Source organism: Chryseobacterium koreense CCUG 49689, assembly GCF_001045435.1.
GTDB classification, from domain to species: domain Bacteria; phylum Bacteroidota; class Bacteroidia; order Flavobacteriales; family Weeksellaceae; genus Kaistella; species Kaistella koreensis.
This window is the reverse complement of the sequence record NZ_LFNG01000009.1, coordinates 57672-115342: the sequence shown is the minus strand read 5'-3', so window position 1 is coordinate 115342 and position 57671 is coordinate 57672. Positions and strand designations below refer to the sequence as shown.

Annotated in this window: 49 protein-coding genes (2 of these 49 cut by a window edge); 34 read left to right on the top strand and 15 right to left on the bottom strand. The window is 41.1% G+C overall.

The genetic code is table 11. The annotated features are described in order from the left end of the window. The 3 genes from ACM44_RS07925 to ACM44_RS07915 all read right to left on the bottom strand — a co-directional run. Window positions 1–1061 carry the 5' portion of a serine hydrolase domain-containing protein gene (locus ACM44_RS07925; protein ID WP_048499484.1) on the bottom strand. It extends 76 nt beyond the left edge of the window, so only the first 1061 of its 1137 coding nucleotides appear in the window; its start codon is at window positions 1059–1061; its stop codon lies beyond the left edge, outside the window. Between the two features lie 36 nt (window positions 1062–1097). Then, window positions 1098–2066 carry a tryptophan--tRNA ligase gene (gene trpS / locus ACM44_RS07920; RefSeq protein ID WP_048499483.1) on the bottom strand — a complete coding sequence of 323 codons (969 nt, stop codon included), beginning with the start codon at window positions 2064–2066 and terminating at the stop codon, window positions 1098–1100. Window positions 2067–2244: 178 nt separating this feature from the next. Next, window positions 2245–4515, bottom strand: a complete 2271-nt coding sequence (locus ACM44_RS07915; RefSeq protein ID WP_048499482.1) for an aconitate hydratase — start codon at window positions 4513–4515, stop codon at window positions 2245–2247. 232 nt (window positions 4516–4747) lie between these two features. On the opposite strand from ACM44_RS07915, the gene ACM44_RS07910 reads away from it, so the two are divergent. The 8 genes from ACM44_RS07910 to ACM44_RS07875 all read left to right on the top strand — a co-directional run bounded on the left by ACM44_RS07910 (window position 4748) and on the right by ACM44_RS07875 (window position 13359). Then, window positions 4748–5125 (top strand): DUF2752 domain-containing protein, encoded by a 378-nt coding sequence (locus tag ACM44_RS07910; protein WP_053215450.1) that lies wholly within the window; start codon window positions 4748–4750, stop codon window positions 5123–5125. A gap of 205 nt (window positions 5126–5330) precedes the next feature. Continuing rightward, window positions 5331–7430, top strand: a complete 2100-nt coding sequence (locus ACM44_RS07905) for a TonB-dependent receptor (protein ID WP_048499512.1) — start codon at window positions 5331–5333, stop codon at window positions 7428–7430. Window positions 7431–7592: 162 nt separating this feature from the next. Then, a complete protein-coding gene (locus ACM44_RS07900) occupies window positions 7593–8303 on the top strand; it encodes a hypothetical protein (protein ID WP_048499481.1) in 711 nt (236 codons plus the stop codon). 25 nt (window positions 8304–8328) lie between these two features. Beyond that, window positions 8329–8844: an acyl-CoA thioesterase gene (locus ACM44_RS07895; RefSeq protein ID WP_048499480.1), complete on the top strand. Its 516-nt coding sequence runs from the start codon at window positions 8329–8331 to the stop codon at window positions 8842–8844. 32 nt (window positions 8845–8876) lie between these two features. After that, a complete protein-coding gene (locus ACM44_RS07890; protein WP_048499479.1) occupies window positions 8877–9833 on the top strand; it encodes a 2-hydroxyacid dehydrogenase in 957 nt (318 codons plus the stop codon). Between the two features lie 80 nt (window positions 9834–9913). Beyond that, window positions 9914–11191, top strand: a complete 1278-nt coding sequence (locus ACM44_RS07885) for a serine hydrolase domain-containing protein (protein ID WP_048499478.1) — start codon at window positions 9914–9916, stop codon at window positions 11189–11191. A gap of 27 nt (window positions 11192–11218) precedes the next feature. Continuing rightward, complete coding sequence (locus ACM44_RS07880; protein WP_048499477.1) at window positions 11219–12904, top strand: Ig-like domain-containing domain; 1686 nt, start codon at window positions 11219–11221, stop codon at window positions 12902–12904. Beyond that, complete coding sequence (locus ACM44_RS07875; RefSeq protein ID WP_048499476.1) at window positions 12901–13359, top strand: heme-binding domain-containing protein; 459 nt, start codon at window positions 12901–12903, stop codon at window positions 13357–13359. The genes ACM44_RS07880 and ACM44_RS07875 overlap by 4 nt, the downstream gene beginning before the upstream one ends. 3 nt (window positions 13360–13362) lie before the next feature. Here ACM44_RS07875 and ACM44_RS07870 read toward each other — a convergent pair whose 3' ends face one another. The 4 genes from ACM44_RS07870 to ACM44_RS07855 all read right to left on the bottom strand — a co-directional run bounded on the left by ACM44_RS07870 (window position 13363) and on the right by ACM44_RS07855 (window position 16220). Further along, window positions 13363–14136, bottom strand: a complete 774-nt coding sequence (locus ACM44_RS07870; protein WP_048499475.1) for a sulfite exporter TauE/SafE family protein — start codon at window positions 14134–14136, stop codon at window positions 13363–13365. A 58-nt stretch (window positions 14137–14194) separates the two neighbouring features. Further along, entirely contained in the window at window positions 14195–14521 is a 327-nt protein-coding gene (locus tag ACM44_RS07865) for a hypothetical protein (protein ID WP_048499474.1), read from the bottom strand. Further along, entirely contained in the window at window positions 14521–15336 is an 816-nt protein-coding gene (gene panB / locus ACM44_RS07860; RefSeq protein WP_048499473.1) for a 3-methyl-2-oxobutanoate hydroxymethyltransferase, read from the bottom strand. Before panB ends, ACM44_RS07865 begins: the two co-directional genes overlap by 1 nt. Window positions 15337–15506: 170 nt before the next feature. Then, window positions 15507–16220 carry a Crp/Fnr family transcriptional regulator gene (locus ACM44_RS07855; protein WP_048499472.1) on the bottom strand — a complete coding sequence of 238 codons (714 nt, stop codon included), beginning with the start codon at window positions 16218–16220 and terminating at the stop codon, window positions 15507–15509. A gap of 89 nt (window positions 16221–16309) precedes the next feature. On the opposite strand from ACM44_RS07855, the gene ACM44_RS07850 reads away from it, so the two are divergent. The 13 genes from ACM44_RS07850 to ACM44_RS07790 all read left to right on the top strand — a co-directional run bounded on the left by ACM44_RS07850 (window position 16310) and on the right by ACM44_RS07790 (window position 28855). Beyond that, window positions 16310–18700, top strand: coding sequence for a heavy metal translocating P-type ATPase (locus ACM44_RS07850; protein ID WP_048499471.1), 2391 nt, complete (start codon window positions 16310–16312; stop codon window positions 18698–18700). Between the two features lie 113 nt (window positions 18701–18813). Beyond that, window positions 18814–19029, top strand: coding sequence for a cbb3-type cytochrome oxidase assembly protein CcoS (gene ccoS, locus ACM44_RS07845; protein ID WP_048499470.1), 216 nt, complete (start codon window positions 18814–18816; stop codon window positions 19027–19029). A gap of 5 nt (window positions 19030–19034) precedes the next feature. Continuing rightward, complete coding sequence (ccoN, locus tag ACM44_RS07840) at window positions 19035–21314, top strand: cytochrome-c oxidase, cbb3-type subunit I (RefSeq protein WP_048499469.1); 2280 nt, start codon at window positions 19035–19037, stop codon at window positions 21312–21314. Window positions 21315–21337: 23 nt separating this feature from the next. Beyond that, complete coding sequence (locus ACM44_RS07835; RefSeq protein ID WP_048499468.1) at window positions 21338–21559, top strand: cbb3-type cytochrome oxidase subunit 3; 222 nt, start codon at window positions 21338–21340, stop codon at window positions 21557–21559. Between the two features lie 20 nt (window positions 21560–21579). Next, window positions 21580–22458: a c-type cytochrome gene (locus ACM44_RS07830; RefSeq protein WP_048499467.1), complete on the top strand. Its 879-nt coding sequence runs from the start codon at window positions 21580–21582 to the stop codon at window positions 22456–22458. 93 nt (window positions 22459–22551) lie between these two features. Then, window positions 22552–24015, top strand: coding sequence for a cytochrome c oxidase accessory protein CcoG (gene ccoG / locus ACM44_RS07825; RefSeq protein WP_048499511.1), 1464 nt, complete (start codon window positions 22552–22554; stop codon window positions 24013–24015). Window positions 24016–24021: 6 nt separating this feature from the next. Further along, window positions 24022–24477, top strand: a complete 456-nt coding sequence (locus ACM44_RS07820; protein WP_048499466.1) for a FixH family protein — start codon at window positions 24022–24024, stop codon at window positions 24475–24477. After that, entirely contained in the window at window positions 24468–25211 is a 744-nt protein-coding gene (locus ACM44_RS07815; protein WP_048499465.1) for a sulfite exporter TauE/SafE family protein, read from the top strand. The genes ACM44_RS07820 and ACM44_RS07815 overlap by 10 nt, the downstream gene beginning before the upstream one ends. Before the next feature lie 169 nt (window positions 25212–25380). Further along, window positions 25381–26148: an enoyl-CoA hydratase/isomerase family protein gene (locus ACM44_RS07810; protein WP_048499464.1), complete on the top strand. Its 768-nt coding sequence runs from the start codon at window positions 25381–25383 to the stop codon at window positions 26146–26148. A gap of 51 nt (window positions 26149–26199) precedes the next feature. Continuing rightward, window positions 26200–26625: a deoxycytidylate deaminase gene (locus ACM44_RS07805; RefSeq protein WP_048499463.1), complete on the top strand. Its 426-nt coding sequence runs from the start codon at window positions 26200–26202 to the stop codon at window positions 26623–26625. A gap of 33 nt (window positions 26626–26658) precedes the next feature. Further along, window positions 26659–27573: a site-specific tyrosine recombinase XerD gene (gene xerD, locus ACM44_RS07800; protein ID WP_048499462.1), complete on the top strand. Its 915-nt coding sequence runs from the start codon at window positions 26659–26661 to the stop codon at window positions 27571–27573. Then, complete coding sequence (locus ACM44_RS07795; RefSeq protein ID WP_048499461.1) at window positions 27566–28072, top strand: NUDIX domain-containing protein; 507 nt, start codon at window positions 27566–27568, stop codon at window positions 28070–28072. Before xerD ends, ACM44_RS07795 begins: the two co-directional genes overlap by 8 nt. An 87-nt stretch (window positions 28073–28159) precedes the next feature. Then, window positions 28160–28855: an RluA family pseudouridine synthase gene (locus ACM44_RS07790; protein WP_048499460.1), complete on the top strand. Its 696-nt coding sequence runs from the start codon at window positions 28160–28162 to the stop codon at window positions 28853–28855. A gap of 23 nt (window positions 28856–28878) precedes the next feature. On the opposite strand, the gene ACM44_RS07785 is transcribed toward ACM44_RS07790, so the two are convergent. The 8 genes from ACM44_RS07785 to ACM44_RS07755 form a co-directional block, all read right to left on the bottom strand. Continuing rightward, complete coding sequence (locus ACM44_RS07785; protein ID WP_048499459.1) at window positions 28879–29520, bottom strand: SanA/YdcF family protein; 642 nt, start codon at window positions 29518–29520, stop codon at window positions 28879–28881. Between the two features lie 75 nt (window positions 29521–29595). After that, entirely contained in the window at window positions 29596–30243 is a 648-nt protein-coding gene (locus ACM44_RS07780; protein ID WP_048499458.1) for a lipoprotein signal peptidase, read from the bottom strand. Window positions 30244–30314: 71 nt separating this feature from the next. Then, a complete protein-coding gene (locus tag ACM44_RS15465) occupies window positions 30315–30473 on the bottom strand; it encodes a DUF2683 family protein (protein WP_168712020.1) in 159 nt (52 codons plus the stop codon). A gap of 63 nt (window positions 30474–30536) precedes the next feature. Beyond that, the gene (locus tag ACM44_RS07775; RefSeq protein ID WP_048499457.1) at window positions 30537–30779 is read right to left on the bottom strand and encodes a DUF6576 domain-containing protein; all 243 of its coding nucleotides are present in this window, start codon (window positions 30777–30779) and stop codon (window positions 30537–30539) included. A 94-nt stretch (window positions 30780–30873) separates the two neighbouring features. Further along, the gene (locus ACM44_RS07770) at window positions 30874–31254 is read right to left on the bottom strand and encodes a TraR/DksA family transcriptional regulator (RefSeq protein WP_048499456.1); all 381 of its coding nucleotides are present in this window, start codon (window positions 31252–31254) and stop codon (window positions 30874–30876) included. Window positions 31255–31316: 62 nt separating this feature from the next. Continuing rightward, window positions 31317–34724: an isoleucine--tRNA ligase gene (ileS, locus tag ACM44_RS07765; RefSeq protein WP_048499455.1), complete on the bottom strand. Its 3408-nt coding sequence runs from the start codon at window positions 34722–34724 to the stop codon at window positions 31317–31319. 72 nt (window positions 34725–34796) lie between these two features. Then, window positions 34797–36257, bottom strand: a complete 1461-nt coding sequence (locus tag ACM44_RS07760; RefSeq protein ID WP_048499454.1) for a sensor histidine kinase — start codon at window positions 36255–36257, stop codon at window positions 34797–34799. Window positions 36258–36493: 236 nt separating this feature from the next. Continuing rightward, window positions 36494–36970 (bottom strand): DUF2062 domain-containing protein, encoded by a 477-nt coding sequence (locus ACM44_RS07755; protein ID WP_053215449.1) that lies wholly within the window; start codon window positions 36968–36970, stop codon window positions 36494–36496. Window positions 36971–37156: 186 nt separating this feature from the next. Here ACM44_RS07755 and topA point away from each other — a divergent pair, with 186 nt between their 5' ends. The 13 genes from topA to ACM44_RS07685 all read left to right on the top strand — a co-directional run. Further along, on the top strand, window positions 37157–39697 hold the full coding sequence (gene topA / locus ACM44_RS07750; protein WP_048499509.1) for a type I DNA topoisomerase: 2541 nt from the start codon (window positions 37157–37159) through the stop codon (window positions 39695–39697). A 436-nt stretch (window positions 39698–40133) separates the two neighbouring features. Beyond that, the gene (locus ACM44_RS07740; protein WP_048499452.1) at window positions 40134–43205 is read left to right on the top strand and encodes a T9SS type A sorting domain-containing protein; all 3072 of its coding nucleotides are present in this window, start codon (window positions 40134–40136) and stop codon (window positions 43203–43205) included. A 116-nt stretch (window positions 43206–43321) separates the two neighbouring features. Continuing rightward, window positions 43322–44398, top strand: a complete 1077-nt coding sequence (locus ACM44_RS07735; RefSeq protein WP_048499451.1) for an arginase family protein — start codon at window positions 43322–43324, stop codon at window positions 44396–44398. Window positions 44399–44554: 156 nt separating this feature from the next. Continuing rightward, window positions 44555–46078, top strand: coding sequence for a hypothetical protein (locus tag ACM44_RS07730; protein ID WP_152669321.1), 1524 nt, complete (start codon window positions 44555–44557; stop codon window positions 46076–46078). A gap of 2 nt (window positions 46079–46080) precedes the next feature. After that, complete coding sequence (locus tag ACM44_RS07725; protein WP_048499508.1) at window positions 46081–47070, top strand: glycosyltransferase family 2 protein; 990 nt, start codon at window positions 46081–46083, stop codon at window positions 47068–47070. 19 nt (window positions 47071–47089) lie between these two features. After that, the gene (locus tag ACM44_RS07720) at window positions 47090–48220 is read left to right on the top strand and encodes an EpsG family protein (RefSeq protein ID WP_048499449.1); all 1131 of its coding nucleotides are present in this window, start codon (window positions 47090–47092) and stop codon (window positions 48218–48220) included. Window positions 48221–48224: 4 nt separating this feature from the next. Beyond that, on the top strand, window positions 48225–49334 hold the full coding sequence (locus tag ACM44_RS07715; RefSeq protein WP_048499448.1) for a glycosyltransferase family 4 protein: 1110 nt from the start codon (window positions 48225–48227) through the stop codon (window positions 49332–49334). Between the two features lie 42 nt (window positions 49335–49376). Continuing rightward, window positions 49377–50240 (top strand): polysaccharide biosynthesis/export family protein, encoded by an 864-nt coding sequence (locus tag ACM44_RS07710; RefSeq protein WP_048499507.1) that lies wholly within the window; start codon window positions 49377–49379, stop codon window positions 50238–50240. A gap of 4 nt (window positions 50241–50244) precedes the next feature. Next, entirely contained in the window at window positions 50245–52725 is a 2481-nt protein-coding gene (locus tag ACM44_RS07705; protein ID WP_048499447.1) for an exopolysaccharide transport family protein, read from the top strand. Window positions 52726–52884: 159 nt separating this feature from the next. Further along, window positions 52885–53802: a type IX secretion system protein PorG gene (gene porG / locus ACM44_RS07700; protein WP_241477157.1), complete on the top strand. Its 918-nt coding sequence runs from the start codon at window positions 52885–52887 to the stop codon at window positions 53800–53802. A gap of 1 nt (window position 53803) precedes the next feature. Continuing rightward, complete coding sequence (uppS, locus tag ACM44_RS07695) at window positions 53804–54547, top strand: polyprenyl diphosphate synthase (protein WP_048499446.1); 744 nt, start codon at window positions 53804–53806, stop codon at window positions 54545–54547. A 34-nt stretch (window positions 54548–54581) separates the two neighbouring features. Further along, complete coding sequence (locus ACM44_RS07690) at window positions 54582–57116, top strand: BamA/OMP85 family outer membrane protein (protein ID WP_048499445.1); 2535 nt, start codon at window positions 54582–54584, stop codon at window positions 57114–57116. Window positions 57117–57127: 11 nt separating this feature from the next. Beyond that, window positions 57128–57671, top strand: the 5' portion of a protein-coding gene (locus tag ACM44_RS07685) for an OmpH family outer membrane protein (RefSeq protein ID WP_083993672.1). The gene runs 116 nt beyond the window's last position; only the first 544 of its 660 coding nucleotides appear in the window; its start codon is at window positions 57128–57130; its stop codon lies beyond the right edge, outside the window.

Here is a 57671-nt window from a genome sequence, read left to right as displayed (position 1 = left end):
TTATAGGTTCCGGTTCTCACCAGCACCATTTGTTTTTCGGGAATGATGATGATGTATTGTCCATAAAGCCCGCGAAAATAGTAATGTTTGATCGGGGCATCCTCATTGATCCAAAGTCCCATTCCATAAACTCCGTTTGATAGTTTGGTGGGCGTTTTCATTTCTTCCAGGAAAGCCGGATTCATTATTTGCAGGTTCCCGACTTTTCCGCCATCCAAAAACAATTGTCCGAGTTTTGCGAAGTCACGGGAATTGGACTGGATGCAGCAAAAGGTTTTTTCCATTCCGTTTTCATCCACGGTCCAGTCTGCGTTTTGCTCCATTCCGAGAGGTTTCCAGAGTTTTTCGGAGGTGTATTCCGCTATGGATTTGCCAATCGCTTTTCTGATGGCGAATCCCAGAAGTTGGGAAGCGCCGCTTTGATATTCGAATTTGGTTCCCGGTTTTTCCTTGAATCCGCGCAGGAAAACGGCTTCTGCTAAAGATTTCCCGTAATATGCTTTTGCATTGGGAAGGAACGGGTTTTTATAGTTTTCAGTCCAGTCGAGACCGGCTTCCATTTTAGCCAAATCGCCAATGGTGAGGTCTTTCCCGAATTCCACATTTTTATAGTTTTCGAAAAAATCCGAATATTTCTGGTCCAGACCTTTGATTTTTTCCTCCTCTATTGCTTTTCCCAGAAGCATCACATTGACTGCTTTTGCCATTGAAAAAGAATTGGTTTTTGAATTTTGGTTGTAGTGGTCCCAGTATTCTTCATGAAGGAGTTTCCCATTTTTGATGACGAGAAAGGAAACTGTTTTTGATTTATTCAAGGCATCAACTAAATCGTTCGGTAAAGGTTTTTTGTTGTAAAGTGAATCTTTTTGCCAGGGAATCGGTTGCCCTTTCGCGATGAGGTGCGATGGGAAATAGTTTCCGTCCTCAATGGATGAGCCGGTTTCTCCCCGCAAGTAGGTTTCGCGAATTCCCTTGAACAGGTAGTCGTAACCGAAACTGTAAGCAAGTGCGATCAGTAAAGCCAAGGCGGCGGCAAAACCTTGAAGCGTTTTTTTTAGCATTCAATTAATCTTTTAGACCCATTAAAAAGTGGGAAATCAAACGCCCAGACTTTTTCTGACCTTCTCTAAAGTTTGTGCGGCGATGGTTCTTGTTTTTTCTGCACCTTCCCGGAGTTTTTCTTCCAATTCGGGCAGGTTGTTCATGTAGTAATCGAATTTTTCCCTTTCCGTTTTGAATCTTTCTAAAATCAAATTCAGCAGTTCTGTTTTCGCGTGTCCGTAACCAAAATTTCCGGCGAGGTATTTTTGCCTTAACACTTCAGTTTGTTCAGGCGTCGCGATTAATTCATACAAGGCAAAAACTTTGTCGGTTTCCGGGTCTTTCGGTTCTTCCAGTGATTTGGAGTCGGTTTCAATTCCCATGACCTGCTTTTTCAGCTGCTTTTCGGGAAGAAAAATATTGATGATATTTCCTCTGGATTTCGACATTTTTTGACCATCGGTTCCGGGAACGTATTTGGTGTCCTCCTGCAGTTCGGCTTGTGGAAGCACGAAAACTTCGCCCATTTGATGGTTGAATCTTGCGCCCATGTCTCTCGCCATTTCCAGATGCTGCAATTGGTCTTTTCCCACGGGAACAATCTCGGCGTCATAGAGCAAAATATCTGCTGCCATCAAAACGGGATAGGTGAAAAGCCCGGCGTTCACATCTTCCAGACGGTCGGCTTTGTCTTTAAACGAATGTGCCAAAGTCAACCTTTGGTACGGGAAAAAACACGACAGGTACCAGGAAAGTTCGCAGACTTCCGGAATATCGCTTTGTCTGTAGAAAAAAGTTTTTTCCGTATCGAGTCCGCAAGCAAGCCATGCAGCAGCGATTTCGTAAGTGTTTTGCTTTAATTCCGCCGCATTCTTAATTTGGGTCAAAGAATGAAGGTTGGCAATGAAAAGGAACGATTCGTTTTCTGGATTTTTAGATAGTTCGATGGCGGGAATAATCGCCCCCAAGAGGTTTCCGAGGTGCGGTGTTCCTGTAGCCTGTATTCCGGTGAGGATTCGTGACATTTTTTAAAAATAAATATTGAATGATAACAAATTCCCGCAAAAATACGCAAAAGTAAATTTTGGCGGAAATGAATTGTGGTGTTGATTTTTATTAAGTTCAGGGTAAAAAAAAACCGCTCATTACTGAACGGTTTCATTATTTGAATCATTAAAGGATTCAAACGCCTTAATTGATTATTTAATTCGCTTCCATCTGCTTGATCAAATTCAGCGCGGAGCCTGCTTTAAACCATTCGATTTGAGGTTCGTTATAGGTATGGTTCGTTTTCACGATATCTTTGGTTCCGTCTGCGTGAACGAATTCCAGGGTAATCTGTTTTCCCGGTGCAAATTGGTCCAAATCTAGGAAATTCACTGTGTCATCTTCCTGGATTTTGTCGTAATCTGCCTTATCTGCGAAAGTCAATCCAAGCATTCCCTGTTTTTTCAGGTTGGTTTCATGGATACGCGCAAATGATTTTACCAAAACAGCTTTCACCCCTAAATGTCTCGGCTCCATTGCGGCATGTTCTCTGGAAGAACCTTCGCCGTAATTTTCGTCACCTACCACAATGGTTGGGATTTTTGCGGCTTTGTAAGCTCTTGCAACTGCGGGAACTTCACCGTATTCGCCGGTAATTTCGTTTTTCACTTTATTGGTTTCCATGTTGTAAGCGTTCACTGCCCCGATCAACATGTTGTTTGAAATATTGTCGAGGTGGCCTCTGTACTTCAACCAAGGTCCCGCCATGGAAATGTGGTCGGTTGTACATTTTCCGAAAGCCTTAATCAAAACTTTGGCACCGGTAATGTTTTGTCCGTCCCAAGCTGGGAATTCTTCCAGAATCTGTAACCTGTCCGAAGTAGGACTTACGATAACTTCCACGTTGGATCCGTCTTCAGAAGGCGCTTGATAGCCGTTGTCATCCACGTCAAATCCTTTTGGAGGGAGCTCAAGTCCAACAGGTTCGCTCAATTTTACGGCTTCCCCTTTTTCGTTGGTCAAAGTATCGGTGATGGGGTTAAAGTCTAAACGACCTGCGATCGCCACTGCAGCAACCATTTCCGGCGATGCCACGAAAGCGTGTGTATTTGGGTTTCCGTCCGCTCTTTTCGCAAAGTTTCTGTTGAAAGAGTGAATGATGGAGTTTTTCTCTTCTTTGTCTGCACCTTCTCGGTCCCATTGTCCGATGCACGGTCCACAAGCGTTGGTAAAGATTCTTGCGGATTCAAATTTCCTGAAAGAATCCAGGAATCCGTCTCTTTCCGCGGTGAATTTCACCTGCTCGGAACCTGGGTTAATTCCCAGAATCGCTTTAGGTTTCACCCCTTTTGCGAATGCATCTTCCACAATGGAAGCTGCTCTGGACAAATCTTCGTAAGAGGAGTTGGTACAAGAACCGATCAATGCCCATTCCACTTCGATTGGCCAACCGTTTGCCACTGCCTTATCGTGGAATTCTGCAACTGGAGTCGCCAAATCCGGAGTGAAAGGTCCGTTCAAATGAGGGGTCAAAGCATTCAGGTCGATTTCAATAACTTGGTCGAAATATTGTTCAGGATTTGCATAAACTTCTGCGTCACCGGTTAAGTGTTCGGCGATTTTATCTGCTTCATCCACAATGTCTTGTCTTCCGGTTGCGGCGAGATATCTTCTCATGGAATCGTCATATCCGAAAGTAGAAGTAGTGGCTCCCACTTCTGCACCCATGTTGCAGATGGTTCCTTTTCCCGTTGCGGAGATGGATTGTGCTCCTTCACCGAAATACTCGATGATGCATCCGGTTCCACCTTTCACGGTTAAAATTCCTGAAACTTTAAGAATGATGTCTTTTGGAGCGGTCCACCCGTTTAATTTTCCGGTGAGTTTTACACCGATCAATTTCGGCATTTTCAGTTCCCAAGCCATTCCGGACATCACATCCACCGCATCTGCGCCACCTACTCCGATGGCTACCATTCCCAATCCGCCGGCGTTTACCGTGTGTGAGTCTGTTCCAATCATCATTCCTCCCGGGAATGCGTAGTTCTCAAGAACCACTTGGTGGATAATTCCTGCTCCCGGTTTCCAGAATCCGATACCGTATTTATCGCAAACGGAGCTCAGAAAGTTGAAAACCTCTGAGTTTTTATTTAAAGCTACCTGTAAATCCTTTTCGGCGCCCACTTTTGCCTGGATGAGGTGGTCTGCGTGCACCGTTGACGGCACCGCTACTTTTGCCTTTCCTGCCTGCATAAACTGCAGAAGAGCCATTTGTGCGGTTGCATCCTGCATCGCAACTCTATCTGGCGCGAAATCCACATAAGAGTTTCCTCTTTCATAAGACTGCTTGGCTTTTCCTTCCCAAAGGTGGGAATAAAGGATTTTTTCTGAAAGAGTGAGGGGCTTTCCAACTGCTTTTCGTGCTGCCTCTATTCTTTCCGGATAGCGGGCATACACCTTTTTAATCATATCAATGTCAAAAGTCATATCGGTATATTTTAATGAAAATTTCGAAGTTCAAAAATACGAAATTTTTCAGCAAGGTATAGCCATTGTTCATTTAGAATAAATATAAATAGAATGTGGAACATCTATTTCAGGTGATTACTAAGGCGGTTTGAGTTGAATATCCGGTGAAAGTTCAGCGGCAATAAGGCTCATTTGCACCTTAAATCAGATATTTATATTTTTAACCAATTATTAAAATCTGCCTGAACTGATGTCATTTCTTAAGAATAACAGCCGATTTCTATTTATTCTTCTAATTCTGGTTGTGGGTTCGGTGTATTTTTTACTGAATCCGGCGGATCATTCTTTTTTTCCGGCTTGTCCGTTTAAATCGATTACCGGGTTGAACTGCCCCGGTTGTGGTTCGCAAAGGGCTTTTCACCAATTGCTCCATTTAAACTTCAAGAAGGCTTTTGAGTACAATGCGTTAATGGTCATTTCTATTCCTTATGCGGTTTTGGCAATGGCTTTTGGTTTTCGCGGGGTTAGGGACCGTTTTCCAAAAGCAAACCGTTTTTTATTTGGTCTGAACTCACTACTGCTGATTCTCGGGATCATTGTTTTCTATTTTATTTTTCGGAATCTGTAAAAAAATCATTTTATTTTTTGTAGTTTCGCATGCAGAAATAAAGGGGTGCCGTGAAAAGCTGAGATTATACCCAATGAACCTGGAACAGGTAATGCTGTTTAGGGACGTGCAAATTTTGAAATACGAATATCTGCGTAATTTTATTTTTGTACTGCACATTTCCATAATCACCCCTTTTATTCAATTAATCTTAAAAATTAAAAGAATGAAAGGATTATTTTTTTTAGGACTTCTGAGTCCGGCTGTGTTTTATGCACAAATTCAAAAGGACTCGGTTAAGACGACCGAAATTGAGTCCATCAACTTTACCAAACGACTTCCTGTCGCTAAAGAAATCATTAATGTTCAGCGCGATCTGGATCCAAAAAATCTCGGTCAGGATCTGCCGATTTTGCTGAAAAACCAGATGTCGGTCATTTCGACTTCCGATGCCGGAAATGGTGTTGGTTACACCGGATTCAGGATTCGCGGAGTGGGTGGAAACGGGATTAATGTGATGATGAACGGCGTTCCTTACAATGATTCCGAAAGCCAGGGAACTTTCTTTGTGGATGTTCCGGATTTGACGAGTTCTGCATCGCAAATTGTGATTCAGCGCGGCGTGGGAACCTCTTCAAACGGCGTTTCCGCATTTGGAGCAAGCGTGAATGTGATTTCGAAAGATCCCGATGAGAAATTCTACGTAAAATCGGATAATTCTTACGGATCTTTCAACACCTATAAGTACGCGGCTGAAATCGGTTCCGGGAAATTCTGGAACAACCGGCTTTCCGTGATGGGAAGGTACGCAAAAATCCATTCCGATGGCTATATTGACCGCGCTTTTTCGGATCTGGATTCCTATAATTTCACCGCACTTTTCGAGGAGAATAAGACTAAAATCCGTTTCATCGCTTTTGGCGGAAAAGAAAAAACCTACCAAGCGTGGAACGGCATCGACAAGGCAACTTGGGAAACCAACCCGAAATTCAATCCTTCCGGTGCGATTTATGATTCGAATTGGGAAAATATCATAGGGTATTATGACAACGAAACCGACAATTATCGTCAAAACCATTACCAGTTGCTGTGGAACCAGAATTTCAATGAACACTGGAATCTGGAGACGACATTCCATTATACCAAAGGAAAAGGCTACTACGAAAACTACAAACAGGATGCGAAGTTTTCAAAATACAATCTGCCCAATCAGGGCGGAATAACGCGAAGCGACTTCATCAGGAAAAAATGGCTGGATAACGATTTCTATGGCGGAGTTTCTACTCTTTACGGGAAATTTGAAAACTTGGACCTGAATTTTGGGATTGTTGCAAACCGGTATGATGGATGGCATCACGGTGATGTGACCGGCGTTTATTTCCCACAGATCAACGAGTTTGAGTATTACCGAAACCACTCGGTGAAAAACGAAATGGCCGGTTTTGCGAAAGCCATTTTTAAGGCCGGTGATTATGAATTCTTTGGAGATTTGCAATTGAGAAACATTCAGTACAATACCACGATTTTGCAGTCTGGAGACGGTGAAGGTGCAGATTTGGATCAGAAGTGGCTTTTCTTCAATCCGAAATTTGGGGTGAATTACAAAATTCCACATGGAAAAATCTTTCTTTCCTATGCACACGCACACCGGGAGCCGAACCGCGACGACCTGTTTGCCAATCCGGAAACCCAACCGGAAAAACTCCACGATTACGAGGTGGGAATTGAGCAATCGTTCGGGGATTTTTCGTTCACCACGAATCTGTACTATATGAATTATGTGAATCAGCTGGTTTTGAACGGGCAAATCAATAATGTGGGCGAATTTATCCGCGTGAATTCCGGTAAAAGTTACAGAATGGGAATTGAACTTGGCGCAATGGCGAAAATTTCTGAGCAGTGGAACCTTTCGGGAAATCTCACTTTAAGCAAAAATGAAAACAAAGATTTCAAAAACGAAACCGATTCCGGGATTGAACATCTGGGGAATACTCCAATTTCTTTTTCACCAAACGTCATCGGAAATATTCTGCTCCAATTCAGTCCGAGTAAAAATTTTAGTTTAGGAATTCAAAATCAATATGTTGGAAGCCAATTTTTGGACAACACCCATGCCGAAAATCTAAAGCTTCCCGATTATTTCCTCGCCGATTTTAACGCGAAATATACCTTAAACCTAAATAGGACCCCTGTTGATTTTAAGTTGCTGGTCAATAATCTGTTTAACAAAAAATATGTCAATAATGGTTATGTGTGGGATGGACCGATTTATTTTTCACAGGCAGGAATCAACTTTTTGTTTGGGATGAGTATTTTATTCCAATAGATCCTGAAAACCGGCGGGAATCTCCGTAAAATCAAAATGGTTTCCGGAACTGGATTGGTGAAATTTGCAAAGTAATTGAGATCTAATCCTAGAAGAAGACTGCGGAAATGCGGTCTTTTTTTATTTTGATAAAGTCCGCAAAAAACATAAATTTGCCATGGTATGAAACTTTCTTCCCTCATTCTCGATTCGCTGCGGCAAAATGGCGCCACTTCCATCAGTGGTTTCGGAACCTTTTATTTGAAAAATGCCAATGCAAAGGTGGATCAGGATGCAGCGCATATTCTGCCTCCAGGAAGTGAAATAGCTTTCACGACGGATTTCGAGTGGGAAAGCACAGACTTTCCGAGTTATGTTTCAGCGGAAAAGAAAATCCCGCAGATTGATGCGGAAATTGAGGTCAGGAAAATGATCAATTACTGGAACGGGACTTTGTACAAAGAGAAAACGCTTGCGGTGGAGCATCTCGGGACATTTTTCTTGAATGACGAAAAAATCAATTTTTCGGGATTAAGGACCGCGCATCTTTCGCCGGATTTTTATGGACTGGAACAGATCAACATTTCTGAGATCAAGAACCCAAAACCCAAAACCAAGAAAAATCCTGAGAAAAGCGCCTATCAATTCAATAGTTCCCGATGGTGGGTTTTGACCTTGCTGATAGGAATCGGGGCCATTACCTATTTTGGAATAACCCAACCCGAATTTATTTTTGGCAAGAAATCTTTCGACAAAATTCCGGATCAGAAACCCCAAAAGAAGCTGGTGAAAACTCCTGTGAAAGTGGATTCCCCGAAAATCAATACCGATTCCATTCATGCCGACCTCCATGCGAATCCTGTAACTGCACCTGAAAATCAGGTGACAAAATGAAATGTTCAAAACACCTTAGAACTCAATGGGAAAAATAAAAAAAGCGTCAGAATCCCTGACCGTCATGACGAATATCGTGCTGCCCAACGAAACCAATTCTTTGCGGAATCTCTTCGGCGGCGAACTGCTTGCAAAAATGGACCGGTGCGCTTCGATTTCAGCAGCCAGACACTGCGAAAGAAGAGTGGTCACTGCTTCTGTGAATCATGTTTCGTTCAATGAACCCATTCCGGAAGGCGGCATCGTGGTTTTGGAATCCAAAGTCTCCAGAGCTTTTTCAACCTCCATGGAGATTTATGTGGATGTGTGGTTAGACGACCCGATTAATCAGCGGAAAATCCACACCAATGAAGGGATCTACACTTTTGTGGCAGTGGATGAATTCAACCGGCCCATTCCGATTCCACAGATGGAGCCCGAAACAGAAGTGGAAAAATCCAGATTTGCAGCCGCTTTGAGGCGAAAGGAACTTTCGTTGATCCTATCCGGAAGAATGAAACCGATGGATTCGGTGGAATTGCGCAAACTGTTCCAAGAATAATACAGTACCAAAATCGATAAATTTGCATCAGCATGAAAGTACTGCTACTGGACAAAAACCATCCTTTAATTACGGAACAGCTTTCTCCGAAAGGTTTTGAGTTCGAGGAAGATTTTGATTCACCTTATGATGAAGTTCTGCAAAAGATTTCAAATTATGATGGAATCATTATCAGAAGCAGGATCCCCATCGACAGAAACTTTCTGGAACACGCGACCCATCTCAAATTCATTGCAAGAGTGGGAGCGGGACTGGAAAATATCGATGTTGATTTTGCTAAAAGTTCAGGCATAAAAGTGATCAGTTCACCGGAAGGAAACCGTGATTCAGTTGCGGAACACGTTCTGGGAATGTTGCTGATTCTGATGAACCGGTTGTTCATTGCGTCCGATGAGGTGAAAAGCGGAATCTGGAGGCGTGAGGAAAACCGCGGTGACGAACTGAAGGGGAAAACATTCGGGATCATTGGTTACGGAAATATGGGAAAAGCAGTTGCAAAAAGGCTTTCCGGGTTTGGTGTGAATGTTATTTTTCATGATATCTTGCCTAATCTTTCAGATGAATCAGGAACCCAGGTTTCGCTGGAAACGCTCAAAAATGAAACTGATATTTTAAGTCTGCATACTCCGATAACTCCGGAAACTCACCACTTGATCGATGAAGAATTCATTTCGGCGATGAAAAAAGATTTCTATTTCGTGAACACGGCGCGGGGAAAAAATGTGAAAACCAAAGATCTGGTTGAAGCCATTAAAAAAGGAAAGATAAAAGGCGCGGCGCTGGATGTCCTTGAATATGAAAAGGCATCTTTTGAAAATCTGGATGCTCCTTCTTCACCCGGCAACCATGAAAATGAGGATCTGAAGTTTCTTTTGAATTCAGAAAAAGTAATCGTGACCCCCCATATTGCGGGTTGGACGATCCAAAGCAAGGAAAAGTTGGCTCAGGTGATTGTGGATAAAATTTTGGCGGAGTTTGCCGTTTCTTAACAAATCTTTATGACTTCAGTCCTAAAAAACTCTCTGAAAACTTCTTAACTTGCGGAGATTTTTGACCCCAAAATTTTCAGATGAAGTTTCTCAAAAGCATTTCGGTGCTCATCCTATTCAATTTTGTACTTCTTTCCTGTAAAAAGGATTCCGCGAACAATGACTCCGAATCGAGCTCAAAAACCGAGTTGCCCAATTTCGGAAATATTGATCTGGACGATGTCTTCAGTCGCAAAGACGAGCAACTCGAAAACCGGGATTCCATTGTTTCCGTAATTAGAAAATATTATGAAAATGTTTGGGAAAAAGGTGATTTGTGGGGTGGATTTTTGGTGGCGAAAGGCGATCAAATTCTATACGAAAACTACCGTGGATTCGGTCAGGACCAAAATGGGGAACCCATCACGGCGAATGTTCCGCTTCATGTGGCTTCCGTTTCCAAACCGATTACCGCCATGGCAACCTTGAAATTGGTGGAAGGCGGAAAGATTGGTCTTTATGACCATGTCACTAAATTCATTCCGGATTTTCCTTATCCTAAAGTCACGGTTTTCAATCTTTTAACCCAAAGAAGCGGTTTGCCGAAATATGAGTATTTCATAGAAAAAATAGAACCGAAACCGGCTGAACTTTCCAAAAAATTCATCAGCAATCAGGATATGCTCCGGATGCTGATTCGGTACAAACCGGATCTTTCCCGCGATACCGACACGGGATTTGAATACTGCAACACGAATTTCGCGCTCCTTGCTTTGATTATCGAAAAAGTATCAGGAATGCCTTTTCCGGAGGCGATGCAGCAAATTGTATTTCGACCTTTAAAAATGAAAAACACCTACATTTTTCAAGAGAAAGATATCCCGACTGCTGCCAAATCTTTTTACCAACGTGGACCGAAAGTTTATCCCTATGACCGGCTGGATTTGATTTACGGCGATAAAAATGTTTATACCACGCCGAGAGATTTGCTGAATTTTTCCAAAGCGATGTATGCGAAAAACTTCCTTCGGCATGATTTGTACGATTTGGTCTTCCAACCGCACAGCAATGAAAGGCCGGGAGTAAATAATTACGGTATCGGTTTCCGGATGAAGGTTTTCGATGCGAATGAGAAATTGACCTACCACAACGGATGGTGGCATGGAACGAACTCGGTTTTCGGACATTTGCTAAAATCGAAAGTGACCATTGTGGCCATCGGAAATAAATATTCCAGTAAGGTTTATTCCGCATTGACGCTTTCCGGACTGTTTGAAAATTTCCCTTATGAAATGCAAAAATTCCGCAAAGAAATGAACGAAAATGACAGTTTGCGGAAAGCGAATCCGCAAGGAAATCCCGATTCTTACAGCGAATAATTTCTTACTTTTGTTCAAAATTTATCAATGAAGAGAATACTTCTTCTTTTTATATTCAGTTGGTTATTGTTTTCGTGTGCCAGAGTCGGATCGCCGGTTGGCGGCAACAAAGACACGATTCCACCGAGAGTGGTGGGAAGCAATATAGACTCCGCCAGAATCAGTGTTCCGATAGACATCAGGGAACTCCGCATTGATTTTGATGAGTACATCACGCTGAAAGAAATCAATAAAAACCTCATTATTTCTCCGCCGATCAAAATCAAGAAAATTCTTCCCTCCGGAGTGGCGAATAAATACTTGCTGATTAAGTGGGATGAAATGCTTCAAGCCAACACGACCTATAATTTCAATTTCGGGAATGCCATCGTGGATAATAATGAAGGCAACGCCCTTAAATATTATAATTTCGCGTTTTCGACCGGTGAGAAAATCGACGATTTATACATCAGTGGCGAAGTAAAAACCTTAATTCCCAATAAGGATGCGAAAGCAGATGAAAAAAGTTTGGTCGTGGGACTTTATCAAGTAAAAGATACCATGAATTACCGGCAAAAACCCTACTACATTACCAAAGCGGATCCGGACGGTTATTTTGAACTGAATTACCTGTCGCCGGGAAAATACCGGATTTTGGCGTTTGAAGATGCCAATTCGAATTCGGTTTTTGATGCGGGTAAGGAAAGTGTGGGTTTCCTCAAGGAAGAATTGGATTTGAATCAAAGCATTTCGGGGTTAAAAATAGATCTTTTTCCCTCCAAAAAAAAGGTGAGATATACTGAAATGAAGGAAGTTCCGGGCGGAATCCTGATGCTTTTTGAAGGAAATCCGGATGAAGTGAAAGTAACTGCAAAAGGAAACAGACCAGAAAATTACCAAGTCACCCATGTTCCAAAATCCGATTCCCTATATATTTGGTTTGATGCGAAAAAGGAAAACCTGGGAATTACCCAAAGTGAAAATCTGAAATTTGCTTATGACAATGGGGTAAAGAAAGATTCAGCCTCCATGTTTTACCGGTTCAATGCAAAGAATGAGATGACACTTTCTAATGCAAAAGGAAATCTGCTGCCACCCAACCAAGACTTCGTATTCAGCTCGAATTATTACGTGGATAAAATTCAGCCCGAAAAATGGAAACTGGTTTCAGACAGCATCCAGCAAGAATTTACCGCAAAAGTATCCGAGAAAAATCCTTTTGAAATAAGGCTTTCATCCAATTTTAAGGAAGGAAAAAAATACTCTTTGACGGTACCGAAAGAAACCGTTTCCTCCTTTTTTGAAAGCAATGCAAAATCTTACCGTTTTGATTTTCAGACAGATAAAACTGAAAATTACGGTACGTTTTTCGTGACGCTGGAAAATGCGCCCACTCATCATTTTTGGTTGCAGATGCTGAACGAAACAGGAGATGTGGCCTATTCCAAATTTGGAAAGGAAACCAAGCAAACCTTCAATGCGGTAAAACCCGGAAAATACCAATTGAGGATTTTGGTGGACAATAATGAAAACGGAAGTTGGGACACTGCCGATTTTGAAAACAATGAATTTGCGGAAGAGGTGTATGTTTTTGAAAAGAAAATAGATATTCGACCGCTGTGGGAAATTCGCGAGATCTGGAATCTGAATCCCAAAAAGGACGGACCGGAAACCACTCCGCAATTGCCTGCAACTCCCACCGACACTGTGCCGAAAAATATTAAATCTAAATGAAAACCTTTTTGAATATTGTTTATTGGTTTTTGATTGTAATTGCGCTGATCCAATTCATCCCGGTTGACCGAACCAATAAACCCATCGATCAAAAGATAAATTTTGTGTCCGTTTTTCAAACGCCTAAAAATGTGCAAGAAATTCTGAAAAAAGCTTGTTACGATTGTCATTCCAACGAGACTGTTTATCCGAAATATGCTTTTGTTGCACCAATTTCCTGGTCCATCAAACACCATATCAATGAAGGCAGAGAACATTTGAATTTTTCGGAGTGGGCGAATTACAATCAAGATTTAAAGAAAAGCATGCTCGAGAATTCGGCAAAATCCATCAAGAGTTATTCCATGCCGATGCCGGGATACATTGCGCAGCATTCGGAAGCCAATCTGACGAAAGCTGAAAGGGTCTTGCTGGTGAATTACTTTGAGGAGATTTTGAAGTCGGGGAAATACTGAAATTTACAAAATCCCTATTCCCAAAAAGACCGAGAAGATGATCAGAGCGATCGCAACAAATTTCTGCAAAAAGGAAATCGTCATTTTCTTCAGCATTTTATTGCCGAAATAGGCTCCGATAAAAGCGGAAAGAGTGGCGAGAATCACGAGGTTCCAATTGAGGGATTCGTGGTGATTGCTGATGTTTTCGGCATACACTGATAGTCGGGAAATATCGATCAAACATGCAATCGCGATACCGGTCGCAATAAACGACTCTTTCGTCAAACCTACCCGAATCAAGAATGCAGAACGCAAAGCGCCTTGATTTCCGGAAAGGCCACCAAAAAAACCGCTTAATAATCCACCGATGGGCAAGTATTTTTTATTAAACTCCAGGTTTTTCAACTTGGGAAGCAGGTCAAAAAGGGAGAAGAAAATCAGTAAAAATGCGATGATCACTTTGATTGCGGTGATTTCAAAAGTTTTTCCTGAAAGCTTATATTCGAAAATCGGCTTTAGTTCCGAAAGATAATTCAAGAGAAATGCACCCAAGAAAGCAGCCGCAATTGCCGGAATCCCGAAATGCAACAGGACCTGTTTATCGATGTTTTTTCCGACTAGAAAGAATTTAAAGACATTGTTGAGGAAATGCACGATCGCCGTCAAAGCCACGGCGATCTCCACCGGAAAAAAAAGTGCGAAAACTGGCAGCAGAATCGTTCCCAAACCAAATCCCGAAAAGAAAGTAAGTCCGGAAGCGAGTAGAGCGACGAGGCAAATGATGATTTCCTGCATGGTGAAAATTTAGGAAAAAAATGATGCAATTACTTCGAAAAATCCGTTTGAAAAAATGTTACTTCTGCATTCTCGGTCTATTAAACAAAGACAAAATCACTCCTGCAAAAAGTCCGATTGTTTTCACTGAAGAAAACGATGATCCGGCCGGAACAAATGCGCCGATCACGCAAAGAATTGCCGCCAAATACATTGGATATAGGAAATTCCTGTTTGCCAACATCGGGGCCTGCAAAAAGAAACTGGCACCGATCAAAACGTAGAAAACCTTGTGGAACAATAAATCGTTGAGTTCGGGAGACAAAAGGTTGAAAAATCCCACCACCAGACAAATCAATGCCGCGATGGATAAAACTCCCTGAATGAGCGCGGTATCCTTTTTCATCAGTAACTCTCTTCTTGGTTAGGGAAATCCGTGCTTTTCACATCCTTCACATATTGGGAAACCGCGCCGGTAATTTCGGTATATAAATCCAGGTATCTCCTCAGGAATTTCGGCGAGAAATCCTTGTTCATTCCCACCATGTCGTGGTACACGAGAACTTGCCCGTCACAATGTGGTCCGGCTCCAATTCCGATGGTTGGAATGGAAACACTATCTGTAACTTTTTTGGCTAAAGCCGCGGGTATTTTTTCCAAAACTACAGAGAAACAGCCCAGTTCTTCCAAAAGTTTGGCATCGCTGATGAGTTTTTCGGCTTCTTCCTCCTCTTTTGCACGCACTTTATAGGTTCCGAATTGGTAAATGGATTGTGGGGTCAATCCCAAATGTCCCATCACCGGGATTCCTGCATTGACGATTTTTTTGATGGATTTTTCCACCTCCTTTCCACCTTCGAGTTTTATGGCGTGTGCTTCGGATTCCTTCATGATTCTTACTGCGGATTCCAGCGCTTTTTCGGGATTGGACTGGTAACTGCCAAAAGGCAAATCCACCACGACCAACGCTCGGTCAACTCCGCGGATTACGCATTGAGCGTGGTAAATCATCTGGTCCAAAGTAATGGGCAAAGTGGTTTCGTAGCCCGCCATTACATTTGATGCGGAATCGCCCACCAAAATGGCATCAACTCCGCCTGCGTCCACCATTTTAGCAGTCGTGAAATCATAAGCGGTGAGCATAGTGATCTTTTCTTTGTCGAATTTCATTTTTCGCAAAGTCTCGGTGGTTATTTTTTTGATTTCGGAATGTACGCTCATTTTGGGGTAAGTAATAATGATTTATTAAAAATGAATAATGGAATTGGGAAATAATAAATTTGGCAATTGGAAAAAACTTCATTTCGGCTGCATTCTTAAAATAACAAACCCGAAATAGATCAGTTCAACCAGCTTTAAGGCAATATTAATTAGTATTTCCCACCAATTAATTATATGACAACGTGACCGAGCTTAATCAACTTCTCATGATTCAGGATTTTGATAAGGCGGCCTTCAACTTCTATTAATCCGTCTTGCTTAAATTCAGAAATAAGGCGGATCGCACTTTCTGTGGCGGTTCCAATGATGTTTGCGATTTCTTCGCGGGTTAATGATATTTTGATGAATCCTTCAGGATCAGTTCCCAATTTCTGCTCCAGCAGCAAAAGGATTTCCGCCAGCCGTTCTCTCACGGTTTTTTGTGCCAGGAAAGTCACGGTATTTGAAGATTCCCCCAATTCGAAAGCGATTTTCTGCAGCATTACGAATGAGAGTTTGGAATCTACCTCCAATAAATGCAGGAAAACATCAGACGGAAGAAATGAGGTTTCCAGATCGGTCATCGCTTCTGCCTTTGCCTGGAAATCTTCGCCACAAAGGATGGAGCGGTATCCGATTAAGTCGCCCTCTTTGATGAAGCGGAGAATTTGTTCTTTGCCATAAACGCCCAATTTGGAGAGTTTTGCAGTTCCATTTTTAATGAGATAAACACCTTTGGCCATTTCACCATCTTCAAAAATGGTTTCGCCTTTATGGAATTTCAAGAATTGTCGAGATGACAAGTATTTTTCGAAATCAGCTGCCGAGAGCGTGTTTTTAAACGATTCTTCATTAAAAGTACTTTTCAGACTCTCTTCAATAAGGGTTTGTTTTTCAAGTGACATATTATGACATTTATCAGCAAAAATAGGACAATTAAACCCGAAGCACAAATTTATTTGTCATAATTTTGCCTGTTAAAATTTTACTTAAATTGGCGGAAAATTGTTTTCATTGCGGTCAGGATTTATCGAAAGAACGGGTGTCCTTCGATGAGAAGGTCTTTTGCTGCGTGGGCTGCAAGTCGGTGTATGAAATTTTGAACATCCATGATTTGGGGAATTTCTATGAGCTCAATAAACGTTCAGGAATTCGACCGGATGACGAAAATATTTCCCAGTTTGATTATCTCGACGCGCCCGAAATTTTCGATAAAGTCACTGATTTTTCGGAGGGGAACACCAGTTTGGTGACTTTAAAAATTCCGGTCATTCACTGCTCGTCCTGCATTTGGCTGCTGGAAAGTCTTCAGAATTTGAATGCCAATATCAATTATTCACAGGTTAATTTTACCCGCAAGACTGTTCAGATTTCTTTTAACCAAAAAGAACTGAAGCTGAGTGAACTCGCGAAATTCCTTACCAATTTAGGCTACAAACCCGTCATTAATTTAGAGACCGCCGAAAAGAAAGAGGAATCCTATGACAAAACTTTATTGATCAAATGGGCGATTGCAGGATTTGCTTTCGGGAACGGAATGTTTTTTTCCTATCCGGAATATGCGGCAGAAGTGATGGGAACCAGCGATTTTTGGTTTGACAAATACAAGAGCCTTTTCCGGTTCATCATGTTTTTATTGGCGACACCGGTGGTATTTTATTCTGCCTCAGATTATTTCAAATCGGCCTGGTTTGGCTTGAAGCATAAGATTGTGAATATCGACGTGCCGATTGTGTTGGGAATCTTAATGCTTTACGGAAGAAGTATTTATGAAGTACTGACCGATTATGGTGCGGGATATTTTGACACGTTGTGCGGTCTTTTGTTTTTTATGCTGATGGGGAAATTATTCCAGAAGAGAACTTACAGCGCACTTTCTTACGACCGAGATTACAAATCATTTTATCCAATTGCAGTCACTAAGGTCGATTTTAACGGAAAACAGGAAAATATTTTACTTTCAGAGTTAAAGGTGGGTGACCGGATTATGGTTCGAAATCAGGAAATTATTCCGGTTGATGCCATTTTGATCAATGGCGAAGGAAATATCGACAACAGTTTTATCACCGGTGAAAGTGCCTCCATTCCGAAAACGGCGGGCGACAAAATTTTTGCAGGAGGAAAACAGATGGGTTCCGCGCTGGAACTGGAGGTCATTAAAACCGTGAATCAAAGCTATTTGACCCAGCTTTGGAATAAGGAAGCTTTTAAAAAACACGAAACAGGACTGGATACGCTGACCAACCATATTTCCAAATATTTCACCTTTGTTATTTTGGGAATCACTTTAATTTCAGGTATTTACTGGATCCAGGTAGATTTCGAGAAAATGTTTCAGGTGGTTGCCGCAATTCTGATTATTGCCTGTCCATGCGCATTGGCGCTATCTGCTCCCTTTACTTTTGGTCATGTGATGCGGATTTTGGGACGGAACAAATTTTACGTGAAAGATGCTTTGACCATCGAGAAAATTTCAAAGATCGGAACTTTGGTCTTTGACAAAACCGGAACGATCACCCATCAGAAAAGAGCAGACATTAAATATGAAGGAGCGCCCCTTCAGGAATTTGACCTGCAGAACATCAAAAGTCTGGTCAAAAATTCCAACCACCCTTTATCAAAAGCGCTATATGACTTCTTAGAGATTGAAGACGGGTATTTTCCGGTTGAGAATTTTAAGGAAATTCCAGGAAAAGGGTATGAAGCTTCTGTTCGTGGCACGATTTACAAAATTGGTTCTTCGACTTTGGTCGGGCAGGAATCCAGGAATTTGGAAACGGCGGTCCATATCGGAAAAAATGACGAATTTCTGGGGAAATTTATTTTTAAGAATGAATACCGAGAAAATTTAAAATCTTTATTCAAAAGGCTTTATGGCTACAAAATCCATATTCTGAGCGGTGACAATTCATCAGAAGAAAAAATGCTGAAAACCATGATTCCGAATGTGGAAGGAATGGCATTCAACCAAAGTCCGGAAGATAAGCTGAACTACATCAAAAACTTGCAGGACAGCAATCAAAAAGTTGCGATGCTGGGAGACGGCTTAAACGATGCGGGAGCATTGAAGCAGAGCAATATTGGGATTGCAGTTGCAGATGACACCAATTCATTCACCCCATCATCGGATGTCATCATGTCCGGCGAGAAAGTGGTGGATCTTCATAAGTATCTGCAATTTTCAAAGGACGCGATGACCATTGTAAAAATGACTTTTGCGATCAGTTTGTTTTATAACGTGATAGGGGTAAGTTTTGCGGTGGCAGGATATGTTTCACCGCTTTTCGCAGCGATTCTGATGCCGATAAGTTCAATATCGGTGGTGGCGTTCACTTCTGCTGCCACATGGTACCGAAGCATTAAATATTTCAGAATCAAACGGTAGTAATATGGTTTCTTATTTAGAAGGGTTTTAAATTAACAATAATTAACAGTCTTTGAATAAAATCATAATTTTTGGCTATTTTTGAGCCACATTATTTTTAAATTTGCAGCGGCGTGGATATACTTTATTTGATGATTTTGTGCAGCGTTACGTTGGCTGTAGTCTTCTTGATCATTTTTATTGTAAATGCAAAAAAGGGACAGTTTGAGGATGACGAATCGCCGGCAGTGCGCATTTTACTCGATAATGAGCTTATCAAGGAGGAAAAGGAATCAAGTGAGGTGAATGAGGAGGATCAAAAAAAAGATACAGTAGAAAAAAGTGATTAATTTATATGGAAACACAAAAGTTTAGTTATGACAACGGCATTGTGCGCGCGTTCCTTTATGCGACCGTAATCTTTGGGATTATCGGCTTCTTATTCGGACTTACCGCAGCTTTGATGCTTTTCTATCCGGAGCTTCCTGAATATTTCCTTGGAACCGATGATGTCACCATCAAAAGTTTGCAGAGCGGAAATTTGCAGGGTTTAATCAATTCGCATGGGGCATTCGGTTTTGGACGTATCAGGATGATTCATACCAGTGCGGTAATTTTCGCATTTGTTTGTAACGGTTTCTTTGCCGGAGCTTATTACTCGCTGCAAAGACTTCTGAAAACAAGAATGTGGAGCGATACGCTTTCGTGGATTCACTTCTGGGGATGGCAATTGATGATCGTTGCGGTAGTGATCACCTTCTTTTTGGGGATCAATACTTCAAAAGAATATGCTGAGCATGAATGGCCAATCGATATTCTGATTACGGTGATTTGGGTGATCTTTGGTATCAATATGTTCATGACGATCATCAACAGAAGGGTTCGTCACCTGTATGTAGCCATTTGGTTCTACCTTGGAACTTGGGTTGCGATCGCCATGTTGCATATCTTTAATAACTTAGAAGTTCCATTATCATTTACGGGCTGGAAATCCTATTCCGCTTATGCTGGAGTTAAAGATGCTTTGGTTCAATGGTGGTATGGTCACAATGCGGTAGCATTCGTGTTGACGACTCCAATCCTCGGGTTGATGTATTACTTCCTTCCAAAAGCAGCAGACAGACCTGTGTTCTCGTATAAATTATCGATCATCCATTTCTGGTCATTGATTTTCGTTTATATTTGGGCAGGTCCACACCATTTGCAGTACACTGCAATTCCGGGTTGGGCACAAGCTTTGGGAACAGGTTTCTCTATCATGCTGATTGCTCCGTCTTGGGGAGGAATGTTGAACGGACTCCTTACTCTAAGAGGAGCTTGGGACAAGGTTCGAGAAAATCCGGTACTGAAATTTTTTGTGGTAGCGGTAACCTGCTATGGTATGGCGACTTTCGAAGGTCCGGTTCTGGCCACTAAAACTTTAAATAAAATCGGCCACTTTACCGATTGGGTAATTGGTCACGTTCATATTGGCGCCCTTGGTTGGAATGGCTTCATGACTTTCGGTATGATTTATTATCTACTGCCGATTATGTGGAGAACAAAGCTGTGGTCAACCAAGCTGGCAAACTGGCATTTCTGGTTGGGAACTTTGGGAATTATTTTCTATGCGGTTCCTTTATATATCGCCGGATTTACCCAAGGTTTGATGTGGAAGCAATTCAATCCAGACGGAACCTTGGTTTACAAAAACTGGCTGGATACCGTGACCGCGATTATCCCTTATTATGAAATGCGATTTGTGGGTGGATTGCTTTATATTACCGGTGCAATTTTGATGGCAATCAACGTAATTGCAACGGTGAGAAGTGGTTCATTCCAGAAAGAAGTTCCTGCGGAAGCGCCGGCATTGGCAAAAATCAGCAATCAAAGAAAAGAAGGAGAAGGACTTCACCTGTGGATTGAAAGAATGCCTACTTTGTTGACAGTGCTTTCATTCGTTGCAGTAGCAATCGGTGGTTTTGTGGAAATTGTTCCGACTTTGACGATAAAGGATAATGTACCGACCATTGCTGCCGTGAAACCTTATTCGCCATTAGAATTAGAAGGTAGGGACCTTTATATTAGAGAAGGTTGTAATGCTTGTCACACCCAGGTTATTCGTCCGTTCCGTGATGAAGTGGTGAGATTTAATGGTAAAAACGGGCAATATTCCAAAGCGGGTGAATTTATTTATGACCGTCCATTCCTTTGGGGTTCCAAAAGAACCGGTCCGGATTTGCACAGAGAAGGTGGCAAAAACCCAAGTTCATGGCATTACAAACACATGCTGAACCCAAGAGTTACTTCGGCAGGTTCCATCATGCCACGTTACCCTTGGTTGATTGCCAATGATTTGGACAGAAGCAAAATGGTCGCTAAAATTGAATTGATGAAGAATGTTTTCGATGTTCCTTACACACAAGCGGAAATTGATTCAGCCAATCAATGGGCAGATAATCAGGCAGCTCACATCGTGAAACAGATTTACTCTGAAGCAGCTGACGTGAAAAAAGCATATGAAGAGAGAAAAGCGGCAGATCCGGCTAACTTCACTCCGCTGGAGAAAAAGGAAATCATTGCCTTGATCGCTTATCTGCAAAGGCTCGGTACAGACATTAAAACAACTGAAATAAAAACTGCAAGCACAAACTAATTCATAATTAAAGTACAAATCGAATGATACCGCAAAGTTTTAGGGACATATTGTCAAACGGTGAGAACGCAGGTCTGCTTCAGACAATTGCCCTACTTCTTTTCATCATCTTTTTTCTGGGGATTCTTTACTTTGTATTCTCCCGCCCGAAAAAATATTACGATGATGCTGCGAACGCTCCTTTGGACGACGACAACATCGATGACGAACATGATGAAGACGACGGTACCGCCGGTAAACTTTAATTTTTAAAAAATTAACTATTATGAAACAGAGAACACCCGTATATATTACAATTCTTGTAATACTAGTGATTTTATTCATTGTGTACTTCATGTTTGTGCAGAGCACTTCATTCCTCACTTCTCCTTACTTCTGGGGAACTGCGGTAATCAGTGTGATTCTGGCCTTAATCCATCATGCGATTGGGGACTTGATTGAGAACCAAAAATTCTCAAAATTGAACCAAGCAGAGAAAGCTCAATATCTGGAACTAAGGAAAACTCCTTATTTCAAAGGGCTTTATCAGAGTGCATTCCAAAAGCAGTCAAACACTGAAGAAAAAGACATCCTGATTGACCACGGTTTTGATGGAATTATGGAACTAGACAACCAGTTGCCAAAATGGTGGCTTGGACTGTTCTGGTTTGGGGTTGCATATTGCATCGTTTATATTCTTGCTTATTCCTTCACTGATTTCGCACACCAAACTTCTGAGTACGATGCGGAATACAAAGCGCAAACCGCAAGTATTGCCGAATATATCAAGAACACTCCGCCACCAACAATAGAGAATGCAACTTATTCACCAGACAATATTGCGGCAGGTGAAGAGGTCTTCAAGACCAACTGTGTTTCTTGTCACGGCGAAGGTGGGAAAGGAGGAATCGGGCCAAACCTGACCGATAATTCCTGGATCAACCAACCGGAAAAAACGCTTTTCAAAAATGTTTTTCACGTGGTTGAAAACGGTTCGCCAAACAATCCTGCGATGCAGGCATGGGGAAAAAATGGAGTTTTAACCGGATTTGATATTCAAAATGTGGCCGCTTATGTCTATCACATTAACCAAGAAGTACAACCAATTACTCCTGCTCAAGGTGGTGCTGCTCCACAAGGAACAGTCGCTCACTGGGAGAAATAACACTTAAATATACACATATAGGGAAACACGTTTCGGTATCTTTTAAATCAAGGGATATGGAGCGTGTTTTCTTTTTTTAATGCAAAAGAACAAATGGCAGACGAGCAGCAATCTTACCGCGAAGAATTAATGGGCGGCGAAGGACAGGTAATCGAGGCAGAAACTTTCAGGGATTCCGTAGGAACTATGGATCAAACCGGAAAGCGAAAGTGGGTTTTCCCTAGAAAGCCCAGTGGAAAGTACACCAATTACCGCACACTTGTCGCGATTCTTTTACTTGTAGTGTTTTTTGTGTTGCCTTTCGTGAAAATTCACGGAAATCCACTGTTGTTGATCAATATTTTGGATCGGCAATTCTTTATTTTGGGGCAACCTTTTTATCCGCAGGATTTCTTTATCCTCGCATTGGGCGCAATTACCTCCATTGTTTTCATTATTCTGTTTACCGTGGTTTTTGGTCGGATCTTTTGTGGTTGGATTTGTCCGCAAACCATTTTCATGGAAATGGTTTTCAGAAAAATTGAATACGCGATTGAAGGAGACCGAAACAAACAGATGAAACTTGACCGACAGGAATGGAACGCCGAAAAAATCTGGAAAAGATTCCTTAAATGGGGAATTTACATTCTTATTTCGCTGGTCATCACGCATTGGATGTTCATGTACATCGTGGGTTACAAAGAAGTTTTCAGAATCATGCAGGAAGGACCTTTCGTGAATTTGACCAATTTCATGGTCATGATTTTGTTCACGGCGGCTTTCTACTTCACATTCGCCTGGTTCCGTGAGCAGGTTTGTACCTTGGTTTGTCCTTATGGCAGATTGCAGGGTGTACTGATTGATAAGCAAACGATCAATGTGTATTATGACTTTAAACGGGGAGAAAACCGGGCCAAATGGAGAAAAGGCGAAGATCGAAAAGCAGCCGGAAAAGGAGACTGTATTGACTGCAATCAGTGCGTGGTGGTTTGCCCGACCGGAATCGACATCAGAGACGGCCAACAGCTGGAGTGTGTGAATTGTACCGCCTGTATTGATGCCTGTGACGAGGTGATGGTGAAAGTAGGATTGCCAAAAGGACTGATCCGCTACGCAACCGAAGATGAAATTGAAAAGGAGGTGCCGTTCAAATTTACCTCCAGAATGAAAGCATATACCGCGGTTTTGATACTGATGGTCGCATTCCTTGGATTCTTGCTGGGAAACAGAGGTTCCATGGAAGCCAAATTCATCAAACCGGCAGGAGCATCTTATTTCGTGAGAGACGGCAAGATTACCAATACCTACAATTATACCTTCCTAAATAAATCCAATAAGGACCAGAAGGTGACCATCAAAGTCATTGAACCGCAACACGGTGAAATTTCCCTGAGCGAATCTGGAACCATTTTAATGAAGAAGGACGACATGATCAGAGGAACAGTAAATATTTCATTCCCGGAGAAAGAGATCAAACTTTCAAAACAGAACGTGAAAATAGGCGTTTATGACGAATCCGGAAAACTTTTGGACTCTTTCGATACTTATTTTGAGGGGCCATTTAAAATTCAATTTTAATAATCAATGTTTAAGAACTTTCATTGGGGACACGGCGTTGCCATCGCATTGGCAGCTTTTATAGGGTTTATCATGTTTATGGTTTTGGTTTTCCCGAACGGGAAACAGAATTCCGAGCTGGTTTCCGATAACTATTACGAAGACGAACTGGCTTACCAAACGGTTATAGACGCCAAGAAAAATGCCGAGCAACTCGGAGAGAAACCCGTTTATCAGCAAACTAAAGACGGAATAAAAATCACTTTTCCCGCCTCGGAGCATCCAGACCACAAGAACATCAGCTTCGTGCTCTTCAGGACGGATGACAAGAATCTGGATGTGAAAAAGGAATTATCGCTGGATGGCGGCAACTCGGTTTTGATTCCTGCCAAAGTTCTCAAACAGGGATCTTACACTTTGATGCTAAAGTGGAAGCAGAACAATAAGCCCTTCCAGTTGGATTACGACGTTTTATGGAATTAACACTCATCATTTCGGCAATTGGACTGGGTTTCGCATCTGGATTTCACTGCATAGGAATGTGCGGACCGATTGCATTGTCGATGGGATTGACCAAAAAGCAATCCACCAACTATTACTTCCAAAACTTGATTTACCAGTTCGGAAGAATCTTCACCTATTCGCTTCTTGGAGCAATTTTAGGCATTGTGGGTCAAGGTTTTGAAATGGCCGGAATTCAACAATATTTAACGATTGCCGTGGGTATTATTTTGATCGTGATGGCGGTTTTCTCTTTTGGGGGTAAAGATTTCGCCTCTAAAATCCCTTTTCTGTCCAAGTTTCTTTACCGGCTGAAAATGAATCTGGGAAAATTGCTGCAAAAAGCCGATTACCGTTCCAGATTTACCACCGGAATACTCAATGGATTTCTACCGTGCGGAATGGTTTACATGGCACTGACCGCGAGTTTGGCGGCAGGAGGAATCTGGAAGGGTGCAGTTTTCATGGCGCTTTTTGGTTTGGGAACGCTCCCCTTTATGTTTTCGGTAGTGCTACTGGGAAGCTTAATGACCAACGCATTTCGAATCAAAGTCTTGAAAATAGTCCCTGTGATGATGATTATTCTGGGTGGGTTATTCATCCTTCGCGGAATGGAAATCGGAATACCCTTAATTTCGCCTAAAAAGGAAGCACTAAAAGTCATTCATAATAATTCCAACGAACATCAGCAGGGAAATCACGAAACCTGCCATTAAGCAAGATTCTTCTTTTTTTGCTGTGGAATAATATTCGCTACTTTCCGCAAAATTCAGAATTTTCCCATTGAAAAACCAATTGTTCATCAAATAATTAAAAAGGTTTTATCTTGTCAGGAAAAAGTAGTAATTTGCATTATATTAAACGATTCAATACTAATAAAGATATATGTCATACGAAAATATCATTTTCGAAACCGAAGGACCCGTTGCGACGATCACCATCAACCGTCCTCAAAGCCTGAATGCGCTCAATGTGAAAACCATTGCCGAACTCAGTGAAGCGGTGGATCAAATCGCCAAAGATTCAAGTATCCGCACTGCGATTATCACCGGAAGTGGTGAAAAAGCATTCGTTGCAGGTGCAGACATCAAGGAGTTTTCGGATTTTAGCAGTGCACAAGCGCAGGAACTTGCCACAAAAGGTCACCAAAGCATGACTGATAAAATAGAGAACCTGAATAAACCCGTGATTGCCGCGATCAATGGTTTTGCGTTAGGTGGAGGTTTGGAACTGGCGATGAGCTGCCACATTCGCTATGCTTCAGATAATGCCAAACTCGGACTGCCGGAAGTGACTCTGGGATTAATTCCGGGATATGGTGGCACACAGCGTTTACCAAAGTTGGTAGGAAAAGGTTTGGCCAATGAAATGATCTTTTCGGCAAAAATGATTTCCGCACAAAGAGCGAAAGAAATCGGATTGGTCAATGATGTTTTCAGCCCGGAGGAACTTTTACCCAAAGCAAAAGAATTGGCCATCACGATTTCCAGAAACTCTCCGATGGCAATTTCAAAAGCAATAGCGGCGGTGAACCTTTCTGATACCGATGCAGGGTTTGAAAATGAAATCAAATCTTTCGGTGAACTTTTTGAAATGGCAGACAAAAAAGAAGGTGTTGCAGCTTTTCTTGAAAAGAGAAAGCCGGCTTTCTAAAGCATCGATAAAAAATGGAAACATGTAGATTTAATTTATACCCGAAGATTAATGATCATCACCAAGTTTGACATCGCGTATCTGAAAATGGCGAAGGAATGGGCAAAACTGTCCTATTGCAAAAGGCGGCAAGTGGGAGCACTGATCGTGAAAGACCGAATGATTATTTCCGACGGTTACAATGGAACACCTTCCGGATTCGAAAATTGTTGCGAAGATGATGCCGGAAAAACCCATTGGTACGTTTTGCACGCAGAAGCCAACGCCATTTTGAAATTGGCAGGATCCACCCAATCCGCCAGAGACGCCACGCTTTATCTCACCCTTTCGCCTTGCAAGGAATGCAGCAAGCTCGTTTTGCAGGCCGGAATCAAGAAAATAGTTTATGTGGATGAATATTCTGACAATGACGGAATAGCATTTCTTAAAAATCATGGAATTGAAATACTGAAAATATCTAATGAAGACTTGACCTAGAAACTTGACATAAAACCATTAAAAACACACAAAATGACTTGGGATGAAAAAATTAAAGACTTTGAGAATTTTCTGAAGTTCGAACGAAACTTTTCTGAAAACACACTTGATGCTTATCTACGGGATATCAAAAAGCTCCGTGATTACTCCGAACGGGATCTGGAAAACACCGGTCCGCTTCATATTTCTTATGAAAATATCCAGGAATACCTGTTCCAGCTTTCGAAGCAAAAATTCAGCGAACGCACTCAGGCGAGATGGATTTCGTCCATCAAAGCATTCTTCAACTATCTTTCCGAAGATGAAATACGGGAAGATAATCCTTCCACTTTGCTGGAAGGCCCGAAACTGGGGCTTTACCTTCCAGATACCCTTAGTTTTCACGATGTGGAAAGGATCATCAACGCCATTGATGTTTCCACTGATCTGGGTAAAAGGAACCACTGCATGATAGAAGTCCTGTACGGATGCGGTTTGCGGGTTTCCGAATTGATCGATATGCGGATTTCTAATATCAATTTTAAAGAACTTTACATAAAAATTGATGGAAAAGGCGATAAAACCAGATTTGTTCCGCTGGCTGAATTTACCGCAAAACTGATCAAGGATTTTATCCGGGATGTTCGGATGAAAAACAAGATCAACAAACGCTTTGAAGACATCCTTTTTCTAAATAGCCGCGGCTCGGCCATGTCAAGGGTTATTGTCTTTATCATCATCAAAGAACTGGCCGAAAAAGCGGGCATCAGCAAGAAGATTTCGCCACACACTTTCAGACATTCCTTTGCTACACATCTTTTGCAAAATGGGGCAGATTTGAGATATATTCAGGAAATGTTGGGTCATTCCAGCATTGCCACCACAGAAATTTACACCCATTTGAAAAATGAAGAACTTCGGGATGTTATTATCAATTACCACCCGCGAAACCGAGTTGCGAATGGATGATCTGAAATTTTGCCCAAAATGCGGACATAAAACCCTGATCTGGGATGGCGAAAAGAAATGGAGCTGCTCTAATTGCGACTACGTATTGTTTCATAATGTTGCAGGTGCGGTTGCAGTGGTAATCCGCTGTGGCAATGAAATCCTTTTCACCAGAAGAAATCAGGAACCGCGAAAAGGAAAATTAGATTTAGCGGGAGGATTTGTGGATCCGAAAGAAAATGCCGAACAAACCTGTGTGCGTGAACTTTTTGAGGAAATGAAAATTAGTGTTGACGTTTCCCAACTCAAATATTTGGCAAGCTTGCCCAATATCTATCTATACAAAAACATTCCTTACCACACTTTAGACCTTTTTTACGAATATGAGGTTGCTGAAAAGTTCGAAGTAAAACTGGAATTGTCAGAAATCTCGGAAACGGTCTGGATCAAAAAATCCGAAATCAATGTGGAAGAAATTGCTTTCGACTCGCAGAAGTTTTTCTTTGAAAAGCTATATTGATACGGTTTTTTTTTAAAAGAAATGTCAAGGTCACCTATTTTCCAAAGTTTAATTTTTAGCGTAATTTTGAGGCCATAAAATTCATCCATGCAGGAATCCCGAAACTTCACCGAATCACAAATCGTTTTTGAAGACAACCACCTCATCGTCATCAATAAGAAAGTGGGGCAACTCGTGCAAGGTGATAAGACCGGCGATTTTTCACTGCTGGAGCTGATCAAGGATTTCATCAAAAAACGTGATCAAAAACCAGGAAACGTATTCCTTGGTTTGGTTCACAGGATTGACCGGCCAACTTCCGGATTGGTGATTTATGCCAAAACTTCAAAAGCGCTTTCGAGATTGACGCAGATGGTGAAAAACCGGGAAATCAGGAAAACGTATTGGGCAATTGTCCCAAAGGAAATGATTCCGCAAAACCAGCGTTTGACTCATTATCTGCAGAAAAATGAAAAGACCAACAAAGCGACCGTTTTTCCGAAACCCTCACCGGGAGCGAAGGAATCTATTCTCAATTATCAGATAATTAAAGAGTTGGATAATTTTCAATTATTGGAAATCGATTTGGAAACCGGTCGACATCACCAGATTCGTGCGCAGTTGTCCAAAATTGGGGTTCCCATTAAAGGCGATTTAAAATACGGTTCCGCACGTTCCAATCCAGATGGCGGAATCCACCTTCATGCCAGAAAGTTGGAGTTTGTGCATCCTGTAACCAAAGAAAATCTTGAAATTATCGCTCCGGTTCCGGAGAATGATTCTGTTTGGAAGGCGTGTGAGTGAAATGGGAAAAGTAATCATTCGTATTAAGGAATCATAACCTTTTCCCCACCAAACTTGGGATCCACTTCGAAAAGCAAATCCACAAAAACCTTTACCCTGGCTAAATATTCGCGGGTTTTGGTTTTCAGGCCGCCCATTTTTTTCACGTCTTCAGCATTGAAGCCATAAGCTTGGATATTGTTTTTTCGTGCAAGATAAACTGCTCTTTCATTGTGGAATTTTTGAGAAACGATGATGAAGGATTTTTGCCCGAAAATTTTTTCGGCCCGAAGCACCGAATCCAAAGTACGGAAACCAGCAAAATCCTGGTAGATTTTATCCTTCGGAATTCCGCGCGCAATGAGCGCGTTCATCATATCTTCCGGCTCGTTATAATTCTTTTGGGAATTGTCGCCGCTTACGATCAGGTATTTCACTTTTCCAGATTTATAGAGTTTTTCGGCGGCGTCGATGCGGTATTTGAAATAGTAATTGGTGTATCCTCTGCCGGTTTTTTCGCTGGTTCCCAAAACCAGACCCACTTTTTGATCGCCAAGTTTTGAGAGGTCAGCAGTGACATATTTCGCGGTACTTTTGGTAACCGTCAAGTTGGCCAACCAAACAGAAAAAATTCCTAACACAAAAAGTATCAGGAATAGGAAGGTTATTTTTTTTAAAACTTTCATCAGCACTTACTAATTTCGTCTATGCTCTATGCTCTATGCTCTATGCTCTATGCTCTATGCTCTTTATTCTATGAACTAAAATTCCAATCCATGTGGAAAAGCCTTCTTCCTGAAAATCAACAGTAAAGCTGCGCCGACTGTAATTGCGGAATCCGCCACGTTGAAAATATATTTGAAGAACTCAATGTGCTTTCCGCCAATCAGCGGGAAGTTTTCAGGAACATTCCAGTTCACAAGCGGGAAATGCAGCATATCCACTACGCAGCCTTTCATAAAAGATGAATATCCTTCGCCAAACGGAACCACTTTGGAAACTCCTCCGTAATCGATCCATCGCTGGATACTCTCTTCGTAAACACTTCCGCTGTCGAAAATCAATCCATAAAACATTCCATCAATTAAATTTCCGATGGCACCGGCTAAAATCATCGCCATGGGAATCAAAAGGTAGTTGCTGTGAATTCCCTCTTTTAGCCACTTTCTGAAAAGATAGATCATTCCGCCAATTAAACAGAGCCTCACAATCACCAGAAAATACTTCCCGATTAATCCCCCGAAATGGAATCCATAAGCCATTCCCGGATTTTCCACGAAAGTGAGCCGGAACCAGTCCTGTCCCAAAACGGGAACACTTTCTCCCAACTGGAAATGGGTTTTGATGTAGAATTTAGAAGCCTGGTCGATAAAAAGGATGAGCAAGGTGATGAGTGCGATTTTCTTCATGATGAGCTTGGAGATGATGAGCGTGGAGATCAGAGATTTTCATCCTGCGTCTCCACGGTCTTTTTCCGTTTCTATTTTTTAGGTTTGGTTTCTTTTTTTACAGAAGGTTTGATTTCAGTTTTGGAATTCCGGGTGTGAAATTTTTCAATTTTAATGCCCATTTCCTTCAAGGTGCTTTTCAGCGCATTGAGTTCCATTTGGTTTTTGGGGTGAACGATGATTGATTCCATTTTATTTTTTTTGGGGGGAGCGTTGTTAAGGCTCAAAGCCTTAACAACGCTTATGACTTATTCTTATTTTTTCGATAACTCATCCAACCTTTTCCGATCCTTTTCCGACAAATCATCGATGCCGTTTTCTCCCATTTTGCTCAGCAATTGGTCGATTTCCTTCTGTCTGGAAATCTTTTCGGAATTGAATTTGTCGTCTATCGTGTAATTCTTTTCTTCATCCGGCAAAACTTTTTCTTTAATTTCTTTTCGGAAAAAATAAGCGAAGATCACGAGGACCGCCAAAATGATGAGTATCGTATTCATTATTTAAATGGCTAAAAAGTAAAATGTACAAAGCATAACGTATTTTTAGGAACACCTTATACAATGCACATTTCAATGGGTACACTAAACGAATTTATCGCTGCATATTCTTCGCCTCAATACTCAAAGTAGCGTGCGGAACAGCCATGAGTCTTTCTTTCGGAATGAGTTTCCCGGTGACTCGGCAGATTCCGTAGGTTTTATTTTCGATGCGGATTAATGCGTTTTTCAGGTCACGCAGAAACTTTTCCTGTCTTCCGGCTAGAATGGCGTTTTGTTCCTTACTCAGGGTTTCCGCCCCTTCCTCGAATGCCTTAAAAGTCGGGGAAGTATCGTCGGTTCCGTTGTTTTGGTCGTTCAAAAAACTTTCATTAATGAGCATCAAATCTTTTTCTGCCTTGGCTATTTTTTCCAGAATCACTTTCTTAAATTCCTGCAAATCAGCATCGCTGTATCGTTGTCTGTCTTCAGTCATAATTTTTAATTTGGTTCAAAAAGTTCAAGTCCATCTAAAAACTTAGTACTTTTCAACAATGGTTAAACTTTTCCTACGTTAACTTTAAATTTTACTTCATCAATCTCGATTTCGTCAAAAATTGACAGTGAATTTACAAATTCTATTTGATTGCACAATACTTCTTCTGAAATATATGGCGTATTGTTAATAATTTCTTTGCTAAATGGTGAATTTTCTTCCAAAGTGATTACAATTCGGTCAGTTAATTCGAAATCTTTTTCTTTGCGCAAATTCTGGATTCTGTTGATGAATTCCCGGGCGATTCCTTCGGATTTTAATTCGTCGGTGATCGTCAAATCTAATGCCACAGTGATTTTCCCTTCACTGGTCACGGTCCATCCCGGAATATCTTTGGTGAGGATTTCCACATCTTCAAGTGCGATTTCGTGACCGGAAAAAGTCATCACACCTTCTTTTTCCAAATTTGCGATTTGGTCTGAAGTCATCGCATTGATTTCTGCAGCAACGGCTTTCATGTCTTTTCCAAGTTTCGCACCAAGCGTTTTGAAGTTTGGTTTGATCTGTTTTACAATTAAATGGGACGCTTCTTCCGCGTTGATCAACTGCAATTCCTTCACATTCACTTCTTGTTTGATGAGTTCTGAAACTGCCAAAATCTGCTCTTCCGTTTTTTTATCCAAAACCGGAATCATCACTTTTTGCAGTGGCTGCCGAACTTTGATGTTTTCTTTTTTCCTCAGTGAAAACACCATCGAGGTTATGCTTTGTGCCAAATGCGTTTTTTCGACCAGATTCAGGTCAATCAATTGTTCATTAACCTTCGGAAAGTCTGTCAAATGAACACTTTCGGCAGCATCTTTTCCGGTTACGGAATTCAAATCCTGATAGAGCTGATCCATAAAGAATGGCGCAATAGGTGCAGAAAGTTTCGCCACCGTTTCCAAACAGGTATATAATGTTTGGTATGCCGAAATCTTATCTTCGGTGTAATCGCCTTTCCAGAAACGTCTTCTGCAAAGTCTTACATACCAGTTGCTTAAATTGTCATTAACGAAAGTATTGATGGCTCTCGCGACTTTTGTCGGTTCATAATCCTGATAAAATTCTGTGGCCTCTTTTACCAAAATATGGAGTTCAGAGAGAATCCACCGGTCAATTTCCGGGCGGTTTTCTACCTCTTTTTCAGCATAATCAAATCCATCCACATTTGCATAAAGCGCAAAAAACGAATAGGTATTATAAAGTGTTCCGAAGAATTTCCTGCGAACTTCGTCAATTCCTTCCACGTCGAATTTCAGGTTTTCCCAAGGATTCGCATTGGATATCATGTACCATCTTGTCGCATCCGGACCGTATTTTTTCAAAGTTTCAAAAGGGTCCACTGCATTTCCCAGACGTTTCGACATTTTTTGGCCGTTTTTGTCCAGAACCAAACCATTCGAAACTACGTTTTTATAGGCAACGGAATCAAAAACACTCGTGGCAATCGCATGAAGCGTATAAAACCAACCACGGGTCTGGTCAACTCCTTCTGCGATGAAATCGGCAGGAAACGCCTTTCTGCCATCGATTAATTCCTTGTTTTCAAAAGGATAATGCAATTGTGCATAAGGCATTGAACCGGAATCAAACCAAACATCAATCAAATCGCTTTCGCGCTTCATCGGTTTTCCGGAATCTGAAACCAGGATGATTTCATCCACATAATTCTTGTGCAAATCAACCTTTGCGTAATTTTCTTCGGACATATTTCCGATTTCAAATCCTTCAAAAGGATTTTTCGCCATAAAACCGCTTTCGATGGATTTCTCCATTTCAGTCATCAGTTCTTCAACCGAACCAATAATTCTCTCCTCCTTCAAATCTTCGCTTCTCCAAATAGGCAAAGGAATTCCCCAATATCTTGATCGGGAAAGATTCCAATCGTTTACATTTTCCAGCCAGTTTGCAAATCTTCCTTCACCTGTGGATTTCGGTTTCCAGTTGATGGTTTCATTCAGTTCCACCAAACGGTTTCTCACAGAAGTCATTTTCACGAACCAAGAATCCAATGGATAATACAAAACAGGTTTGTCAGTTCGCCAACAGTGCGGATAGGAGTGCACGTATTTTTCAACTTTGAAAGCCTTGTTTTCTGTTTTTAAAAGGATTGCCAATTCCACATCCCAAGATTTCTCAGGAGCAGTTCCGTCATCATAATATTCGTTTTTAATGTATTTTCCGCTGAAAACTTCAGGAACTTGGTCGCCTTTCAAAAATTTTCCGGTCAAGTCCACCAGTGGAACCAAGTTGTCATGGGAATCTTTCACCAACATCGGCGGGATTCCGTTTTCCTGTGCAACTCGGTTGTCGTCTGCACCGAAAGTCGGCGCAATGTGCACGATTCCGGTTCCGTCTTCAGTGGTCACAAAATCTCCTACAATTACTCGGAATGCTTTTTCCGGATTTTCTGCCGGCAAAAACCATGGAATCAATTGCTCATAATCGGTTCCGGCCAAATCTGCTCCGGTGAATTCCGCCAAAATTTGGTAAGGAATCGTTTTGTTTTCAGAAGTGTAGTTTGCGAAATCTTCATCGGTTCCTTGAAAATATTTTTTGCCGAAATTTTTCTCCAAAAGCACAGCCGCCAAAATCACATTAATCGGCTCAAAAGTATATTGGTTAAATGTTTTCACCAAAACATACTCAATGTCTTTTCCCACTGCAAGTGCGGTGTTTGAAGGCAAAGTCCACGGAGTGGTGGTCCAAGCAAGAATTTGCGTAGGAGTGTTGGAGAGTTGCAGAGCGGAAAGTTTGGATGCTAGATTTTCTGAGAATTTCTTAATCGAAAACTGCGCAACAACGGTGGTATCCGAAACATCACGGTAAGTTCCCGGCTGATTCAATTCATGGGAAGAAAGTCCGGTTCCCGCTTTTGGCGAATACGGCTGAATCGTGTAACCTTTGTACAATAAATTTTTGTCATAAAGCTGCTTCAGGAGCCACCAAACGGTTTCCATATATTTCGGTTCGTAGGTGATGTATGGGTTTTCCAGATCCACCCAATAACCTATTTTTTCGGTAAGGTCATTCCAAACGTCCGTATAACGCATTACCGCTTCGCGGCAAGCTTTGTTGTAATCCTCGACCGAAATTTTTATGCCGATATCTTCTTTGGTGATTCCCAATTCTTTCTCCACGCCCAATTCTATTGGCAAACCGTGGGTATCCCAACCTGCTTTTCGGAAAACTTTTTTCCCGTTTTGGGTTTGGAAACGGCAGAAAATATCTTTAATCGCACGAGCCATCACGTGGTGGATTCCCGGCATTCCGTTTGCAGAAGGCGGTCCTTCATAGAATACGAATTCCGGTTGTCCTTCGCGGATTTCCACAGATTTTTTAAAGGTTTCGTTTTGGTTCCAGAATTTTATGATATGATCTGAAACTGCGGTTAAGTCAAGGTTTTTATATTCGTTAAACTTCTTCATTGTCAGCAAATTCTGTTCGAAAAATTAAGGTTGCGAATATACGGAATTTTTACCGAAATCTGAGTTTTGCTTTTAGTTCAATTGGTTGCGCCACGGGATTTCAATCAACACTTTTGTTCCTGCGGCGGCACCGTTTTCTTCCAGGTCGAAGTAGGTGATTCGGTGTTTTTCGTCTTCAAAATAAGTGCTCATCATTTCATTCGCGATCCGGACTCCCATTGATTTGCGATTCGGGTTGGAACTGGCTTTTGCTTTTGCCGCTTCTTTTCGACCGATGCCGTTGTCTGAAATGGCAATTTCAATAAAGCCGTCTTTTTTCCGAATATCAGTTTGTATTTTTTTATTTTGAACGGTGGAAATACCGTGGATAATTGCATTTTCAATGAACGGCTGCAAAACCATGGGCGGAAGTGTGACTGCTTTGATATCGATTTCCGGTGAGATATTAATGGTGAAATCGATATGGTCTGAAAATCGAAGATTTTCTATTTCCACATAAATTTTGATGGTTTCCAATTCCTGTTCCAGGGTGAAGTCTTTCACCGTGGATGCATACAGAATGGTGCGTATGATTCTGGAGAATTTGGTGAGATATTCCGCCGCATTCTCGGTGTCATGCTCTAAAATATAATACTTCACGGAATTCAGCGCATTGAAAATAAAGTGCGGGTTCATCTGACTTTGCAGGATGGACAGCTTCAAGTCTGAAATCTCCTGAAGGTATCTGATCTGTTGGTTTTCCACGAGTACCCTTTTCTGATTCTCGGTATGAATCTGGTTTTTCAATAATTCATTTTTCTTGAGTTCATTGACGAAATTGTCGTGGAATATCTTTTTTTCTTTAGTGATGATTCGTTGCCGATGTCCCAATGCAACAGAGAATGCAATATTTTCAATGAAAAGTCCTATATAGAATATGAAGTCGCCCATTTTTTTTGAAATGTTGATGAAGGGAAGTTCGCGAATGGACTTTTCGCCGATCATCGAGCACAGAAATAAAAAGATGCCACCGAAAATAATGTAATATTTAAGGTTGTTTTTCACTTTCATTAAAATCATGAAGGAAACTACGGTTTGAATGGTAATAAGGATAATGAAGATTTTTTGGATCAGGATGAATTGCTGCTCATTCTTGAAAATATTAACCATCAAATAGCTCAAAACGTTAAGCACCATGAGGATAATGACCGGCAAAGTGATGATCTTGTACCACTTTGCATTAATTTTTTTAATGTTCAGAAACGCCGTAAAAAAGAAAAAGTAAATGCAATTGAAAGTAAAGGTGAAGAACTGTTTTGAGGAATGATCAAACCGAAGGAGATCCGATAGATGCGCGATGAAGCCGTTTTCTGCAACCGGAAGGTAAGCCAGAAATGAAGAAAGCACATATAGGCTGTAGAGCAGATAGGAGCTTTGCCGGTTCTGGAAAAACATCATCAGGTGGAAAGCCGAAAGTAAAACTAGCCCGCCAAGCACAAAATATAGAATGCTTCCGTAAGTTTCGTTTTCGATGATGATTTCAAAAGGACTCATGTTTTATGTTTCAGACGCTTTTTCTGGAATTCCCAGATGAAGACTTGGATGAAATTGGTCAGTTTTTTTAAGTTATTGCATGTTTGAGAAATGTCAATGTACCGGATTTGACGAATTTAAAAAAAATTATTGCAAACAGGAGGTGATTAATGACAGGGAACTTTCTTTTTTGGCTGAAAATTAAGACATTCTTATCAATTTCAGCCTAAAATAGTTGGCAAAAAGAGATGTGAAGCTTACTTTTTATTGAATAAGCGCAAAACAAAATAAGATAGAAATCCGAAAAAGACACCCGATGATGCCGCCAAAATGAGGCTTCCAACTATGTATTGAAGTAAATTGCTCTTTATGAATTCTGTATTGAAAGTGATGTTTTCAAATGAAGTCTCCCCACCTACAAAAGGCGCTCCCACCAAGACCGAAAGGAAAATGATGAATGGAATCAGCGGCGGAAAAGTAATCTGGGAAGCCATGAAAGTCAGCACTTTGTTCAGTTTGAAATAGACGGAAAGCGAAATTGCCAAAAAGGAATGCAGCCCCCAAAACGGAGAAATCCCAATGAAAATCCCAAGCGCAATTGATTTTGCTTTTGTCTCGTTGCTTCCCTCACTTTCCAGCACATTTTCTTTTAGAAACCTTCGGAATCCTTTTCTCCGAAAATATCTGTAAAAAACCTTTTGGCTTTGGATGCTATTTTTGATGAAGTTTTGCAATGCTTAAAAATCTTTTTACAAAGGTAGTATCTTCCTATATATTGAACTTTAACAAGAATGATTTTCAGTTCAAACACTGTTAATTATTTCACACGAGTCAATGCAAAAACCTTGCGGTTTTAAAGAGAAATGGGTAGAAAAATTTGCACTAAAAAAAAATCCTCTACTTTTGCAAAAATTTTCAGGATGTCAAAAAATCTCGTCATAGTTGAGTCGCCTGCGAAAGCGAAGACCATTCAAAAGTACTTGGGAAAGGATTTCGAAGTGAAATCCAGTTTCGGACATATCCGCGATCTACCCAAGAAAGGAATGGGAATCGACTTGACCACTTTCACGCCCGATTATGAGGTTTCAGCCGACAAAAAGAAAATTGTGAGCGAACTGAAGACATCGGTGAAAAAAGCCGAAACCGTCTGGCTCGCTTCCGATGAAGACCGTGAAGGAGAGGCGATTGCGTGGCATTTGGCGCAGGAACTAAAACTCAATGAAGAGAACACCAAACGAATCGTCTTCCACGAAATCACAAAAAATGCCATCTTAAAGGCAATTGAAAATCCCAGGAAAATAGACCAAAATCTGGTTAATGCACAACAAGCGAGAAGGGTTTTGGACCGAATCGTGGGTTTTGAAATGTCGCCGGTCCTTTGGAAAAAAGTCAAAACCGGACTTTCTGCAGGAAGAGTTCAGTCCGTGGCGGTGAGATTAATTGTGGATAGAGAAAATGAGATTCGGGAGTTTGTTCCAAAATCTTCATTTAAAGTGGATGGGATTTTCAAAAATTCGCAAAAGCAGGATATTTCGGCGAAACTGAAAAAAGATTTCTCCAAAGAGAATGAAGCCGAAGAATTCTTAAACCTGGCAAAAAATACAGAGTTCAAAGTGTTGAACGTGGAAAAAAAACCCGGAACCCGTTCTGCGTCGGCACCATTTACCACTTCCACCTTACAGCAGGAAGCAAGTAACCGATTGGGATACGGAGTTACGACCACGATGCGAGTTGCACAGCGACTTTACGAAGAAGGATATATTACTTATATGCGAACCGACTCCGTGAATCTTTCGCAGGAAGCCATCAATGCTGCAAAATCGCAAATCATTTCAGAGTTCGGCGAACAGTATTCCAATCCAAGAAATTACACCACAAAATCGGCATCTGCACAAGAAGCGCACGAAGCTATTCGCCCGACCGATTTTTCAGTGAAATCTGTAGGAGATGTGCAGCTGAATAAGCTCTATCAACTTATCTACAAAAGAGCAATGGCATCGCAAATGGCCAATGCAAAAATTGAAAAAACCATCATTGAGATCGGTAATCCCAAACTTCCGCAGCATTTTGAAGCAAATGGAGAAGTCATTATTTTCGATGGATTCTTAAGGGTTTATGGAATTGCGAAAACCGATGAGGACGAGGAGGAAAATACCGATAAACTGCTGCCGAAAGTTTCGGTAGGCGAAGTGTTGACCTATGAAAAAATTGAAGCCACCGAGAAATTCACTAAACCTACCGGAAGATATACCGAGGCGGCTTTGGTCAAAAAGCTGGAGGAGTTGGGAATCGGTCGTCCATCTACTTATGCGCCAACGATTCAAACGATTCAAAACCGCGAATATGTGGACAAGCGTGAAGTTTTTCCGCACGAAAGAGAAATCGTGAAAATGACTTTGACCAAAGAAATTAAGAAACAGGTCTTGGTTGAAAAATTTGGTGGAGATAAAAATAAATTCGTTCCCACCGATATTGGTGAAGTAGTGAATGATTTTCTGACCAACAATTTCGCAGAGATTTTGGATTACGGTTTCACGGCGAAAGTGGAGCAGGATTTTGATGAAATTGCCAATGGGGCCGAAAAATGGAAGGAAGTATTGGGGAATTTCTATAAGGAGTTTCACCCAAAAATTTCAAACGTGGAGGAAACCGCAGAACGTGCAACAGGAGAAAGGCATCTTGGAATAGACCCCAAATCCGGTAAGAACGTGATCGCAAGAATTGGAAGATTCGGACCCATGGTGCAGATTGGTGAGCAAGATGATGAAGAAAAGCCAATCTTTGCCAGTTTGATGGCAAGTCAAAATATTGCGACCATCACTTTGGAAGAGGCACTGGAGTTATTCAAAATTCCTTTTGATCTGAAAGATTTTGAAGGAAAACCTGTAACCATCGGAGTTGGCAGGTTTGGACCTTATGTAAAATGGGGAGAAACATTCATCTCAATTCCTCGAGGGGAAGACCCGCTTTCCGTGAACCAGGAGAGGGCTGAAGAAATTATCAGGGAAAAGAAAATCGCAGATGCCCCAATTGCAACTTATAAGGGCGAACCGGTGACCAAAGGAACCGGCAGATTTGGACCTTTCATAAAATACCAGTCGATCTATGTGAATGTCCCTAAGAAATATGATTTCGCGAACCTGTCCCAAAGCGATATCAATGAACTGATCGATGCGAAATTGGAGAAGGAAGCAAACCGCTACATCCAACAATGGGAAAAAGAGAAAATCTCTATTGAGAACGGAAGATGGGGACCATTCATCAAGTTCGGAAAAGCAATGTTCAAAATCCCCAAAAACAAAAATGATGAAAAATACACAGCGGAGGAACTGAAGGAAGTTTCTTTGGATGAGGTGAAAAAATGGATTTCAGCGCAAGATAAAAATGCATTCAAGGAGCAACCGAAAAAAGCGCCGGTAAAAAAAGCAGCCGCAAAGAAAACGGGGGTTAAGAAAAAGTAAAATTTTCGGAAAATATCTATATTATAAGAACTGCGACTATTTGGTCGCAGTTTTTTTTTCTTGCGATTTGGTTTTTTTTGTTTTTCAGATGTGGAATATCCAACTTTCTTTATATATCGGAATTATAATTGGCACTAGATATTTAATTTTTAATAATTCACTATTTTAAGAATATTTATTTTGTCATTTTCTGAACTCTTTATCGGCAGTTCCCAATATTCATATCGTGAAATATATTTGATTTTTGAGAATAATTTTGTGACAAGATTAAAAAAAACAAAAAAAAATATAGAAAATGATGATTTATATAAGATTTTATTTTTATACATTTGGCCAAACACAAATGAAGTTAAAATTAAACAGAAAATAGTTTAATTGAATCACTACACAAATGATGTTGAAAAATTTACGATAGAAATGTAATATTTTTTGACTCATGAAAAGACTTCATTTGCTCATGACTTGCTTTTTAGCAAGTATCGTGACTGCTCAAACAGCGAATTACTCCAAAGCTCCCAACAGCTACATTTTCGATATTGATCAAGCTTCTGCACATAATTATGGCGGACTGCTGATTCCTGTGAAAAAGGCCTATAAGATGTGGGCGAACTACCAATATTTAAAAACCAACGGTACAAATACGCCAATTCCTGATGGAGAACAGCAGGCAAGTATATATTGGGAGGATGTACCGGGGCTGATCTCCCAAGTCTCCATTGTAAGCGGAGCCACACCGGAAGATGCCAAAATGAAAGTGGAAATAAATGCAGCCAAAGGAAAAGGCAACGCGGTAGTCGCGTTCAAAGTGGGCGGAGTCATTTATTGGAGTTGGCATATTTGGGTTACCGATAATCCCACCAATGGAGTAAGCTATTCACAGGGTTTTGAAACCGACATCAATATGACGCCTGTCCAAATAGAATATATGGATCGGAATTTGGGCGCAGTAAGCAACAGTTTTCTCAATGACCAGTGGCAGAAATCTGGCGGATTGATGTATGAGTGGGGCAGAAAGGACCCGTTTCCACCGCTGGTTAATAAAGATGGATATTTTTATGAGATCACGGGAGAGGTGGGTGCGCTGAAGCATAAGCAGATTGACCCCGTCAATACAATTCCGGTGGTGATCCGACCGTTTGATGAAATTGAAAAAAATATCCAGTACTCGGTACAAAATCCCATCAAATATATCATAAATACTGATGCCACCGGAAACTGGTTTTCAAATAGCAGATACAGAATTGACGGAGCAGATCCGGATTATGTGACCTGGGATCTGTGGGCAGATAATGCCAAAGGCGGAAACAGCAATGCAAATAGCTCCAATACTGCGCTGAAGAACGAGAGCCGTTCCTATGAACTGAAATCCGAATTAGATCCTTGTCCGAACGGATGGCGTGTTCCTTCCTATTACGGTCGGATAACGAAAAACAACAATTTGTCTTTTTTTGGGAAACATGATTGGAACAATGATGATAGCAATGTGAACTTGCACCAGGTATTTCCCAATCAGATCAACGCAAATTTAGATGGGATCAAGGTTTATCCGGGATTAGGTATGGATTTCACCAATGCGCAAGGAGGTGCCCGAAACATCGGAATCATCTCTAATCCGGGAGCTTATGTTTATTATCCGAACCCCAATTCGCCCAATTCGCCGGTTGGGATCATGTATCAGGATTCTAATGCCAATGGCGCAATTTGGAGCGCAACTTTCGGTTTTGACGGGGCGCGGGTGTTTTCATTGATTTCCGATGCCAATCGAACAACAACGAGTGTTGGGCTGCACGCCATTTACAATAACCAGACTCACCCCACAAGATCCGGCAACGCCGTGAAATGCATCAAAGATCCTAATTTGGCGCAAATAGGAAACTTTGTAACAGAATATTTTGTTCGCGAAAAAGAAAATTACCGAAACGGGTTAGCAAATCCGAATTCCTATGTTGTGGTCAATGAGCCATCCATAGAAATTCCAATAAATAAAGCCTTTTCGGTGTACAATCAGCTGCTTACAGATCATGAATCCAGAAGCACCACGAATTTGATCGCAAATCTTTTGTGGACCACAAATCCTGCGATGATCACGAATGTAAAACTACAGCTAAACGCACAAGATCCCAGGGAATCCGTAATCATGGTGCAATTTGCACCGGGAGAAACAGGAAATGCCGTAATCTCACTACATTCCAATAATAATACCACTCCCGCTTACTGGAGTTGGCATATTTGGAAAACAGCAAGTGATCCAACCGAAAACGTGGTTACCTACACCACAGAAACCCCGATTTCTGTTCCCTATAATTTTGTCAATCCAACCAAAAGTCAACTTCCGCCTTTGCAGACGGTATTCATGGATCGAAATCTGGGTGCAGAAGATGCATCTTTAGAATCCGGAATTTCCAATGGTTTGCATTATCAATGGGGAAGGAAAGATCCTATACCATCATTTGCTAACCCAAAATCGCAAACCATTTATCTTCCTGGATTTAATAATGGAGGTGCATACACCCCAAACTCCATTGCGGTGAATGAGGCGCAATATGCCCAGCAATTTACACAAGCCTATGGCAATTACGGTTCGCAAGATCCTAAGAAGGCCAAAAAAATCGAACAAAATATAAAATATGCTGCAGAAAATCCATTGGTTTTTCTTTATCAGCAAGGATTAGGCGCGATTTATGACGGCGGCAATCATTTCGGAAATGATTTGTCAAAGGTCAGGGATTGGGTTTCTGACGAACGCTCGCAAGCAGACAACAGATGGGGACACTCTGATAAAAAATCACCTTTTGATCCATGTCCAAGTGGATGGAGGGTTCCCGATGTAACTTTCGCCAACCTGTATTCTGGCTCCAAAGGAAGTTCACCTTGGTACAATGGCTATAAGAATGATGCGTATGGAAAACTGGGCGTCATCCAGGATCAGTGGCATGATGTAGTCAATTACTATGAAGGACAAACGGTGAGCCAAGGTTGGAAATTTCCAAGTACCACGTTTCAAATCGGTAATTTCCCTAAGGATGGTATGCGCGGCGAGCTGGGCGACAAAAATATTTCCTATGAACGATCCGGAGTTTGGACCGCTTCATTGGCAGACCTTTATACTGGTTTTGCATTATCCATGCAGTTCCAGGGAAATAAAATGCAGACTGGAACGGGGGCTTATCCACAAGCAGGTATGTCTGTGCGATGTGCAAAAGAGGAAAAACGTTTACTTGGTCTTCCATTGGGAACCGCGCCAACATTGGATGTGGAATCGGTCACCCAATCAAACAGCACAAAATCAGAAATCCAACTGTTTCCAAATCCTTTCGCAGAAGAATTCCACATCGGTAACGCGGATGTAAAAAGCTTTGAAATCTATGATTTCTCCGGAAAACTGCTATTGGCAGGGGTGGTAAACAACGGCATTGTGAACGCAGCTGCTTTGCAGAAAGGAGTTTATTTAGTGAAGATTCAACTTAAAAATGGAAAATCTGTAAGCCGAAAGATCATTAAAAATTAGACATTCCTGCTTTAAACAAAGAAATTATATTTTTTGGGTTTTTTTTGCAAGCTGCTTTTACTTAAATTTGTGCGAAAGCAAAGACCTTACCTAAAACTCAAATTGCAAATTTCCCAATGAATCTTGTAGACATCATTATTCCACCAAAAGAATTTAAATCTGAAAATTGGCAGCTTGGAAACATGATTTCCAATGAAATTCACGAAAATGGAATTGCACTTGTTTTTTGTTCAGATTATCGTGGAATCAAATTTGGTGATGCAGAAATCAATGATTTCGTGAATGTTCGCCGGGAATTGTATCGTCTTTCCAAACTTGATTTCGAAGTGCCGATAGGAGATTTAGGCGATTTGATTTCCGGAAAGACCCACCAGGATTCACACTATATTTTGCAGGAAGTCATTTCCATGTGCCATTACCGAAATACCGTTCCCATCATTATCGGGGGAAGCAACGATCTGGCTTTTTCGCTTTTTTCTGCACTGAACTTTCATCAAAAAGACATCAATTATACCCAGATTTCCAATGTGATCTCCCTCTCCAGTGAAGGCGAGGAGATCACCGAGAAGAATTTTCTCTCCAAGATTTTTAGTTCAAAGAGCTTCAGCATTAAAAATTATCATCATCTGGGTTATCAGAAACACCTCAACGAGATCGATTCCGTGAAACTCATGAAGGAAGTGGAGTTTGAAATCATCCGCTTAGCAGAAATGATGAATTCCACGGAAAAAACCGAACCATTTTTCAGGAGGGCAGATTTGGTGACCGTGAATTGTGATGCAGTAGAAAGTTTGGGCGATGGTTTCTCGGTAAATCCTCAGGTTAATGGATTGAACAGACGCGAAATCTGTGCCTATATGAAGGAAATCGGACTAAGTGAAAACCTGAAATCTGCCGGAATTTTTAACTTTAATGCAGACTCCGCAGAATCTTCAAATCACCAGCTTCTGGCACAAATGATTTGGCATCTGGTGGAGGGAATAAACATCCGGAGAAGCCACCCGAAGGAAAAAAACTTCGAAACGTTTTGGGTAATGATCGACGACCGGGAGTTTTCATTTAAGAGAGATACCTTCACCGACTTGTGGTATTTTGGCGAGAGCGAAAAAAGTGAGGAACTGATTCCCTGCTCCAGGTTTGAATATGAAAATGCGAAAAGGGGAATTCTGGATGCCCGGCTTTTGAGGAATTAAACTTAAAATTCCTATTTTTGAGGGCAAAACCCACAAATGAGAAATTCAGAATTTCCTAAAATACAGGTTTGCTGATGTTTCTTTCAGGCAAAATCTGCAGCAGTCGCCGTGTGAAAATCCACGCAAAGTTCAACCGCTATCATTAAAATTACAATGATGAGTAGATTCTTACTAAAAATTTTCTCTAGTTCATTTTTGTTGATTTTGGTTACTTTAATCATCAAAATCCCTGTTTTTCTCAGTAAGCACTTGCAGGAAGATTCTTTTATTACGTGGCGTGTGGCAAGAAATCTACTTCAATATGGCGTGATTGGCTTTAATGGAGATGAAAGGATTTCTGCTTCCACCACCCATCTTTATATGGGAATTTCTGCTATTTTCCAAATGATTTTCGGCGGGAACTTTATTTATCCGGTGTTGGTTTTTAGCAGCATCTTATTTGCGATAGGATCGATCTGGATAGGCAAAATTCTTTTCAGCCATGATGTCTTGAAAAGGGGATTCTTTGTGATCCTTTTCAATATGACTCCGCCTGCGCTCACCGCTTCTTGTTTGGGGATGGAGTATGGGATTTTATTTTTTCTAGATGCAGGCCTTATTTATTATGGTCTTTTCAAAGATCGACGATGGGCTTTTGTACTGTTCCCCATATTATTGGTATGGACCAGAATAGATGCAGTGATTTTCTTGGGAGTGATCTTTTTGGCGGATTTGGTGATTAGAAGAAAAATCAATTTTATTTTCATGCTTGGCGGGATTTTAGGCTTGGTCAGCGTCTTAGCCTTTAATTTTTTCTATTTCGGAGAGTTTGTAAATCATACGATTACCGCCAAAAAATTGGCCTATAAAAACCTTACGCCAAATCACGAGCCAAGATATTTCTTTTACCAATGGGCTTATTATGGCGGACTGATCAAAAAGCACGCTTGGTGGACCCTGGCGATTTTTCTTGCATTTTTGGGATTTTTGGCTTATGCATTTTCAAGAATCCTCAGTGGAAATGCCAAAATTTCATTTAGAATAAAGGTTATTTTGGTAGCGGTAGTAGTTTTCGCTTTGCTGAAGATGGCTATTTTCTCAGTTATGAAAGCCTATTTCGATTGGTATTATTGGCTGCCGCGCCTTTTTCTGTTTATTCCGGTACTTTATTATTTTCTAAATATTTTCCGTTGGCGGAAAAGGTTGTGGATTCCTTCCGTATTTTTGGCCTTTTTCGGATTGTATATTTTTCAGCTGTGGCAGTCCTTCACCATTGGTTATATGGAAGAGAAACAGCGGGTTCAGATCGCGAAAGACCTTAAGGCAGAAAATTCAGGCATGAACCGTTCGATCATTTTGGAACCGGCAGGAATAATTCCTTTCTATACCGGGCTTTATACTTATGATGAGGTAGGACTAGTCAACAAAAGGATTAATGATGAAATGGTAAAGGATGAAAAATTTTGGTGGATGAATTCGGTGAGGGATTTTAAGCCCGACTATATTTTGACCATCAGTAAGAAACCCGGTGGACTTTATTACCACATGAAACCGGAAGATCTGAAGTATTTTGATGCCAATTACCGGTTGGTGAAAACTTACCCTATTTCGGAAGTACACCGGAATGCGCCCGAAATTTTAAGTTGGATTTATAAAATCCGACCCATCGGAAAAGACTATTTTCTCTATAAAAAACTATAATGATGGTAAAGGTCTCAATCATCGTTCCGGTCTTTAATACGGAAAGGTATTTGAAAAAATGCCTGAAATCGCTTGTGAATCAGACTTTGGAGGAAATTGAGATCATCGTGGTGAATGATGGCAGCACAGATGGTTCCCAGCTCATTATTGATGAATTTCAGGAGAGGTTTCCCGAAAAAATAAAATCATTCGCCAAAGAAAATGGTGGATTGGGTGATGCTAGAAATTTCGGACTGGACAGGGCAAACGGCGAGTTCATAGGATTTGTGGACAGTGATGATTACGTTTCCGAAAACATGTTTCTGGAAATGCATGATCTGGCGAAAAAACATTCGGCGGAGCTGGTGATCTGCAATTTGCAAAAAGTAAATGAAGAGGGAGAAGTGACGCAAAAGCTCACCCAAATTCCGAATCTGCCCGAAAAAATACTTTTGGAGGAGAACTTATCCGTTTTTTCTGACTTGAGTTATTTTGCCTGCAACAAGATTTTCAAAAAGGAATTATTTGAAGGCAAAAGGTTCAAAAAAGGGGTGCAGTTTGAGGATATTCAGCTGATTCCGCAGCTTTTGCTCCAGTGTACTACATTGGCCCAGACTCAAAATTACCACTATCAATATTTCGAAAGATCAGAATCAATCACAAGAACCCACACTGAAAAGGGACTTGATATTTTGGAAGCGGTTGAGGAAGTGAGCGCTGCTTACCGGAGATCCAAATATTCCACAAGATCCCGGGAACTGAAAAACTTTCAGATTCTAGAGGGTGTGTATACTTTTTTGGCTTATTTGGCATTCATAAAAGACGAGTCTGTTTACCGAAAAATGTCTTTTGCGGAAAAGAAATTTATTAAAGAAAATGGCATTTCGATATCAGAAATCTTGCGATATAGGAGATTTGGAAAGAATTATCTCTTATATTTGCCTATAAGAAAAAAAATTTATTATTTGCTTTATTTTTTGGGTCAGCAGAAATTATTGCGGATGATTTTATAAAAAACACACTCCTCTATAAATGCCAATTTTACACCCGATTTTCATCGTAATCTTTCTATTTCTTGCATTTGCAAGTTATTATGAGATTTTTCGGTTGGAAAAAAAACAAAGTGTTTTTGTCTGGATTAGTGGGGTTTTGATAGTGATTGCGGTCGGTTTCCGGATTAATGTGGGGGCGGACTACCCGGTTTACAAAATGCTTTTTAGCGGTTTCTCTCTATATACCAGCTATGGCGATGTGTGGGACAAGGCGCTGCTTCGTCCAAATACCGAAGAGATAGAATGGATTTTTGTACTCATCAATAAGTTGGTTTTTGATGTTGGGCTTCCGTTTTATTGGGTTACGCTCATCATGGCGATCATTGCGGTGAGCCTGAAATTCACTACCATCTACAAGAATGTGGCTTTCCCTTCTTTGGCTTTGCTTTTTTATTTTATGCCGATCATGTTTTTCGAGGATTCTGGGCAGATGAGGCAGGGTTTGGGAATTGCGGTTTGCGTGGCGTCGTTTAGATTTATCAAGGAGAGAAACCTTTTGATGTTTTTGCTCTGCATGTATATTGCGTTGGGTTTCCACAAGACTGCGGTCGTATTTTTACCCGCATATTGGATTGTGAAGGTCCCGATGAACAGTACCAGGATTTTTTGGGTATTGGTGGTTGCGCTGCTTTCATCACCACTGGAACTTTACCGGTTTGCTGGGGGATTTTTTAGCTCGATGACGCCTCAAGACATTTCTAGCGCATATACCGGATATTTAGATGACCGGTATTACGGAACACAAGTGGAAGCAGGATTAAATGACCTGGTGAAATTAGCCTTCATTACCATTTTGATTCGATACGATAAGAAAGGCTGCGAAGAGGTGTGGTGGTATGAATATATGCGGAACCTGGCCGTTTTTGGGATGGCGCTGTTCTATTTTTTTAGGTCAAATGAGATTTTTGCGGTTCGGCTTCCGGGAGCATATATGTTTTTTGTGACCATGTTTTGTATGCCGAATCTGGTTTATGCCGTGAGAGACCAGGCGAAGAAAACCTTATATGTGGGTTTTATGACCTATTTTGTGATGATGTTCTTTTACTTCGGCAAAGGAAATGGACATCGTGCAGGATTTACATCAGACAGATACACCAATGCACTTTGGTAACGTTATGCAAGAGATTAAATTTTTACTGAAAGATTTAGGGATTCCACTTTTCTATGCGAAATTGGTGTTGGGAACCTTGTTTTCGTTTCTGATTACCTTTTGTTCCATTCCGCCCATCCTTAAGATTTCCCTCCAAAAGAATTTGATCGATGAGCCGGGCATCAGAAGCTCCCATCTGAGGAAAATCCCTAATTTGGGAGGCATTGCCATGTTTTTTTCAATTTCAGTCTGTGCATCGATTTTTGCATTTGAGCTTTTTGAGCTTTATAAATTTCTTTTTGCCTCCATGGTCATTTTGCTCTATATTGGAGTGATGGATGACATCGTGGTGATGCGGGCCTATAAAAAACTCATCGCCCAAATTGTGGTGACCGCTTTGATCGTGATAGGTTCTGATGTCAGAATCAGAAACTTCTTCGGGCTGTTTGCGATTTATGAGCTTAATTATTACGTGAGCATATTGATCAGTATATTCACTTTTATCATATTGATCAACGCATTTAATCTGATCGACGGGATTGACGGTTTGGCGGGGACCTGTTCTGTATTGTGCAGCGCAATGTTCGGGATCAGCTATTTCCGTTTGGGGGAATATAATTATCCATTGGTAGTGCTTTCGGGCGTAATCATCGGTTCTGTATTGGGTTTTTTAGTATATAACCTCTCCGGCAATCAATCGAAGAAGATTTTCATGGGCGACACGGGTTCCATGATTTTGGGATTTTTACTCGCGTTTACCGCGATCAACTTTATCGATATCTTTATCGACAAAAAGCTCCCAAATGTGCCGAGATATTATCTTCAGAGCGCACCAGCAATTGCTATGGCGATTCTGATCCTGCCGATAACGGATACTTTGAATGTCATCATCATCCGTCTCATTTTGGGGAGATCGCCCTTCTTGGCAGATCGGAACCATATTCATCATTCTTTATTAGATCTTGGACTATCTCACAGAAAATCAACATTTTATATTATAGCTTATTTTGTCTTTATAGTGATGGTCGCCTATTATTTTAGACATATCAATGTGAATTTACTTTTGTTGGTAATTTTAATGTTGGGATTTATCGGCGCCTATATTCCGAAACTTATTTTATTGTTAAGGAAATAAGCTAATCAATTATTTATTATTTTTACAGATCAAAATGAAATGATGAATCTATTTAAAGCCGGATTATTAATACTGAGCACTTTTTTTCTCTCCTCTTGTATATCGACAAAAGATGTCCGCTATTTTCAACCCAATGAAAATTTAGTCATCAATGAAGAAGGATTAGTGCCCTATAACATTCCGGTTTACCGAGTGACCAAAAATGATATCCTGAACCTGAATATCGTCACCACGCCAAAAGGAGATGCCGCCCAATTCTATTCGGCACTTAATGCGCCATCACAGATTTCTGGTGCCAATGTGGTATCTACAGCTGCCACCGCCGGAATGATTGCAGGAAATACCGGACAAGGCGGAAACAGCAATTTCTATTTCAACGGATTAAAAGTGGATTCTAATGGCGACATCAATATTTTCGGGATTGGCTACATCAAGGCGGAGGGAAGAACCATAGAAGACATTACCAAAGAAATTCAACAAAAGGTTAACGAAAATTTTGTGGAGGGTAAGTCTGAAGTCAGATTGAATACGGACGGAATTACTTATTACATCTTAAGTGATGTGGAGTCCGCGGAACTTAGCGGGGAAAAGAAAGCCCATAAGAATACTCTGACCCTCAGCGAAGCAATTGCTATTAATGGGGGACTGAACCGGACCATCGACCGAAAGAATGTCGTGATTCACCGAAAGCTTCCGGAGGGGATCAAGATTGCCAGAATTGACCTCACCCGCGAAGATGTAATGAATTCCCCATACTATTGGGTTCAAAATGGAGATGAAATCCTCCTGAGCACCCGAGGAAAAAACCTGAATGGTTTTGGAAAGGATCCGATACAGACTTTGAGCACCAGTATTACTTTGCTCACCACTGCAATGACTATTTACCTACTGCTAACCAAGCTTTGATAAGATGATTCCTGCGAAAGAAAATTTGAAAAGCTCAAACAGCGGCACAGAGGAAATTGGTGCTTTTGCCTTTTTTGATTTCGAACATTTTTTGTCCCGAATACTAAGGAACTGGTATTGGTTTGTACTGATGGCTTTGCTGGGATACGCCATTTCCTGGGTGTACAGCAAATATTATGCGCAGCGAATTTATGCCTCTAATTTATCTTTAAGTATTTCAAATAATACCGCGAGTTATTTCACTCCGAACCAATCTATCAATTTCATTTGGGGACAAAACAGCAACCAGGATGGGGTTTATCTTAAAAAGATGTTGCTCTCAAGGTCTCATAATGAATATCTGGTCAAAAAGCTTGGGCTGTATGTTAATTATGCTACCACCGGTTTGATAAAGCAAACCTATTTGGATCGCTATGATTCTCCGGTTTTTGTGGAAATTGATCCCGCTCATTTACAGCAAGTCAATTATCCTATAAAACTTGTCCCAAAAGGTGGAGATCGGTATGAGGTCATTCTTCCTAAGGAAGATTCTTCCACCTCTTTATATTCCTATGAGAGCGAATCTTTTTCAACTATCCCAAATTATGTGCGGCCAGAAAACCAGTTCATTGCCGTCGGACAATGGTTTACAAGTCCTAATCTGCGCTTCAAATTAGTGAAAAATGAAAATCCCAGCTCCATCCGTTTTGATAACATCATCATTACTTTGTCCACCGTAAATGAAATGGTGAATAATCTGATCTCAACCATCAGTGTGGATTTTGACAAAGAAATCAATACGATCATGATTATTACTAAGAAAGGTTATAATCTGAATGGAACCGTGAATTTCTTAAACATCTCGGTTGATGAATTACAGAAAAAAAGACTGATAGATAGAAATACAGTTGACAAAAATACGGAGCAGTACCTGATTGACAATCTGCGGAATATCAGAAAAAAGCTCGATTCCAGCGGTGCGATATTAAACAACCTGAAGATCACCGAGGGACTTTACAACGTGAAAGACCGGGATGAGAAAACCATACAAAACATCAAAACGCTAGAGGCCAAAAAAGCAGATTTGATCACAAAAATCAACTCGCTGAACAATATCCAGAATTCGTTGGCGTCCCAAAATCTGGACCGCATGATCAGCACCAACGCGGCAGGAGTGGAAGATGGTTTATTTACCGCAACAATTTCAGAATTAAAAGCCCTTTACGCAAAACGCCGCGAACTTCAACTGATATACACTCCCAATTCGGAACCGGTGAGGGAAATCAACCGATTGATCAACGAGGCAAGATCCAGCTCACACAGCTCGCTCAGAAGTTACTTTACCACTTATTATAATGAAATTGCCAGAATAGATCATGAAATTGCCCGATCCAATATTGATTTGAACAGTTATCCGGAAAAGGAGAGAAGATACCTGGATGCAGAACGTAGTTATAACATGATTGAGGCCACCTATAACAGTTTGCTCTCAAAACAAAACGAAACCCAGATCCGGGTTGCCACCAGCAAATCAGACATCACCGTGATTGATCCGGCTAAAAATTTGGGGCAAGCTCCCATCGCGCCAGATGTGCAGAAAACAAAATATATGATCATAGGAGGTTTGCTGCTGCTTCCGCTCCTCATTTTGGGGATCAATGTGGTGATAGATAACAGGATCAGGAATATCAAAGAACTTCTGAAGGCCACCAGAATCCCTCTGCTTGGAGTAATTGGTAAAAATCCGCATGAAACAAACCTGACGGTACTGGAGCAGCCCAGATCATCTGTTGCTGAAGCTTTCAGAGGAGTGAGGGCCAATCTTCGGTTTCTGCATAAGGAAGATGGCCAATCCAAAATAATACTGGTCACCTCATCAATTGGAAGTGAGGGCAAAACCTATGTGTCCATGAACTTGGCTTCGGTACTGGCTCTGAGTGGCAAAAAAACCATTCTTTTGGGAATGGACCTTAGAAAGCCAAAAATTTTCGGCGATTTTAAGATTGACAACAAATATGGAATCTCCAATTACCTGACTGGCGAAGTGGAGGTGCAGCAAATCATTAATCAAACCAGAATTCCCGATCTCAATGTGGCGACTTCGGGGCCAATACCGCCAAACCCCTCGGAATTGCTGATGGGTGAAAGGAATGTGAAATTCCTTCAGGAGCTGAAAAACCTATACGATTTCATCATCATCGATTCTCCACCAGTGGGTTTGGTAGCAGATCCTTTTGAACTCATGAAATATGCGGATGCCAGTATCTATGTGGTGCGACACCAATACACCGAAAAACATATGCTGAGAATGATCACCGAAAAATATCATAAACATGAGGTTAGAAATCTAGGTTTGGTGTATAATGGCTTTGAAGCGCCAAATTCCTATGGATATGGATACGGATATGGATACGGATATGGCTATTTTGAAGAAGACAAAAATTACCGTGAACCCTGGCTGATCAAAATTAGAAACAGAATGCGGAAAATCTTCGGAAATAATTGAGCCAAAATCGGATCAAGCTAAGACTCACTTTTCATTAAAAAATCATAAAAAAATATTTTTATCGTTTTGTACCTAGGAAATTATGTATTTTTGAGTCTATTTAACTAAAATTTAAGAATTTCCTTAAAGTAAAAATGTTTTATATTTGCAAAATTATTTATGAAAAGTCTTTCCCGATCTTTGATGCATAAAAAAATTAATCTTTTCCTTTTCATCGCTTTGATCTTATCGTTTTCCGCAAAAGGACAACGACATGAAATCGGAGTGCAGCTGGGAATGAGCAATCTGGTGGGCGACATAGGGAGAACCAATTATATTTTGCAGCAACCAATCCTAAGTAATATTTCAGATTATGGGATTCCATTTTACGCCTCGGTGATGTACCGCATGAACTTCAATCCCTATCAAACGGTGAGGTTGAATTTCGGGTACAGCAATGTGCAGTTTGTGGATGAATATGCGAAGGAACCTTACCGAAGAAACAGACAGCTGTGGGGGACCAACTCCATTTTGGAACTCGACGCGATTTTCGAATATAATTTCTTTCCGGTCAATGACGAGCAGAAAGACCTGCTAAGTCCATATATATTTGGTGGAGTAGGAGGAATCATGGCAAATGCGCCACAACTCGCGATCTTAAACGATTTTAATCGTGATGCGGATGGGAATGCTTTGGTACCCAAATCACCGACTGATTTTCAGACGAAAGGAGTTTATACCACGGTGAAAAAAATCACCATGGCCATTCCATTTGGAGTCGGTCTGAAATATAAATTCAATTACAATTGGGCTATTTTCGGGGAATTCATGTTCAGGCCAACATTTTCAGATACTATTGATTATAGTGTGGTTGATAATGAAGATGTCAAAATCACCTATAATAAGGATCACCTCGCGCCAGACGGGAAAAGTTCCCTTTTGCAAACAGGACCTTACGCGCCAATTGCTGCAAAGCGGGCAGGCGAGATCATCAGAGACAGACAAATCGGTAATACCAACTCCAAAGACTGGGTGAATACCTTTTCTGTTGGTTTATCCTACTCATTCGGAAGACCACCGTGTTATTGTAGCCAGTAAAATGCAGTCGATTAAAGAGAAAATCAATCCGGAACAACTTCCCAAGCATGTTGCCATCATTATGGATGGGAACGGAAGGTGGGCGAAATGTCGGGGCGAAGAAAGAACTTACGGTCACAAACATGCGATTCAGGCGGTGCGGAATGCAGTAAACGCCTGCAATGAGATCTATATCCCCTACCTTACCCTTTACACCTTTTCATCAGAAAACTGGAAGAGACCCGCAGATGAAGTCTCCACCCTCATGACGCTGATTTCGGAAACCATGCTTTCAGAAGAAGAGGAAATTTTCACCAAAGGTTTGCGAATCCACGTTATAGGAAATATGGATAAATTGCCGCACCTGGTTCGTGACCAGATGCTGCACCTCATAGAGGTCACCAAGAATAATAAGCGGGGAAACCTGGTTTTGGCATTGAGTTACGGTTCGCAGGAAGAAATCCTGAATGCGGTGAAAAAAATCAGTACAGAGGTGAAATCTGGTGACTTGAACGTGGAAGACATCACGGACGAAGTTTTTGAAAACCACCTCTATACAAAAGGAATCCCACCCGTGGATTTACTCATCAGAACCAGCGGCGAGGTGAGGATCAGCAATTTTCTCTTATGGCAAATCGCCTATGCCGAATTGCAATTTCTGGATATTTATTGGCCAGATTTTGGAAAAGAAGATTTCTTCCGGTGTATTTACGATTATCAACACAAAGAAAGAAGGTTTGGCAAAACCAGTGAACAGCTTCGCTAAAAAATTAAATAAGAATAAAGATAGATAGAATAAAATGAAGTTTAAAATCTTACCCATCATCATGCTTGTTGCTTCGGCACATTTCTATGCACAGATTACGCCGGAAAAAAATCAGCAGGAAACTGCTGTGCATGCGCAGAAAGAGGAAGGAACCTATATTTTGAAGGACATAGTTGTAGATGGTGTAAAGAAATATACCCCAGCTCAAATCCTGAGATTTACCGGATTGAGCAAAAACGAAAGCGTTGAAATTCCAGGGCAGAAAATCAGCAATGCGATTAAGAAACTTTGGGAAACCCAGTCGTTTTCTGAGGTGGAGGTCTATGTAGAAAGCATTGAAGGTGACCAAGTCGTTCTGAAGTTCAACCTTCAGGATCTGAAAGATTTAGGTGAAGTGAAATTTACCGGCAAAGGAATCGGAAAATCCAAAAACGAGAAACTTGCCAAAGACAATAATCTGAAACCAGGAACCAAAATCACACAGAACCTCATTTCTACCCTGAAAACAAATATTCCAAAGGATTATGTGAAAAAAGGTTTTGCCGACGCAAAAATTACCATCCAGGACAAGGTGAATGCAAATGATCCCAATTTGGTGGACTGGACAATCAATGTTGAAAAAGGTAAGCGGGTAAAAATCAGCCACATCACCTTTGAAGGAAACGAAAATATCTCGGCGAGAAAACTGAGAAAAAATGGGCTAAAAGACACCAAGCAGAAAAGATTCGGAATCAAGGGAATCTTGAAACCGTCTAAATTCATTCAGGATAAATACGATCAGGATAAGATCAACTTGGTTAACTATTACCAGTCTCTCGGTTTTAGGGATGCGAAAATTGTTTCGGATTCGGTATGGAGAAATCCACAGAATAACTACGAAATCAATATCAAACTGCACGAAGGAAAGAAATACTATATCGGTGATATCAATTTTACCGGAAACACCGCGTTTTCAACCGATTATCTTCAAAAGGTTTTAGGCTATAAAACTGGCGATATCTATGATGCGGTAGGTTTCAACAAGAAAGTAGGTGAAGACGGTGGAAAAGAAGACGACTCCGATATCAAGTCCATCTATATGAACAACGGATATCTTTTCTCCAATGTGACTCCGGTGGAAAAATCGGTGAAAGGAGATTCCATCAACTTGGAAATAAGAATTAATGAGGGAGAAAAAGCCACTTGGAATCGGGTGACCTGGAGTGGAAATACCACCACTCATGACCACGTGATTCTTCGTTCCTTAAGAACAAAACCGGGAAGCCTTTTCGCGAAAAGCGATATCAAAAGAACTTATTTTGATTTAGCCGGTATGCAGTTTTTTGATCCGCAACAGATTGGCCAACAGGTGAGTCCAAATGCGATCGACAACACCGTGGATATTCACTGGACTTTAGTGGAGAAAGGCTCATCGCAGGTTCAGCTTCAGGCTGGATACGGTGGAGGTTCCTTCATTGGGACACTCGGATTGACCTTCAACAACTTCTCACTGAAAAATTTCCTTAAATTTAAAGACTTCAGACCGGTTCCTCAAGGAGATGGTCAAACACTATCGATCCAGGCACAGGCAGGGCAGTTTTTCCAGAATTATGGAATTTCATTCACGGAACCATGGCTTTTCGGGACCCGTCCTACAGCACTTTCTGTTGGATTGAACCAATCGCTTGTGAGATATACCGACCAGTATGGCGCTGCACAAAAACTAAATATTTTCTCCGCAAGTGTCGGTTTAAACAGGTTGCTGAAGTGGCCGGATGACTATTTTTCACTGTACACCGGGATTCAGTACCAGAGTTACGATTTCAATAATTATCCATTCCAGTTTGGGAACGCCACAGAATATGATGGATCAGCGAAAAACTTCAGTTTTAATGTCGGTTTGAGCAGAAACTCAGCCGGACTTGATCCCATATTCCCGACCATGGGTTCAAATATTGAAGCATCGGTGAAATTCACGCCGCCTTATTCTTTATTTTCAAAGAAAGATTATTCCAACATGTCGGCCATGGAAAAATACAAATGGTTAGAATTTTATAAAGTCAAATTAAAAGGCGATATTTACAACACGGTAATCGGAAAACTTGTTCTCCGTACCTCAGGAGAAATGGGATTCCTGGATGGATATAACCGGGAATTGGGACCACCGCCATTTGAAAGATTTTATGTGGGTGGTACCGGATTGATTGGTGGGAGATATGATGGTAGAGAACTGGTTCCGTTGCGTGGTTATGAAAACGCGACATCCAGTGGAGGACAAACAGGAGATGTGACGCCTATGGGTGGAGCAACAATTTATAACAGATTTGCGCTGGAGTTGAGGTATCCAATCTCTTTGAACCAAACCGCGAAAATCTTTGGACTCACCTTTCTGGAAGGAGGTAATGCCTGGAATTCCTTCGGGACCTATAACCCTTTCCAATTGAGAAGATCGGCGGGATTTGGAGTTAGAGTTTATATGGGTGCTTTTGGATTGATCGGATTTGATTTTGCGTATGGATTTGATAAAACAATCAATAGCTCAGAACCTTCCGGCTGGAAAACTCACTTCTTAATGAACCAATCACTTTAATAATATTTAAAATGAAACCCACTAGAATTCTTGCTATTTTGCTTTTGGTTTTTTCTACCTCCGTTTTTGCGCAAAAAATAGGAGTGGTAGATACCGACTATATTTTGAGCAAACTCCCTCAATACAAAGAGGCGCAATCAAGGCTTGATGCCCAAATTACAAGTTGGCAAACAGAAATCCAAACCCTGCAAACCGAGTATGATAACAAGAAGGCGGCGCTGGAAAATGAAAAGGTCCTCTTGGTAGGAGATCAGTTGAAACAAAGGCAAAAAGAAGTTGATGACCTGGACAAAAAAATCAAGGCGATGATCAACAACAGATTTGGCGCACTGGGCGAAATCAATAACGCCAGATCCACAATGACCAAACCATTTCAGGACCAGATTTGGAATGCGATCAAAACCGTTTCCGAGAAAAATTCTTTAGGCATAGTTCTTGATAAAAGCAACAATATCAGTGTGATTTTTCTTGATAAAAAGTACGACTATACTGATAAAGTGTTAGATTTGTTGCTCAAAAATTCAAACATTAAAAAACCAGAAACAGCACCAAAAC

What these genes read in the sequence shown, in the direction of transcription:
- trpS (WP_048499483.1), bottom strand. Translation starts at nt 2,066, where the DNA reads ATGTCACGAATCCTCACCGGAATACAGGCTACAGGAACACCGCACCTC.
- ACM44_RS07915 (WP_048499482.1), bottom strand. Translation starts at nt 4,515, where the DNA reads ATGACTTTTGACATTGATATGATTAAAAAGGTGTATGCCCGCTATCCG.
- ACM44_RS07910 (WP_053215450.1), top strand. Translation starts at nt 4,748, where the DNA reads ATGTCATTTCTTAAGAATAACAGCCGATTTCTATTTATTCTTCTAATT.
- ACM44_RS07905 (WP_048499512.1), top strand. Translation starts at nt 5,331, where the DNA reads ATGAAAGGATTATTTTTTTTAGGACTTCTGAGTCCGGCTGTGTTTTAT.
- ACM44_RS07900 (WP_048499481.1), top strand. Translation starts at nt 7,593, where the DNA reads ATGAAACTTTCTTCCCTCATTCTCGATTCGCTGCGGCAAAATGGCGCC.
- ACM44_RS07895 (WP_048499480.1), top strand. Translation starts at nt 8,329, where the DNA reads ATGGGAAAAATAAAAAAAGCGTCAGAATCCCTGACCGTCATGACGAAT.
- ACM44_RS07890 (WP_048499479.1), top strand. Translation starts at nt 8,877, where the DNA reads ATGAAAGTACTGCTACTGGACAAAAACCATCCTTTAATTACGGAACAG.
- ACM44_RS07885 (WP_048499478.1), top strand. Translation starts at nt 9,914, where the DNA reads ATGAAGTTTCTCAAAAGCATTTCGGTGCTCATCCTATTCAATTTTGTA.
- ACM44_RS07880 (WP_048499477.1), top strand. Translation starts at nt 11,219, where the DNA reads ATGAAGAGAATACTTCTTCTTTTTATATTCAGTTGGTTATTGTTTTCG.
- ACM44_RS07875 (WP_048499476.1), top strand. Translation starts at nt 12,901, where the DNA reads ATGAAAACCTTTTTGAATATTGTTTATTGGTTTTTGATTGTAATTGCG.
- ACM44_RS07870 (WP_048499475.1), bottom strand. Translation starts at nt 14,136, where the DNA reads ATGCAGGAAATCATCATTTGCCTCGTCGCTCTACTCGCTTCCGGACTT.
- ACM44_RS07865 (WP_048499474.1), bottom strand. Translation starts at nt 14,521, where the DNA reads ATGAAAAAGGATACCGCGCTCATTCAGGGAGTTTTATCCATCGCGGCA.
- panB (WP_048499473.1), bottom strand. Translation starts at nt 15,336, where the DNA reads ATGAGCGTACATTCCGAAATCAAAAAAATAACCACCGAGACTTTGCGA.
- ACM44_RS07855 (WP_048499472.1), bottom strand. Translation starts at nt 16,220, where the DNA reads ATGTCACTTGAAAAACAAACCCTTATTGAAGAGAGTCTGAAAAGTACT.
- ccoN (WP_048499469.1), top strand. Translation starts at nt 19,035, where the DNA reads ATGGAAACACAAAAGTTTAGTTATGACAACGGCATTGTGCGCGCGTTC.
- ACM44_RS07835 (WP_048499468.1), top strand. Translation starts at nt 21,338, where the DNA reads ATGATACCGCAAAGTTTTAGGGACATATTGTCAAACGGTGAGAACGCA.
- ACM44_RS07830 (WP_048499467.1), top strand. Translation starts at nt 21,580, where the DNA reads ATGAAACAGAGAACACCCGTATATATTACAATTCTTGTAATACTAGTG.
- ccoG (WP_048499511.1), top strand. Translation starts at nt 22,552, where the DNA reads ATGGCAGACGAGCAGCAATCTTACCGCGAAGAATTAATGGGCGGCGAA.
- ACM44_RS07820 (WP_048499466.1), top strand. Translation starts at nt 24,022, where the DNA reads ATGTTTAAGAACTTTCATTGGGGACACGGCGTTGCCATCGCATTGGCA.
- ACM44_RS07815 (WP_048499465.1), top strand. Translation starts at nt 24,468, where the DNA reads ATGGAATTAACACTCATCATTTCGGCAATTGGACTGGGTTTCGCATCT.
- ACM44_RS07810 (WP_048499464.1), top strand. Translation starts at nt 25,381, where the DNA reads ATGTCATACGAAAATATCATTTTCGAAACCGAAGGACCCGTTGCGACG.
- ACM44_RS07805 (WP_048499463.1), top strand. Translation starts at nt 26,200, where the DNA reads ATGATCATCACCAAGTTTGACATCGCGTATCTGAAAATGGCGAAGGAA.
- xerD (WP_048499462.1), top strand. Translation starts at nt 26,659, where the DNA reads ATGACTTGGGATGAAAAAATTAAAGACTTTGAGAATTTTCTGAAGTTC.
- ACM44_RS07795 (WP_048499461.1), top strand. Translation starts at nt 27,566, where the DNA reads ATGGATGATCTGAAATTTTGCCCAAAATGCGGACATAAAACCCTGATC.
- ACM44_RS07790 (WP_048499460.1), top strand. Translation starts at nt 28,160, where the DNA reads ATGCAGGAATCCCGAAACTTCACCGAATCACAAATCGTTTTTGAAGAC.
- ACM44_RS07785 (WP_048499459.1), bottom strand. Translation starts at nt 29,520, where the DNA reads ATGAAAGTTTTAAAAAAAATAACCTTCCTATTCCTGATACTTTTTGTG.
- ACM44_RS07780 (WP_048499458.1), bottom strand. Translation starts at nt 30,243, where the DNA reads ATGAAGAAAATCGCACTCATCACCTTGCTCATCCTTTTTATCGACCAG.
- ACM44_RS15465 (WP_168712020.1), bottom strand. Translation starts at nt 30,473, where the DNA reads ATGGAATCAATCATCGTTCACCCCAAAAACCAAATGGAACTCAATGCG.
- ACM44_RS07775 (WP_048499457.1), bottom strand. Translation starts at nt 30,779, where the DNA reads ATGAATACGATACTCATCATTTTGGCGGTCCTCGTGATCTTCGCTTAT.
- ACM44_RS07770 (WP_048499456.1), bottom strand. Translation starts at nt 31,254, where the DNA reads ATGACTGAAGACAGACAACGATACAGCGATGCTGATTTGCAGGAATTT.
- ileS (WP_048499455.1), bottom strand. Translation starts at nt 34,724, where the DNA reads ATGAAGAAGTTTAACGAATATAAAAACCTTGACTTAACCGCAGTTTCA.
- ACM44_RS07760 (WP_048499454.1), bottom strand. Translation starts at nt 36,257, where the DNA reads ATGAGTCCTTTTGAAATCATCATCGAAAACGAAACTTACGGAAGCATT.
- topA (WP_048499509.1), top strand. Translation starts at nt 37,157, where the DNA reads ATGTCAAAAAATCTCGTCATAGTTGAGTCGCCTGCGAAAGCGAAGACC.
- ACM44_RS07740 (WP_048499452.1), top strand. Translation starts at nt 40,134, where the DNA reads ATGAAAAGACTTCATTTGCTCATGACTTGCTTTTTAGCAAGTATCGTG.
- ACM44_RS07735 (WP_048499451.1), top strand. Translation starts at nt 43,322, where the DNA reads ATGAATCTTGTAGACATCATTATTCCACCAAAAGAATTTAAATCTGAA.
- ACM44_RS07730 (WP_152669321.1), top strand. Translation starts at nt 44,555, where the DNA reads ATGAGTAGATTCTTACTAAAAATTTTCTCTAGTTCATTTTTGTTGATT.
- ACM44_RS07725 (WP_048499508.1), top strand. Translation starts at nt 46,081, where the DNA reads ATGGTAAAGGTCTCAATCATCGTTCCGGTCTTTAATACGGAAAGGTAT.
- ACM44_RS07720 (WP_048499449.1), top strand. Translation starts at nt 47,090, where the DNA reads ATGCCAATTTTACACCCGATTTTCATCGTAATCTTTCTATTTCTTGCA.
- ACM44_RS07715 (WP_048499448.1), top strand. Translation starts at nt 48,225, where the DNA reads ATGCAAGAGATTAAATTTTTACTGAAAGATTTAGGGATTCCACTTTTC.
- ACM44_RS07710 (WP_048499507.1), top strand. Translation starts at nt 49,377, where the DNA reads ATGAATCTATTTAAAGCCGGATTATTAATACTGAGCACTTTTTTTCTC.
- ACM44_RS07705 (WP_048499447.1), top strand. Translation starts at nt 50,245, where the DNA reads ATGATTCCTGCGAAAGAAAATTTGAAAAGCTCAAACAGCGGCACAGAG.
- porG (WP_241477157.1), top strand. Translation starts at nt 52,885, where the DNA reads ATGAAAAGTCTTTCCCGATCTTTGATGCATAAAAAAATTAATCTTTTC.
- uppS (WP_048499446.1), top strand. Translation starts at nt 53,804, where the DNA reads ATGCAGTCGATTAAAGAGAAAATCAATCCGGAACAACTTCCCAAGCAT.
- ACM44_RS07690 (WP_048499445.1), top strand. Translation starts at nt 54,582, where the DNA reads ATGAAGTTTAAAATCTTACCCATCATCATGCTTGTTGCTTCGGCACAT.